Annotated in this window: 51 protein-coding genes and 3 pseudogenes (1 of these 54 cut by a window edge); 13 read left to right on the top strand and 41 right to left on the bottom strand. The window is 61.8% G+C overall.

Annotated features, from left to right (window positions below; genetic code table 11):
* Both F759_RS0124930 and F759_RS0124925 read left to right on the top strand, forming a co-directional pair.
* Nucleotides 1-2308 carry the 3' portion of a heavy metal translocating P-type ATPase gene (locus F759_RS0124930; RefSeq protein WP_244438905.1) on the top strand. Its footprint begins 17 nt before the window's first position, so the window shows 2308 of its 2325 coding nt (coding positions 18-2325); its start codon lies off the left edge, out of view; it ends in the stop codon at nt 2306-2308.
* Nucleotides 2309-2481: 173 nt separating this feature from the next.
* Nucleotides 2482-4455, top strand: coding sequence for a methyl-accepting chemotaxis protein (locus F759_RS0124925; protein WP_027802258.1), 1974 nt, complete (start codon nt 2482-2484; stop codon nt 4453-4455).
* A 304-nt stretch (nt 4456-4759) separates the two neighbouring features.
* Here F759_RS0124925 and F759_RS0124915 read toward each other — a convergent pair whose 3' ends face one another.
* The 7 genes from F759_RS0124915 to F759_RS0124880 all read right to left on the bottom strand — a co-directional run bounded on the left by F759_RS0124915 (nt 4760) and on the right by F759_RS0124880 (nt 10584).
* Nucleotides 4760-5371 (bottom strand): flavin reductase family protein, encoded by a 612-nt coding sequence (locus F759_RS0124915; RefSeq protein ID WP_027802257.1) that lies wholly within the window; start codon nt 5369-5371, stop codon nt 4760-4762.
* Nucleotides 5372-5566: 195 nt separating this feature from the next.
* Complete coding sequence (locus tag F759_RS0124910) at nt 5567-6490, bottom strand: 3-hydroxyacyl-CoA dehydrogenase family protein (protein WP_027802256.1); 924 nt, start codon at nt 6488-6490, stop codon at nt 5567-5569.
* Nucleotides 6491-6638: 148 nt separating this feature from the next.
* Entirely contained in the window at nt 6639-6944 is a 306-nt protein-coding gene (locus tag F759_RS0124905; protein WP_027802255.1) for a hypothetical protein, read from the bottom strand.
* A 427-nt stretch (nt 6945-7371) separates the two neighbouring features.
* Nucleotides 7372-7530: a hypothetical protein gene (locus F759_RS43420; protein WP_167334042.1), complete on the bottom strand. Its 159-nt coding sequence runs from the start codon at nt 7528-7530 to the stop codon at nt 7372-7374.
* Nucleotides 7531-7724: 194 nt separating this feature from the next.
* A complete protein-coding gene (locus tag F759_RS0124895) occupies nt 7725-8033 on the bottom strand; it encodes a hypothetical protein (RefSeq protein WP_027802254.1) in 309 nt (102 codons plus the stop codon).
* A gap of 188 nt (nt 8034-8221) precedes the next feature.
* Nucleotides 8222-9766 carry a hypothetical protein gene (locus F759_RS0124890; protein WP_027802253.1) on the bottom strand — a complete coding sequence of 515 codons (1545 nt, stop codon included), beginning with the start codon at nt 9764-9766 and terminating at the stop codon, nt 8222-8224.
* A gap of 131 nt (nt 9767-9897) precedes the next feature.
* Nucleotides 9898-10584 (bottom strand): MgtC/SapB family protein, encoded by a 687-nt coding sequence (locus F759_RS0124880; RefSeq protein WP_027802252.1) that lies wholly within the window; start codon nt 10582-10584, stop codon nt 9898-9900.
* A 241-nt stretch (nt 10585-10825) separates the two neighbouring features.
* On the opposite strand from F759_RS0124880, the gene F759_RS0124875 reads away from it, so the two are divergent.
* Entirely contained in the window at nt 10826-11935 is a 1110-nt protein-coding gene (locus F759_RS0124875; protein ID WP_027802251.1) for an AGE family epimerase/isomerase, read from the top strand.
* A gap of 115 nt (nt 11936-12050) precedes the next feature.
* Here the strand turns inward: F759_RS0124875 and F759_RS41215 are convergent, their stop codons facing one another.
* Nucleotides 12051-12326, bottom strand: coding sequence for a hypothetical protein (locus tag F759_RS41215; RefSeq protein ID WP_084534335.1), 276 nt, complete (start codon nt 12324-12326; stop codon nt 12051-12053).
* A 218-nt stretch (nt 12327-12544) separates the two neighbouring features.
* Here F759_RS41215 and F759_RS0124870 point away from each other — a divergent pair, with 218 nt between their 5' ends.
* A complete protein-coding gene (locus F759_RS0124870) occupies nt 12545-12748 on the top strand; it encodes a cold-shock protein (protein ID WP_027802250.1) in 204 nt (67 codons plus the stop codon).
* Between the two features lie 111 nt (nt 12749-12859).
* Here the strand turns inward: F759_RS0124870 and F759_RS0124865 are convergent, their stop codons facing one another.
* Complete coding sequence (locus tag F759_RS0124865) at nt 12860-14482, bottom strand: methyl-accepting chemotaxis protein (RefSeq protein WP_027802249.1); 1623 nt, start codon at nt 14480-14482, stop codon at nt 12860-12862.
* A 280-nt stretch (nt 14483-14762) separates the two neighbouring features.
* On the opposite strand from F759_RS0124865, the gene F759_RS0124860 reads away from it, so the two are divergent.
* The gene (locus F759_RS0124860) at nt 14763-15197 is read left to right on the top strand and encodes a PaaI family thioesterase (RefSeq protein WP_027802248.1); all 435 of its coding nucleotides are present in this window, start codon (nt 14763-14765) and stop codon (nt 15195-15197) included.
* Nucleotides 15198-15237: 40 nt separating this feature from the next.
* Here the strand turns inward: F759_RS0124860 and F759_RS0124855 are convergent, their stop codons facing one another.
* The 9 genes from F759_RS0124855 to F759_RS0124815 form a co-directional block, all read right to left on the bottom strand.
* Nucleotides 15238-16086 carry an ureidoglycolate lyase gene (locus F759_RS0124855; protein ID WP_027802247.1) on the bottom strand — a complete coding sequence of 283 codons (849 nt, stop codon included), beginning with the start codon at nt 16084-16086 and terminating at the stop codon, nt 15238-15240.
* A gap of 75 nt (nt 16087-16161) precedes the next feature.
* On the bottom strand, nt 16162-16905 hold the full coding sequence (locus F759_RS0124850) for an SDR family oxidoreductase (protein ID WP_027802246.1): 744 nt from the start codon (nt 16903-16905) through the stop codon (nt 16162-16164).
* Nucleotides 16906-16944: 39 nt separating this feature from the next.
* Nucleotides 16945-17775: an amidohydrolase family protein gene (locus F759_RS0124845; protein ID WP_027802245.1), complete on the bottom strand. Its 831-nt coding sequence runs from the start codon at nt 17773-17775 to the stop codon at nt 16945-16947.
* Nucleotides 17776-17782: 7 nt separating this feature from the next.
* Complete coding sequence (locus F759_RS0124840) at nt 17783-18823, bottom strand: aldo/keto reductase (RefSeq protein ID WP_027802244.1); 1041 nt, start codon at nt 18821-18823, stop codon at nt 17783-17785.
* Between the two features lie 79 nt (nt 18824-18902).
* Nucleotides 18903-20228 carry a UxaA family hydrolase gene (locus F759_RS0124835; RefSeq protein WP_027802243.1) on the bottom strand — a complete coding sequence of 442 codons (1326 nt, stop codon included), beginning with the start codon at nt 20226-20228 and terminating at the stop codon, nt 18903-18905.
* 42 nt (nt 20229-20270) lie between these two features.
* The gene (locus F759_RS0124830) at nt 20271-20597 is read right to left on the bottom strand and encodes a UxaA family hydrolase (RefSeq protein ID WP_027802242.1); all 327 of its coding nucleotides are present in this window, start codon (nt 20595-20597) and stop codon (nt 20271-20273) included.
* Nucleotides 20598-20633: 36 nt separating this feature from the next.
* Complete coding sequence (locus tag F759_RS0124825; protein ID WP_027802241.1) at nt 20634-21695, bottom strand: ABC transporter permease; 1062 nt, start codon at nt 21693-21695, stop codon at nt 20634-20636.
* Nucleotides 21685-23205: a sugar ABC transporter ATP-binding protein gene (locus F759_RS0124820; RefSeq protein ID WP_027802240.1), complete on the bottom strand. Its 1521-nt coding sequence runs from the start codon at nt 23203-23205 to the stop codon at nt 21685-21687. The genes F759_RS0124825 and F759_RS0124820 overlap by 11 nt, the downstream gene beginning before the upstream one ends.
* The gene (locus F759_RS0124815) at nt 23202-24191 is read right to left on the bottom strand and encodes a sugar ABC transporter substrate-binding protein (RefSeq protein WP_027802239.1); all 990 of its coding nucleotides are present in this window, start codon (nt 24189-24191) and stop codon (nt 23202-23204) included. Before F759_RS0124815 ends, F759_RS0124820 begins: the two co-directional genes overlap by 4 nt.
* Before the next feature lie 345 nt (nt 24192-24536).
* On the opposite strand from F759_RS0124815, the gene F759_RS0124810 reads away from it, so the two are divergent.
* Nucleotides 24537-25325, top strand: coding sequence for an IclR family transcriptional regulator (locus tag F759_RS0124810; protein WP_027802238.1), 789 nt, complete (start codon nt 24537-24539; stop codon nt 25323-25325).
* A 161-nt stretch (nt 25326-25486) separates the two neighbouring features.
* A complete protein-coding gene (locus tag F759_RS0124805; RefSeq protein WP_027802237.1) occupies nt 25487-26032 on the top strand; it encodes a hypothetical protein in 546 nt (181 codons plus the stop codon).
* A 102-nt stretch (nt 26033-26134) separates the two neighbouring features.
* Here F759_RS0124805 and F759_RS0124800 read toward each other — a convergent pair whose 3' ends face one another.
* A complete protein-coding gene (locus F759_RS0124800) occupies nt 26135-28615 on the bottom strand; it encodes a bifunctional acetate--CoA ligase family protein/GNAT family N-acetyltransferase (protein ID WP_027802236.1) in 2481 nt (826 codons plus the stop codon).
* Between the two features lie 265 nt (nt 28616-28880).
* Between F759_RS0124800 and F759_RS0124795 the strand changes: the two genes are divergently transcribed.
* Nucleotides 28881-29750, top strand: a complete 870-nt coding sequence (locus F759_RS0124795; RefSeq protein ID WP_027802235.1) for a LysR substrate-binding domain-containing protein — start codon at nt 28881-28883, stop codon at nt 29748-29750.
* A gap of 135 nt (nt 29751-29885) precedes the next feature.
* On the opposite strand, the gene F759_RS0124790 is transcribed toward F759_RS0124795, so the two are convergent.
* The 10 genes from F759_RS0124790 to F759_RS0124745 all read right to left on the bottom strand — a co-directional run bounded on the left by F759_RS0124790 (nt 29886) and on the right by F759_RS0124745 (nt 41229).
* On the bottom strand, nt 29886-31487 hold the full coding sequence (locus tag F759_RS0124790; RefSeq protein WP_027802234.1) for a peptide chain release factor 3: 1602 nt from the start codon (nt 31485-31487) through the stop codon (nt 29886-29888).
* A 350-nt stretch (nt 31488-31837) separates the two neighbouring features.
* On the bottom strand, nt 31838-33220 hold the full coding sequence (locus F759_RS0124785) for an MFS transporter (protein ID WP_027802233.1): 1383 nt from the start codon (nt 33218-33220) through the stop codon (nt 31838-31840).
* Between the two features lie 70 nt (nt 33221-33290).
* Complete coding sequence (locus F759_RS0124780) at nt 33291-34730, bottom strand: NAD-dependent succinate-semialdehyde dehydrogenase (RefSeq protein WP_027802232.1); 1440 nt, start codon at nt 34728-34730, stop codon at nt 33291-33293.
* Entirely contained in the window at nt 34727-35764 is a 1038-nt protein-coding gene (locus F759_RS0124775) for an aldo/keto reductase (RefSeq protein ID WP_027802231.1), read from the bottom strand. Before F759_RS0124775 ends, F759_RS0124780 begins: the two co-directional genes overlap by 4 nt.
* A gap of 52 nt (nt 35765-35816) precedes the next feature.
* Nucleotides 35817-36341 carry a formaldehyde-activating enzyme gene (gene fae / locus F759_RS0124770; RefSeq protein ID WP_027802230.1) on the bottom strand — a complete coding sequence of 175 codons (525 nt, stop codon included), beginning with the start codon at nt 36339-36341 and terminating at the stop codon, nt 35817-35819.
* Between the two features lie 614 nt (nt 36342-36955).
* Complete coding sequence (locus F759_RS0124765; RefSeq protein ID WP_027802229.1) at nt 36956-37249, bottom strand: H-NS histone family protein; 294 nt, start codon at nt 37247-37249, stop codon at nt 36956-36958.
* Nucleotides 37250-37376: 127 nt separating this feature from the next.
* Nucleotides 37377-38576, bottom strand: a complete 1200-nt coding sequence (locus F759_RS0124760) for a serine hydrolase domain-containing protein (RefSeq protein ID WP_027802228.1) — start codon at nt 38574-38576, stop codon at nt 37377-37379.
* 78 nt (nt 38577-38654) lie between these two features.
* Nucleotides 38655-38858, bottom strand: coding sequence for a hypothetical protein (locus tag F759_RS0124755; RefSeq protein ID WP_027802227.1), 204 nt, complete (start codon nt 38856-38858; stop codon nt 38655-38657).
* A gap of 548 nt (nt 38859-39406) precedes the next feature.
* Nucleotides 39407-39667 (bottom strand): hypothetical protein, encoded by a 261-nt coding sequence (locus F759_RS0124750; protein WP_027802226.1) that lies wholly within the window; start codon nt 39665-39667, stop codon nt 39407-39409.
* 86 nt (nt 39668-39753) lie between these two features.
* Complete coding sequence (locus F759_RS0124745; RefSeq protein WP_027802225.1) at nt 39754-41229, bottom strand: sigma-54 interaction domain-containing protein; 1476 nt, start codon at nt 41227-41229, stop codon at nt 39754-39756.
* A gap of 326 nt (nt 41230-41555) precedes the next feature.
* Between F759_RS0124745 and F759_RS0124740 the strand changes: the two genes are divergently transcribed.
* The gene (locus F759_RS0124740) at nt 41556-42956 is read left to right on the top strand and encodes a GntP family permease (RefSeq protein ID WP_027802224.1); all 1401 of its coding nucleotides are present in this window, start codon (nt 41556-41558) and stop codon (nt 42954-42956) included.
* Between the two features lie 455 nt (nt 42957-43411).
* Nucleotides 43412-43864 carry a helix-turn-helix domain-containing protein gene (locus F759_RS45195; protein ID WP_407668549.1) on the top strand — a complete coding sequence of 151 codons (453 nt, stop codon included), beginning with the start codon at nt 43412-43414 and terminating at the stop codon, nt 43862-43864.
* Between the two features lie 1547 nt (nt 43865-45411).
* On the opposite strand, the gene F759_RS0124720 is transcribed toward F759_RS45195, so the two are convergent.
* The 3 genes and pseudogenes from F759_RS0124720 to F759_RS45060 all read right to left on the bottom strand — a co-directional run.
* Nucleotides 45412-46113: an H-NS histone family protein gene (locus tag F759_RS0124720; protein WP_027802223.1), complete on the bottom strand. Its 702-nt coding sequence runs from the start codon at nt 46111-46113 to the stop codon at nt 45412-45414.
* Nucleotides 46114-46635: 522 nt separating this feature from the next.
* Nucleotides 46636-46908 (bottom strand): hypothetical protein, encoded by a 273-nt coding sequence (locus F759_RS0124715; protein ID WP_027802222.1) that lies wholly within the window; start codon nt 46906-46908, stop codon nt 46636-46638.
* Nucleotides 46909-46975: 67 nt separating this feature from the next.
* Nucleotides 46976-47084: pseudogene (locus tag F759_RS45060) on the bottom strand (lipid II flippase family protein); the annotation flags it as partial.
* Between the two features lie 437 nt (nt 47085-47521).
* Between F759_RS45060 and F759_RS0124705 the strand changes: the two are divergent.
* Together F759_RS0124705 and F759_RS38485 are read left to right on the top strand one after the other, a co-directional pair.
* Complete coding sequence (locus F759_RS0124705) at nt 47522-48016, top strand: hypothetical protein (RefSeq protein WP_027802221.1); 495 nt, start codon at nt 47522-47524, stop codon at nt 48014-48016.
* A 332-nt stretch (nt 48017-48348) separates the two neighbouring features.
* Nucleotides 48349-49314: an alpha/beta hydrolase family protein gene (locus F759_RS38485; RefSeq protein WP_051377439.1), complete on the top strand. Its 966-nt coding sequence runs from the start codon at nt 48349-48351 to the stop codon at nt 49312-49314.
* A gap of 497 nt (nt 49315-49811) precedes the next feature.
* Here F759_RS38485 and F759_RS0124695 read toward each other — a convergent pair whose 3' ends face one another.
* The 9 genes and pseudogenes from F759_RS0124695 to hfq form a co-directional block, all read right to left on the bottom strand.
* Nucleotides 49812-50147 (bottom strand): hypothetical protein, encoded by a 336-nt coding sequence (locus F759_RS0124695; protein WP_027802220.1) that lies wholly within the window; start codon nt 50145-50147, stop codon nt 49812-49814.
* Nucleotides 50148-50232: 85 nt separating this feature from the next.
* A pseudogene (locus tag F759_RS38480) lies at nt 50233-50369 on the bottom strand (cold-shock protein); the annotation flags it as partial.
* A gap of 314 nt (nt 50370-50683) precedes the next feature.
* Nucleotides 50684-51424 (bottom strand): 3-ketoacyl-ACP reductase, encoded by a 741-nt coding sequence (locus F759_RS0124685; RefSeq protein ID WP_027802219.1) that lies wholly within the window; start codon nt 51422-51424, stop codon nt 50684-50686.
* A gap of 62 nt (nt 51425-51486) precedes the next feature.
* On the bottom strand, nt 51487-51870 hold the full coding sequence (locus F759_RS40180) for a hypothetical protein (protein ID WP_051377438.1): 384 nt from the start codon (nt 51868-51870) through the stop codon (nt 51487-51489).
* Nucleotides 51871-52618: 748 nt separating this feature from the next.
* Nucleotides 52619-52996 carry a response regulator gene (locus tag F759_RS0124675; protein WP_027802218.1) on the bottom strand — a complete coding sequence of 126 codons (378 nt, stop codon included), beginning with the start codon at nt 52994-52996 and terminating at the stop codon, nt 52619-52621.
* Nucleotides 52997-53527: 531 nt separating this feature from the next.
* Nucleotides 53528-53956 (bottom strand): VOC family protein, encoded by a 429-nt coding sequence (locus F759_RS0124670; RefSeq protein WP_027802217.1) that lies wholly within the window; start codon nt 53954-53956, stop codon nt 53528-53530.
* 96 nt (nt 53957-54052) lie between these two features.
* On the bottom strand, nt 54053-54292 hold the full coding sequence (locus tag F759_RS0124665; RefSeq protein WP_027802216.1) for a DUF2442 domain-containing protein: 240 nt from the start codon (nt 54290-54292) through the stop codon (nt 54053-54055).
* Between the two features lie 401 nt (nt 54293-54693).
* Nucleotides 54694-55275: a TIGR01841 family phasin gene (gene phaP / locus F759_RS0124660; RefSeq protein WP_027802215.1), complete on the bottom strand. Its 582-nt coding sequence runs from the start codon at nt 55273-55275 to the stop codon at nt 54694-54696.
* Nucleotides 55276-56209: 934 nt separating this feature from the next.
* Entirely contained in the window at nt 56210-56623 is a 414-nt protein-coding gene (gene hfq / locus F759_RS45190; protein WP_244438904.1) for an RNA chaperone Hfq, read from the bottom strand.
* Between hfq and F759_RS44305 the strand changes: the two are divergent.
* Nucleotides 56571-56771, top strand: a pseudogene (locus tag F759_RS44305) (cold-shock protein); the annotation flags it as partial. The gene hfq and the pseudogene F759_RS44305 overlap by 53 nt on opposite strands.
* Nucleotides 56772-57208: the final 437 nt, after the last annotated feature.

The raw sequence follows: 57208 nt of genomic DNA, 5'->3' as shown, positions 1-57208 counted from the left end.
TGCGCCGCGCGCGACGGACGCAAACCCAATCCGCACCACCGAACTCGAAATCGGCGGGATGACCTGTGCTTCTTGCGCGATGCGCGTAGAAAAGGCGTTGGCGAAGGTGCCGGGCGTCGCCTCGGCGTCCGTGAATCTGGCAACCGAGACCGCGAGCGTCAGCCTAGCTGCGGCGGCAACCGGTTCGGACGCGCTGATCGCCGCCGTCAAGAAAGCGGGCTATGAAGCGGCGCTGGTCGCGTCGCCCGATGCAGCGCCGGAATTAGCCGATGCCGACTTTGCCAGCGCTGCCGAGGGCGCTGCTGCTGGCGCTAGCGCCACCACCACAGTCACAACCGCCGCCGGGCGCAAACGCAGCCAGACGCGCCGTGAGCTGGCGGCTGTGCTCGTGTGCGCCTTGCTGACGCTGCCGCTCATCGTCCCAATGGTGGGCGAATGGTTCGGCGTGCACGCAATGCTTTCGCCGTGGCTGCAATTCGGCCTCGCGTCGGTCGTGCAATTCGTGTTCGGCGCGCGCTTCTATCGCGCGGCTTATCGGGCCGTGCGCTCCGGCGCAGGCAACATGGACTTGCTGGTGGCGCTCGGCACGTCGGCAGCATATGGCATCAGCGTGTATCAACTGGCGAGTCGCCCGGACGACGCGATGCATCTTTACTTCGAAGCGTCGGCGGTCGTGATCACGCTCGTGCGCTTCGGCAAATGGCTCGAAGCGCGCGCCAAGCGCCAGACCACCGACGCGATCCGCGCGCTTCAGGCGCTGCGTCCCGACCGGGCGCGCATTCGCGTCGGCGCGGGCGAGCGCGAAGTGCCGCTCGCCCAAGTCAACGTGGGCACGGTCGTGATCGTGCGGCCGGGCGAACGCGTTCCGGTGGATGGCGCGGTGCTGGAAGGCCGCACGCATATCGACGAATCGCTGATTACCGGCGAAAGCCTGCCGGTGGCAAAACAGACGGGCGACGCGGTAACCGCCGGCTCCATCAACGGTGAAGGCGCCATTGCGGTGACGACCATCGCGATAGGCGCTGAAACCACGCTCGCGCGGATCATCCGCCTCGTCGAGAGCGCGCAGGCGGAGAAGGCGCCGATCCAGCGGCTCGTCGACCGCGTCAGTGAAATCTTCGTGCCGGCGATCCTGGCCATTGCCGCGCTCACGTTGATCGGCTGGCTGCTGGCGGGCGCCGGCGGCGAAACGGCGATCCTGAACGCAGTCGCCGTGCTGGTGATCGCCTGCCCGTGCGCGCTCGGACTCGCGACGCCCGCGGCGATCATGGCCGGAACCGGCGTCGCGGCGCGGCACGGTGTGTTGATCAAGGACGCCGAGGCGCTGGAAACCGCGCATCGCGTGAATATTGTCGCGTTCGACAAAACCGGCACGCTGACGGTCGGCCAACCTTCGGTGACGGCGTTCGAACCGGTCGGCAGCACCAGCCGCGACGAAGCGCTGGCGCTCGCCGCCGCCGTGCAGCGTCAAAGCGATCACCCGTTGGCGCGAGCCGTCGTCAAGGCGTATCAAGCAGCGACATCCGGTGTGCAGATGCCCACGGCCAGCGCCGCGCGCGCTGTGGCCGGCCGCGGCGTCGAAGCGGACGTCGACGGCCGCACACTCGCGCTCGGCAGCACGCGCTGGCTTCAGGAATTGGGCATCGACTTGTCGCCGAAGGCCCAGGCACGCGCCCGCGAACTCGAAGCGGCGGGCAATACTGTCTCCTGGCTCATGCAGTGCGATTCGCACGCTCCCGCCGCGCTTGCGCTGATCGCGTTCGGCGACACGATCAAGCCGACAGCGCGCGCCGCCATCGCCCGGCTCGCGGCAATGGGCGTTAAAAGCCTGCTCGTGACCGGCGACAATCGGGGCAGCGCGGCGAGCGTCGCAAAAGCGCTCGGCATCGACGAATTCCATGCGGAGGTGCTGCCGGACGACAAGGCCCGCGTGATTCGCGACCTGAAGATCCGCAGCGCGGGCATCGTCGCGATGGCCGGCGACGGCATCAACGACGCGCCCGCGCTGGCCGCCGCCGACATCGGCATCGCGATGGCGACCGGCACCGACGTCGCCATGCACGCGGCCGGCATCACACTGATGCGCGGCGACCCGGATCTCGTGGCCGACGCGATCGATATTTCGCGCAAAACCTGGCGCAAGATCCAGCAAAACCTGTTCTGGGCCTTCGTCTACAACCTGGTCGGTATTCCGCTCGCCGCTTTCGGCTTGCTGAACCCGATGCTGGCCGGCGCGGCGATGGCGTTCTCCAGCGTGAGCGTGGTGACGAATGCGCTGCTGCTGCGCACGTGGCGGGCGAGTTCGTGACGCTCAGGCGGCCTTTGCGGGCGCAATCAAGCGCTTATGCAGCGCTCCACGATTACAAAACGCTTCCACTTTCCTAAAGGAACGGTTGATTGCGGCCGTAAACAAGACACGTTGCCGGATAGTGCCTGCGCACTGGCCGTGCCTCGTTTGTCCCTCTTACTCCGCATACGCTCATGGAATTTCTCTCTTTGCGCCGCGCCAGCGTTGGCGCCCGGCTCGCCGTACTTTCATGCGTGCTGGTGGCGTTGATTTTCGCCTCGTTCACGTGGGCGCTCACGCGCAGCGCCGGCAAGCAGGTCAGCGACCAGGTGCTGGAGCGCATCGCCGAAAAGGATCGCTCGATCGCCGCAATGATCACGCTGTTCGACAAGGCGTTGTCCGCCGAAGTCGACCGTTCCACGTCGATGTTTGCTAGCTTCCTGCCCACTGTCTACACGCTCGACGAAACGCAGAAAATCGACGTGAGCGGTGTGGCCACGCCCACGTTCAAGGCCGGCGACAAAGTCCTGAACATGGATTTCAGTATTCCCGACCAGTTTCTCGAACGCAGCGGCGCAGTGGCGACGATCTTCGCCCGCACCGGCGACGACTTTGTGCGCGTGACGACTTCACTCAAGAAACAGGACGGCTCGCGGGCGATCGGCACGCTGCTCGACCGCAAAGGGCCGGCTTACGCGCTCCTCGTTGCGAACAAGACTTACACGGGCATGGCACCGCTTTTCGGCAAGCGTTGGATCACGCAATACCGGCCGGTTACCGATGCAAGCGGGCGCGTGATCGGCGCGCTCTTTGTCGGCGTGAACGTCGACGAGGAAATCCAGCAAGTGGAAGACGGCATTCGCAAGCTGAAGATCGGCGACAGCGGGTATTACTTCGTGCTGAACGCGTCGAAGGGCGCAGATCGCGGCAAGCTGATCGTGCATCCGGGCGCCGCGGGCCAAGCCGCGGACAATGCAAACGCGCCGTATCAGCAGATGCTCGACATGAAGGAAGGCCGGCTCGAATACAGTTCCGCCGACGCCACGCTCGGCGAGCAAGGCGCGCGCGACAAGTTCGTCTCCTTCATCACAGTGCCGGAATGGCAATGGCTGGTGGGCGGCATCGCGCCGCGCGACGAAGTGATGGCCGATATCATCGCCACGCGCAATCGCTTCCTGCTGCTCGGCTTCGTGCTGGTCGGCGTGTTCGCGGTCGTGTTCCTGTTTGCCGTGCGGCGCCTCGTCAGCCGGCCGCTCGACGAAGCCGCCAAGGCTTCGGAGCGCTTCGCGTCGGGCGATCTCAGCGTACGTGTGGCAAAAGGCGCGAGCAGCCGCGCTGACGAAATTGGCCGGCTGATGCGTTCGATCGACGGCATCGGCGAAGGGCTTGCGCGCATTGTTTCGCAGGTGCGCAGTGCGTCGACCGATATGTCGCACGGCACCGAGAAGATCGCCACGGGCAGCGGCAATATCGCATCGCGCATCGCCACACAAGCGAGCAGCCTCGAAGAAACCGCGGCCAGCATGGAGCAGATCACGTCGACCGTGCAGCAGAACGCCGACCACGCGGCACAAGCCAACACGCTCGTCACGCGCGCGGCCGAAGCGGCAACCGAAGGCGGCCGTGCAGTGGAACGCGTTGTGTCGACGATGGGCGAGATCAGCCGCTCGTCGCAGAAGATTGCGGAGATTACCAGCGTGATCGAAGGCATTGCGTTCCAGACCAATATTCTTGCGCTGAACGCAGCCGTTGAAGCGGCGCGCGCAGGCGAGCACGGTAAAGGTTTTGCGGTGGTCGCCTCCGAAGTACGCGCGCTCGCTCAGCGCAGCGCGGCTTCGGTCAAGGAGATCGAAGGGCTTATCGCCGAATCGACGGCGACGGTGCAAAGCGGCTTCCAGATCGCCGAGCAGGCGAGCACGACGATGCAAGGCATCGTGCAGCAGGTCGGTCAGGTTCGCGCGATCATGGGCGAGATCAGCGTTGCATCGCGCGAACAATCGGGCGGCATCGAGCAGGTGAACCTCGCGGTCACGCAGATCGGCGAAGCCACTCAGCAGAACGCGACGATTGTCGGAGAAGCGGAAGAAGCGGCCGCCGAGTTGCGCGATCACGCCGCGCGCCTCGCGCAAGTTGTCAGCGTGTTCAAGCTGGAAAGCGGGCGGGATTGAGTCACAGGTGGGTCGTCGCAAGGTCGCGGCTTTGCGGCTTTGCGGCTTTGCGGCTTTGCGGCTTTGTGGATCGTCGACCGGCATTACGATTTCTTCGAACGGCAAGCCGCTAAACCGCGTCAGCACCAGCCGCGCGGCGACCACGACGAATAGTTCTTGTCGCTGACGGTGAGCCTGGTATTTGCCACACACACTTCCAGATGAGGCGTTTCTCCGACGCCTGACCGCACGCATGCACGCCGCCACGCGCCGTCGCACCCAAGCGCGGGAAGCCGGCGGCCGGTGGAATAGCACACGTCGCCGGCTATGCGGTCGGACGGAACATCTGAAACAACTTGCCGATTTCCGCGTAGTCCCCGCGATAGCCGGCGCGCATGATCGGCTGCGCGGCATGCGTATCGAACAGACCATCCTTGAGATACGCCTCGTTGATGTGCACGCCGACCACCTGGCCGAGCGACAGGTAGTTGTCCATCGGCTTGCCATCGAGACTATGCAGCCGCACCACCTGCAGCAGTTTGCATTCGAGCGCGGCGGGTGATTCAGCGACGTGCGGCACCTGCACGTTACGCCCCGGTTCAGGCGTGAGCCCGGCGAGTTTGAATTCGTCGACGTGCGGCGCGACCGGCGCTGATGAACGGTTCATCTGCTCCGCGAGCGGTTTCGTCGCCAGGTTCCAGACGAACTCGCCGGTCGCTTCGATGTTGGCGACGCTGTCTTTGCGACCCTCGCTGCAAAAGCCGATGATCGGCGGGAAGCTCGCGAACGCGCCGAAGAAGCTGTAAGGCGCGAGGTTCAGCGTGCCGTCGGTGTCGCGCGAGGAAATCCAGCCGATCAGGCGCGGCGCGACGATGGCTTTGAAGGGATCATGCGGAAGACCGTGGCCGGCGGCGGGGTCGTAGAAGTAATGGGACATGGATGCGAAGCGTGGAAAAGGCGATGGATATTTATACCGCAGAGCGGCATGGGGCGCTGGCCGGCGGGCCTTGGCCAGGCTTGCCCGTAGGTGGCGCAGATTGACGCGACCGGCAAATTGCCGATGACTGCATTGAAACGCGGCGAGTGGCCCGTCTCCTGGCGCTTCTTTCGCAAGTCGGCAGGCCCTCGTTCGCTACCCTCGCCCGATCACGCGCTTGCGCCCTTCCTTCACTTGCGCGAGATGCGCGTCGTCCCAGTCATAGAAACCCGCGCCGCTGCGCACGCCCACACGCCCTGCCTGTACCTGCTGACGCAGCACATCTAGCACGTCCTCATCTTTCGCAAGTTCCGGCATCAGGTGCGTGGAAATATCAAGGAAAGTATCCAGCCCGCCCATGTCGGCGGCTTCCAGCGGTCCAACAATTCCCCATCGCCGCCCGAGCGACGCCTTCATGACGCGGTCCACCACATCGGGCGTCGCGGCGCCCGAACGGACGATATTCAGCGCCTCGCGCAACACCGCAAACTGCAAACGGTTGCCGACGAATCCAGGAATCGCTTTTGCGAGAACCACCGGCTCCATACCGATTGCGCTCATCAACTCGGCGGTCTTCGCCGTCACCTCGGGTGCTGTCGCGCTTCCGGGCACCACTTCGACGAGCGGAATCATGTGCGGCGGATTCCAGAAATGCGCGATGACAAAGCGCTCTTTTGCACGCAATGGAGCAACGAGCTGGTCCGGCGGAAAGCCGCTCGTGTTGCTGGCGAGAATGGCGTCGGGGGCGAGGAGCGTAGTCAGCTTCTCATACAGGCGGTGCTTCAACTCCAGCACCTCGGGAATCGCTTCGATCACGAAATCCGCGGATCGCATTACGTCCAGTTCCGCGTGAGTCTCGATGAGTGCGAGCGCGGCCTGCTTTGCCTTCAGGTCGATGCGGCCGGCGTCGATCAATTCGTCGAGCACCGCTTCCGCCTTGGGCGCGACGCTCGCAAGACGCGCTGCGTCCACGTCATGCACGATCGTCCGGTATCCGTGCAATGCGCTCTGCGTCGCGATGCCGACGCCCATCAGTCCCGTTCCCACCACGCCTATTACTGTATTCGCTGCCTTGCTCACGCCGCTCCCTCGCTGACATCGGTGAAAGCTTTAAAGGATAGCGCAGTACGCAGGTCCGCAATGCCGAATGCGACAAAGCCGGCCTCCCGCGAGGAAGAGCCGGCTTTGCCGGGTTCATGCCGCCCGAAGCGGCGCGGCCATGCGCGAATTAGTAGCGCGCGGGCGGACGGTGTTCGTCGCGGCCGTGGTGACGCGGGTCATAGTCGTGCGGATGATGGCGCATCCACTCGTCGTGGCCCCAATAGCGGTGCCCGTCATAGTAGCGGTCGCCATGCCAGCCGATGTTGATGGACACGCCCACCGGCATCATGTGCGGCTCGCCATAAACGACCGGCCCCGGGCCGCGTTCGACGATCACACGTTCCTGAGCGAACGCGCCGCCCGCTGCCATCAAGGCGCCACCGGCCAGCAGAGCCGCGATAATCGTACGCGATGTCTTGTTGAAGGCTTTCATAGTTCTCTCCCGTCAAAGTTTGAATCGAGCCGGCGCCGCGTTGCTTGAGCCTCGAAGTTCTGGCCCGCATAAGACGCCGTGCGCTTGAAACCAACTTTAGCGACGCAACTCGCATGAAGACGTGAGCACTTGTAAGCGCTCATTTCACAGAAAGGGACGGGTTGCCGAATTGTTGTTTCTGTTACGACGCCCGTCCGCAAAGGCTTCCTGAACAAATCGCCCGCGTTGCCCGCTACGAAGATGTCAGGCGCCGTTACATTCATTTCGGCCGGGAAATATTCGGCGGGAAGAAAGCGCCGCCCGAAGAAGGCCGGACCGCCAGACAAAACAAAGCCACGGCACGCTTTCGCGGGCCGTGGCTTGAATGACGCGCAGATTTGACATGCGCACCCGGCGCGAGAACCGCGCACGGGTTCATAGGCCGCTATTAGTCGGTCAGCTTGATGCCGAACAGCGTAGCTTGAGCCTTGCGCTGGCGCTCTGCTTCGCGCGAACGCGCTGCGTACGAGTAGTCCGTATCCAGCGGCAAGTGGGGCGACGCAAAGAGGTCGCTGACCTTTTGGAACAATGCAAAGATGAAGCTCATGGCGACTCCCGGTTGGTTACTGCGTTTGCTAGGGTTTTCCCTTAAGAAGAATTATAGGGTTTTCCCTAGGCGAAAGCTAGTGCAATGCAGCGTCTATCCGGTGTGACGCCTTGTCGCGGCCTGTTTCACGCTGATATTGCGTTGCAACATGACCACGTCCCTATTTTCTTGCGGCGGCTATTCTGCCGCAACGCTTACTGAAGCGTTGTCGGCGACAGCTTTCTGGCGGTCGGGCGGCGTTTGGCCGGTGCGCTTTTGCGCGGATTGACCGCGGCGGCGTCGACGGCGCCTTGCGCCGAAGGATCAGCCGCAGCCAGCGTCGCGCTGTTGACGGACACGATCAGGCCCGGCAGCGTACGCGTCGGCTGGTCTTGCGGCTTGACGGCGGCGCCGGTGGCGGAGAATTCGATATTCAGGGCCCAGTGTCCGTCGTGTATGCCTTGATCTCGCAGAAGTGCGGCAATTAGATCCTCGATGGAATATTTGTGTTCGCTTGTCGGCATGTCGGCTTTGGTCGAATAAGGCGCTGGCGTGTCCGATCGGCTCCGCAGCAGCATGCAGAGTGTAGAGCGCGTGATCTGGCTTGCGGCCGACCGTCGGCGGCGGTCGCCTTACGGCGCCTATCCGCGATAAGCAGTGAGCTTGCCGCCGCTGCCGGCGTTTCGCCGGCGCGGCGGGCGCTCGGAGACTGTCAGTGGGAGTCGGCCGTTTTCGGCTTGTGGTTGTGTCGCGCATGAACGGCGCGCTTGCTGTTCGCGGATGCCGGCACTGAGGGCGCTTGCTGCGGCGCTACGGGCACCTGCGTGACTACCGGTGCCGGCGTCCGCGAGGCGGCGTTGCCGGCTGCATTGGCCATCGCCATTTGCATGCCGAGCACACTGGCCATCGCGGTCTGCTGGCTTTGCATCATCTGTTCGATGCGATGCTGTTGTGCGGTGGTTTCGCGCGTGAGGCGCATCAAAAGTACGGTCTGCGTGATGCCAATCGCGACCGTCATAAGCAGCGCACCGACCACGATCGACAGCATCCATTTCATACGGCGCGAATGGTCCGTCGCTGCTCGGCGCTGGTCGGCAATCACGCCGTAGAGCGCGTCGACCGTGTCCGCGAAGGCCGTCGCCCGCGCGCGATCGAGTTCCGGCGCGGCGCGCAATGCAGCAGCGGCGGCTTCTTCGCGCTGTGCTTCCTGCCGGGATGTGGTGAAAGCTGTGCCGGCGCGTGCGGAGGTCGGCGTGGTCGAGGGTGGCGTCGTTTGGCGTGCGGATGCTTCGTTGGCCGGCGACAGCGCCGTCTCGCGTGCGGATGCGTCGGCGGTCGTGCGTGACGTCGTTTGGCGCGCGGACACATCCTTGGCCATCGACAGCGCCGTTTCGCGTGCGGATGCATCCGAAGTCGTGCGTGGCTCCTTCGCCGAGCTATCCGCTCGCGCAGATCTTCTCGCCTCGCGCGCCGATGCCCGCTCAGCGTCCGGCTCAGCGACTCCGCCGTATGTGTTCGCGGCGGACGCCCCCGTTACACCCGCGGGGCGTGCAACCGCCGCTTCGGTTTGCCCATCAGCAGTCAATAGCTGCGAAGTTTTGCTGCCCGCCTGCGACGTACCGCCGTGCGGAGAATCCGCCTTCCCCACGCCCCGCTCGGCTGCCTGACGCAGCGCCGTCACACTGCGCGCCACCGTCGCGGCCGCCGTGGCGGGCGTCAGCGGAGAAGCCGCTTCGCGCGCCGATGCCACCGCATTTTGGTGCTCAGCGGCACCCACAGCAGTCGCCTTCCGCGCAGCATCCGCATCCGCATCGGCATCGGCATCGGCATCGGCAGCCACCGTCGACGGCTCCATTTCCAGCCCGCTCAATTGCGCATCGAGGCCGGCCGGCTCATCGGTCCTGGCCGCGCGAGGCGCCCGGCGCGCCGTTTTAGCGTCCGTCGACGCGCTATCGTTCGGCGCATCCAGCGCGCCTACGGCCGCCAGCACCGCATCGGGCAGTTCAAAACCGTGCAACGTGCCTTGGCGGATGTCGATATTCATCGCTTCCAGCGTGGCACGGGTGGGATCGTCGGGGAACAGGTCGAGCGTGCCGTCGTCGCGCGAGGCGTCGCTCAGTTGCGCGAGGCGTTGTGCCGAGCGCGCAGCGCGCGCCAGCTTTTTTTCGGTTTCGGTCGAGACGGTGGCCTCGCGGCGCTTCGTCGTGGAAGCGCCGCGCGGAGGCCGGGACTGTGTGGATACTGCGGAATCTGCCATAGAGAAAAAAGCGATCGTCGCCATGAGAGCGGGCGCCGGCACCGCTCGTCAATGCCGTTGGAATTTTTCGAGACCGCATTGTCGCATGGCGTCCGCCGCCACCGAAGCCGTTCGCAGACGATTTCCGGTTTTTAGGCCGATGCGTCGTCTTGCCTGAATTCCTTGACGCCGCGCAGTTGGCGCAAGCGCGTGCAAATCGCCTCGTATTCAACGTTCGACACGCGATGCAGGGTAATCATTACCTCGTCGTACTCCGGCGTTTCGTCGCTTTGCTGCATGACGAATTGTTTGACGCGCGGGCTGGCTGCGCCCAGTTCGTCGTGCAGCGAGTGAAACGTCATGGCGCCGCGCTCGACGAGCATGGTCACCTGGCGCCGCTGCCTGACCGTGATGAATCGCCGCTCGAGCGGCTTGATGCCCGCGAGGATGATCAGAATGATGATGGTCGCCGCAATCGACGCCGTATAGAGTCCGCCGCCGACCGCCAGGCCGATCGCTGCGACCGACCAGAGGCTCGCGGCCGTCGTCAGCCCGCGCACGATTTCGCCGCGCAGCAGGATCGAACCGGCGCCCAGAAAGCCGATCCCCGAAACGACCTGGGCCGCCATCCGGGACGGATCGAGTACTACGTGTTCGCCGGTGAGCACTTCGGCGAAACCGTAAGCCGACACGATCATGATCAGCGCCGACCCTACGCACACCAGCATATGCGTGCGCAATCCCGCAGCCCATGACAGACGCTCACGCTCGAAGCCAATCACGCTGCCGAGCGCCGCAGCCAACACCAGACGGGAGATGAGTTCAAGGTTGCCCAGCACGGTGCTCTCTCCTTCTTCAAATTATTTGAAGTGTTGTCCTCGTCCATTTTGGGCGCCGGCCGGAATCCGTTTGCATTATGCTAGCCCGCACGCCGCCGCTGCTCGCGCTGTACCCGCTGCATCACTTGCACATGCTGCTCGCGCTACAGGCTGCTTGCCGGTGCTCCACCGCCAGTCGCACTACCGCCAGAATCAGGCCCGCTTCCACGGGCGTTTTAGAACACCGCTTTGAAATATGACCATGTCCAGCACGAACCCTGACGCCGCCCGAACCATCGCGCTCGCCGCGGGGCTGCGCGAGCACTTCAACGGCGTGATCCTGCCGATGTGGCACGGGCCGGGTTTCAACACCGCGCTCAAGCTGCCGTACGAAGCGCTCGGCGCAGAAGATCATCGTCCAGCGCCCGCGCTACGCTATCGGGCAATGGCTTGCGCACGCCAACTCTTCGTGTTCTCGGAAGCCGGCGACGCGGCCCACGCGCACGTTTTGTTCGATTCCCTCACGCACACTTTTCAGGACACGAAACACGGCGGTTGGTTCTACAGCGTCGACCAGCAAGGCGCCCCGCTCGACACCGCCAAAGACCTGTACACGCATGCGTTCGTCGTATTCGCCTGTGCGGAATATGGCCGGCGTTCCGGAAATCGCGACGCGCTGGAAATCGTGCATCGGACGTCGGCTCTGATTCAGTCGCACTTTGCCGCTGAGGACGATCTCTTCAATGCAGCGCTCACCGCCGACTTCGCCGAGGTGCCTGGCACACCGGTTCAGAATCCGTTGATGCATCTGACCGAAGCCTGGCTGGCGGCCCGCGAAGCCACGCGCGACAACGCTTTCGACGCCGCGCTGCGGCGCCTGGCCGGCGCGGTCGCTCGTCACTTCGTGCATGCGCCGTCGGGCTGCATCGCCGAATTGCCGATCGGCACCGACGACAATCGCCTGGAGCCCGGCCATCAGTTCGAATGGTTCTGGCTCGCGAGGCAGGCGGGCGCGCTCTTCGAAGGTTCAGGGCTCGCGGAAACACTGACGCGCGCGTTCGACTTCGCACAACGCAATGGCGTGAATCAGGAAACGGGCGGCGTGTGCGCGTCGCTCGATGAAAACGGCCGGATCAAGGACCCAACGCAGCGCATCTGGGCGCAAACGGAATATTTGCGCGCGCTCGCGAGCCACGACGAGCCGCTCGTGCGCGCGGCTCTGCCGCGGCAAATTGAACTGTTCCAGCAGCGATTCTTGCGTCCGCAAGGCTGGTTCGAATGCAAGACCTCAGCCGGAGACGTGGCGCGTGCCGACATGCCGTCGACCACGCCTTATCACCTTGCAACCGCTTTCCACGCGTTGCCAGCCTGAAACGCCGGCAGACCAGTGCGGAAGCCAGCCGATCCGCCATGCGCGGCGGTGTTGCCGTCTGGCGGCATCCGCCAAACATTCGCCGCGAGGCGACTGGCCCGGACAGCCCGGTCGATCAATACTCTTCTCGCTGCCACGGACCCCAGTCGCTCCCGGCAGATCTGGATCGCATATAAGTGGCGCTTTGGCCAGTAGGCGTTTCCGACGTATCGCCTTGCGGCTTGCGGTCGGTGGTGTGGAGGGCGAAGGCCTGGCGATCATCGGCATCCACAGTGATGCGGCCGACCGGGTCCGGTGCGTCTTCTTGGGGGGATTTAGACTCCAATACCGCGAGATACGGGGTCAAACGACTCCAGAACGACGTCAGTTCTTCCTGCAAATAATGTGTCAATGTTTTTCCTGGGAGAGTAATACAAGCAGTTTACCCTACCCGGAGGCACATCCTTTTTCGTGCCCTCGACACGTCGAAAAGGCCGAAACCTGGGAATACCCGAATACTGGTTGATTGGCATCCGTCATAAAGACGTGATACAACTCCTACTTCGCGCTCGATCTCGATTTGAGAAATAGCGGTCGCGAATGCAATACACAACATTTACTGGATCAAAAATGGCAACAGGTACTGTGAAGTGGTTTAACGATGCAAAGGGCTTTGGTTTCATCACGCCGGACGACGGCGGCGAAGACCTGTTTGCACACTTTTCGGAAGTTCAAGGCAGCGGCTTTAAGTCCCTGCAGGAAAACCAGAAAGTGACGTTCGAAGTGAAGCAGGGCCCGAAGGGCAAGCAAGCTGCTAACATCACGCCGGCCTAAGTACCAACGGTACGCCGACGCACGCTTAGGCGCTTGCGCCTAATACAAGAATGGCCCGCTTTCGCGGGCCATTTTTCTTTTCCGGTTGCCCGATTTTTGAGCGCGAACAATTTAAATCGCGCGCATTCCCGACAACCCAAGTTGCATCATTTCCGTCGGCATTTCATCGATCTGTTGTGTGCGCAACACAGCCTCCGAAATTTCGAACACGGAAACCGCCTGCTTCAATTGCTGGGTCTGTTGATGCAGCGAAGCCGCCGCTGCCGCCGCCTGCTCGACGAGCGCGGCATTCTGCTGCGTCATCTCGTCCATCTGCACGACGGCCTGGTTCACCTGCTCGATGCCCGTGCTTTGCTCAAGCGACGATGCGCTGATCTCCGCCATCATCTGCGTGACGCGCGAAATCGAGGCGGACACATTGCTCATCGCTTCGCCGGCATGTTCCACGAGTGCGGAGCCGCCCTGAATTTCCGCGACCGATTCGCTGATCAGCGTCTTGATTTCCTTCGCCGACTGCGCGCTGCGCTGTGCCAGCCCGCGCACTTCGCCGGCCACGACCGCGAAGCCGCGGCCCTGTTCGCCGGCGCGCGCCGCCTCGACGGCAGCATTGAGCGCGAGAATATTCGTCTGGAACGCAATGCCGTCGATCACCGAAATGATCTCGGCGATCTTGTCCGAGCTCTGCGCAATGCCGCGCATCTTGTCCACCACCTTGTCGACTACTTCGCTGCCGCGCGACGTCGCCTCGAGAGCCGTCTCGGCGAGTGCATTCGCTTCGCGCGCGTGGTCGGCGTTCTGACGCACGGTGGCCGTCAATTCTTCCATGCTCGACGCAGTTTCTTCGAGGGATGCCGCCTGGTTTTCGGTGCGTGCGGACAGATCGGCGTTGCCGGTCGCGATTTCATCGGCGCCCAGGTGAATCGAGTCGGCCGATTCGCGCACGGTCTGCACGGTTCGCGCGACGCTCGCCTGCATTCTGGCAAGGCCTGAGAAGAGCCGGCCGATTTCGTTGGTGCCACGCGCAGCGATCGGCTGATCGAGACGCCCTTGCGCGATGCGCTCGAAGTGACGGCCGGCTTCCTCGAGCGGTGCGACCACGCCGCGGCGCAACGCCATATGCACCGCGAACGTCCCGCCGACCAGCGCCAGCAGAATCACAATGCTGACGGCCCGGAAGGTGGCCATGCGGGTGTCGATGGAATCGAGCGATGCGCGACTCGCCGAATTGCCGAACTGCGTGAAGTTATGCAGTTCGGTCAAATACCCGTCCTGGAACGACTGCGTCGGCTGGTCGAGAAATGCCTGGATGTTGTTTGCATCGAGAAACTGCGCGAGTTCGGTCAGCGCGCCGTGCAGCTTCTTGTAGCGTTCGGCGAGAGCCGCCGCGCGGGCGCCGTTTTCGTCGCTGGTCTTCGGTGCGCTCATGAAGGCGTTGAACGACTGCTCGGCGGCCGTAAGCTGCTCACGCGCATGCTGAACGATGTCGGTCGGCTCCGCGCCGCCGCGCACCATCCGCGTACCGGCGCGCGACAGGTTGATGCGGGCGTCCATCAGATGCTGCGTCGTTTCGTTGACGGCATCCACCTGCTTGAGCGCGATGTTCGAAAGGTCGCCAACGTCGTCATGCGTACGCGTCAATGACCAGAAACCCAGACCCACCGTGACAAGCTGGAAAACGCAAAACGCGGCCAGAACACACAACAGGCCGGATGCGACCTTGATCTTGCTGAACATCGTGAACACCTGAAGGCAAAGAATAACGGGAGCTACGTCAGGGTTAACGGCAGCATCGGGGTTTGCTTAAGCTCAAATTCGTCAAAGTTCGTCTTACGTTGCCTTTACGTCGCCCCTACGTCGTCCAACGTCCGCATTTCTGTCGTTCCACGCAACAATGCCAAGCAGATATTTCCGATTCACCTTGACGGCGTGCGTCGGCGCTTCCTAGAGTGGGTAGGGACTGACGACCGCACGCCAGTGCGCGATGCCACCGCGGGCCTTCCTCGAAGGAATCACAATGACTGACCTACTCGACCGGGCGCGCGGCGCATTGCACGCTCAGCCGTTCAGCGTGCTGCTAGGCGCGGAGTTGATGTACACGGGCACCGACGAACTGACGCTGAGCCTGCCGATCCGCGATGAATTGCGGCAGCAGCACGGCTTCGTGCATGGCGGCGTGATCAGCTATCTCGCCGACAACGCGCTGACGTTTGCGGGCGCGCTGTTGCTCGGGCCGAAGGTCGTGACGGGAGAATATAAGATCAACTATCTGCGCCCCGCGGTGAACGGCACGCTGATCGCGCGGGCGAAGGTGGTGTATGCGGGCCGCCATCAGGCGACCTGCCAATGCAACATCTTTGTGATGGACGGCAACCGCGAGAAACTCGTCGCGGTTGCGCAAGGCACGGTCAACCGGATCGGCGAGAACGGCGACCACGAACCGGCGAGCTAACGCTGAAGGCTCACGCGCCCGGCGCCGGTTCGCAAAGAACTTACTCCGCGGAGTACGTCTTTTGCGTTTGCTCGCCGAGGCCTTCGATGCCGAGGCGAATCGTCTGGCCCGGCTTCAGATACACCGGATTCGGCTTCACACCCATGCCGACGCCCGGCGGCGTGCCGGTGGATATGACATCGCCCGGTTGCAGGCTCATGCACTGTGACACATACGAGACGAGCTTCGCGACGCCGAACACCATCGTCTTCGTGCTGCCGTTCTGATAGCGGTGACCGTCCACTTCGAGCCACAGGCTGAGGTTCTGCGGATCGGCGACTTCGTCGCGCGTGACCATCCACGGGCCGATCGGGCCGAACGTGTCGAAGCCCTTGCCCTTGTCCCATGTACCGCCGCGTTCGATCTGCCATTCGCGTTCCGACACGTCGTTGATCACGCAATAGCCGGCGACATAATCGAGCGCATTCGCTTCGTCGACATACTTGGCCGGTTTGCCGATCACGACGCCGAGCTCCACTTCCCAATCGGTCTTCTTCGAGCCGCGCGGAATTTCGACGTCGTCGTTCGGGCCGGAGATCGCGCTCGTCCACTTGTTGAAGATCACCGGCTCGGCCGGCACAGGCAGATTCGACTCGGCAGCATGATCCGCGTAATTCAAGCCGATGCAGATGAACTTGCCGATCTTGCCGACGCACGGACCCATGCGCGGATTGCCTTCCACGACCGGCAACGAAGCGGGATCGAGCGCGCGAAGTTTGGCAAGGCTCTCGTCGGTCAGCGCCGCGCCGTCGATGTCGGCAACCACGCCGGACAGATCGCGAATCTTGCCTTGCGCGTCGAGCAAGCCCGGCTTTTCCTGGCCTTTCGGCCCGTAACGAAGCAGTTTCATCGTTGCACTTTCCTCTGGGTTTCAGTGGTGTTCGGTTGATACGTCAGTGTGCGTTGGCTTATGCAGCCGCGTGTGTCAGTTCGACCAGCCGCCATCGATCACATGTGCGTGACCGGTCGTGAACGCCGACTCGTCCGACGCGAGATACAGCGCCAGCGCAGCAATCTCATCGGGCTTGCCGATGCGGCCCATCGGCTGGCGCGCGACAAACGCCGCCTGCACCGCTTCGAGCGTCGCGCCTTGCGCGGCCGCCTGCGCCGCGATCCGCTGTTCGAGCGACGGCGACGACACCGTACCCGGGCAGATCGCGTTACAGCGTACACCACGCGTGATGAAATCCGCGGCAACCGACTTGGTCAGCCCGATGACCGCCGCCTTCGACGCGCTATACGCGAAGCGGTTCGGCACGCCTTTCACGCTCGACGCCGCCGACGACATATTGATGATCGAGCCGCCGCCGCGCTCGATCATCGCGGGCAGGAACGCGCGAATCATCCGGTACATTGCCTTCGCGTTCAGGTCGAAGGCGAAGTCCCAATCTTCTTCGCTGCATTCGAGAATCGAACCCGCATGCACGAAGCCTGCACAGTTGAACAGCACGTCGATCGGACCGAGTTCGGCGGCCAGAGCCTTGATGGCGTCGCCGTCGAGCACGTCGAGCTTGCGCGCCTCGACCGGCTTGCCCGCGAGCGCTTCGATACGGATGTCGGTGGCAATCACGCGCGCGCCTTCGCGTGCGAACATTTCGGCGGTCGCGAGGCCAATGCCTTGTCCCGCAGCGGTAATCAATGCTGTCTTGCCGGCCAGTCTTTGTGTCATCTACGACTCCAGTTGAATGGGCTAAATCTCTTCGTCACATCACAGTCGATAAAACGCAGCGGCGTTGCCGCCGAAAACCGCTTCGCGCTCGCCGTCGTCAAGCGACGCAAGCAGCGTGGTCGCCACCGAATGCCACAGCAGATAATCGCCATTCAGTTCGAGCACGGGCCAATCGCTGCCCCACATGAGCCGCGCCGGCCCGAAGGTAGCCAACAGATGCTCGACGTACGGCCGCAGCGTTTCTTCGGTCCAGCCAGGCGATGCCTCGGTCGCGAGCCCGGATAGCTTGCAATACACGCCCGGCAGCTTCGCGAGCCGCGCGATCGCATCGGCCCATGTTTGCCAGCCCGCCTGGCCGTAGCGGATGGGCGGCTTCGCGCCGTGATCGATCACGATGCGCAGCGCCGGAAAACGCCGCGCGAAAGTTTCCACATGCTCGACATGGCGCGCGTAGATCAGCGCGTCGAAAGCAAGATCGTGCGCGATCAGCGCTTCGATGGCCGGCGCAAGGTCGGGGTTCGCGATCCAGGTATCGTCGGGCAGGTCTTGCAGCATCGGCCGCACGCCCTTGAACTTCGGCGCCTGGGCGAGCGCTCCGATTAAAGCCGGCGCGGTCGGCAGCAGAAGCGGCACCCAACCGACCACTCCTGCAATGGACGGCTCCTCGCGCGCAATGTCCAGCAGATAACGCGTTTCGTCGATGGTGGGCGCCGCCTGCACGACGACCGTTCTCCCGATGCCCGCTTTCTCGCGCAACGGTTTCAGATCCGCCGGGCCGAACGGCCGGTACAGAATCTCGAGCTCCGGCGTGAGCCATTCGTAATCGCCGCGAGCGGGGTTCCAATAGTGCTGATGCGCATCGATATGCATCTTCGGATTAGTCCTCTGGCGCGGGCGCGCGGCTGTCGAGCAAGCCATCCTCGTGCAACGCAGACCATAACGCCGCGGGGATCGGCAACTCGAACGACGCAGCGTTCTCACGCAATTCGTCGGCACTGCGCGCGCCGGTCAGCACGGTGGCGACCGCCGGATGCGCATACGGAAACTGCAAGGCTGCGGCGGCGAGCGGCACGCCGTGATCGCGGCACACTGCCTCCAACCGCGCGACACGCTCGATGACTTCGCGCGGCGCCTCGCCATAATTGAATTTCAGATCACCTTCGACGCCGCGCGCCAGAATGCCCGAGTTGAAAGCGCCGCCTAACAGGATGCTGACGCCGCGCCTTTCGCATGCCGGCAAGAGGTCGTTGAGCGTCGCCTGTTCGAGGAGCGTATAACGGCCCGCAAGCAACGCGCAATCGATATCGAACTCGGCCATTGCGTCGAGTATGACCGCGCCTTCATTGACGCCGAGCCCCACCGCCTCGACCGCGCCGGCCGAGCGCAGCTCGTCGAGCGCGCGAAAGCCGCCGCCTTCGGTCAGTTGTCGCCAGTAGTGAGGATTGTTTTCGCCGTGCGTGACGCGGCCGATGTCGTGAACCAGCAGAATGTCGATCTCGACAATGCCGAGCCGCTGCTGGCTGTCTTCGAACGAACGCAGAATGCCGTCGTGCGTGTAGTCGTAAATCGCTTCGAAGGGCAGCGGATTCTGCCAGCCTTCCGTGCCGTCGTAGGGCGTGGTGCGCGGTACGAAACGGCGGCCCACTTTGGTCGATAACACATACTCGCTGCGCGGATAGCGGCGCAAAGCGTCGCCGAGACGATGCTCCGCTTTGGTGTGGCCGTAATGCGGCGCGGTGTCGAAATAGCGCACGCCGGCGTCCCACGCGGCCGCGACGGTCGCCTGCGCTTCTTCATCGGACAGATCGCGATATAAGCCGCCGAGCGGCGCCGTGCCGAGGCTCAATCCGGTTACTTTCAGCGCGCCCCGGCCAACGCGCCGGTGCTGCTGGATTTTCGAACCGTTCGTTGCAGTCATTGAGCGTGTCTCCTTCTTGCTCTCGTCGCATGCAAATGGTTGCCGTTGCATGTCTTTTTATCACACCCTAAGCCAACGCTCAGTGCGACTCCACGGCAACCGCGCGCCGCAGCGGCGCAACGCTCAAAGGCAAGCATGCTGGCCCCACCGGCTCAAAACTCTTGTAGGTCAGGATGAATTCCTGATGACCCAGCATTTCCGACTTGGAAGCCGCGCCCTGCGACACCGCCACCGTCTGGTCGAACACTTCGCGTCCCACTTCGTCGAGCGTGCCGCGGCCTTCGAGGATACGGCCCGCGTCCACGTCCATGTCGCCGGCGAGATTGCGATACGTGGCGGGATTTGCGCACACCTTGATGACCGGCGAGATCGCCGAGCCGACCACCGAACCGCGCCCGGTCGTGAACAGAATCACATGCGCGCCGCACGCAATTAGCTCGCCGATTTCGGCGTTGTCGCTAATGTTCGGAAAGCCGAAACGCGGTTCGCCGTCGGGCACGACATCGAGCAAATACAGGCCGCCGGTCGGCGGAATATCGCCCGGCTTGACGATACCCGCAATCGGCGACGCGCCGCTTTTCGCATACGCGCCTAGCGATTTTTCTTCCTGCGTGGTGAGGCCGCCGTCTGCGTTGCCGACTGCAAAACTGCCGTGGCCGAGAATGGAGTAATAGCGCGCCGCTTTCGCGACGCACTCGACAATCGCATCGCCGAGTTCGGGCCGCGCCGCGCGCGTCTTCATATGAAACTCGCAGCCCACCAGTTCGCCCGTTTCCTCGAAGATACAGGTCGCGCCCGCATCGATCAGATGATCGAACGCGCGACCCACCGCCGGATTCGCGGTGATACCGCTCGTGCCGTCCGAGCCGCCGCAAATCGTGCCGATGACAAGTTCGCTCAGCGCCATCGGCACTTTCTTTTGCGCGGCGAGTTGCTTGCGCGCGCCGCGAACCCAGTCGACGCCATATTGAATCGTGCTGCGCGTGCCGCCCTTCTCCTGGATCGTCAGCACTTCGACGGGCCGGCCGCTTGCGCGCACCACATCGACGAGATAGTGCTTGTTCATGCTCTCGCATCCGAGCGAGACGAACAACACCGCCCCGACGTTAGGGTGCGTGGTGAGCCGCTCGAGCATTTTCTCCGCGTATCCGTTCGGATAGCAGCCGGGAAAGCCGATCAGATGCACGGGCGGCTCGCGCCCGGCTGAAGCGTCGGCAAGCGTGTCACCGAACGCGTCGAGCGGCTCGCGGAACTGGGTGACGATCTCGCGCGCCACGTGATGCGCGCACTCGACCAGATACGCGACCGCGACCACATTGCGGATGCCTTTGCGGCCGTCGCTGCGCGGGTAGCCTTCGAGCATCGGCTGCTGCGTGGTGGCGGTTGCTACGGAAGTGTCAGTCATGATCGTTCCAGCGCAGCGCGAGGCCGCGTCGTTGTGCGCAAGTCAGTGGTGTACGAATTGATGGCCCGCGTCGTGCGTATAAGTCGGCAGGTAGTCGCTTTCGAGGTTGTGCGTATGCAGATGCGCGCCGCGCTGCACCGCTTCGGTCACGTGGCCGATTACCGCGCCGTAGCGCAGCACCTTGTCGTTCTTCGCAAGATTGCGGCGCGCTACCTTGTGCCCGAGTTCGATGGTGTGCGAAAGCGTCACGCTCTCGCCTTCGATCTCCAGTTGCGTGCCGGCGTCGAGACGCGCCGCCGCGATCAGGCAGTTGTCTTCGGGACTGAGCAGGATCAGATGCGAATCCGTTTGCATTGGGCGGCTGGTCAAATGAGTTCTCCGTTAGGCCGTGGCATTAGCGTTGCATTAGTTCTGGCCTTCGCCGCTCGCGAGGCGCGCTACCATCAGCGAACCGAGAATGATCGCGCCGTAAATGGCCTGAATCCAGAACGACGGCACTTGCGCGAGCGTCAACAGGTTCTGTACGACGCCGAGCAACAGCACGCCGGACAGCGCGCCGATCATCGAACCCTTGCCGCCGTCGAGTGAAATACCGCCGATCACCGCCGCCGCGAACACCGTGAAGATCATGCCGTTGCCCTGGTTCGCGTTGATCGCGCCGACGTAGCCGGTCACGATCAAGCCGCCGACCGAGGCCAGCATGCTGCCGAGAATGAACACGCCCCACGTGATGCGCTCAACGCGAATGCCCGCCGCGCGCGCCGCGTCCGGATTGCCGCCGATCGCGTACAGCGCGCGCCCCAGCCGGTGATAGCGCAGCACGAACGCGGCGATCGCGAAGGCCACGGCGGCGAGCCATACCGACAACGGCAAGCCAAGCACGATGGTGGTGGCAAGCGAGAAGAACGACGGCGGCATGTCGAACAGCGTGCCGCCCTTGGTCGCGCCCACCAGCATGCCGCGCAATACGATCAGCATGGCCAGCGTGACGATGAACGCGTTCAGCCGCAAACGCACCACCAAAAAGCCGTTGATCGCGCCGATCACCGCACCGACCGCGAGAATCGCCAGCAAGCCGGCCAACGCGGGCCACTGCGTGCCGAACCCAGCGGACGCAGCGGGCATCACGAGCATCGCCCCTATTGCCGGTGCAATGCCGACCGTCGATTCGAGCGACAAATCGAATTTGCCGGTCAGCACGATCAGGGATTCAGCGAGCACGACAAGCGCCAGCGCCGCCGACGCGCCGAGCACGCTGATCAGATTCGCTCGAGTGAGAAAGCTCGGGCTGACGAACGCGCCGACCACGATCAGCAGCAGGAGCGCCGGCAACAACGCCAGGTCACGCAAGCGTGCGAGTTCGGAACGGCCGCGCTTGCCGCGCGGCGCGGGCGCCGGCGCGGACGGTTGCGGATGGCCTTGAACCTGCGCCGCGCCGAACGCGGGACTGGTCACACTATTCTTCATGGAGACTGACTCCTTCTACTGATGCAATCAGGTCCTGGTCCTGCCAACCTGCGGGGAATTCGGCCGCGACACGGCCGCGGAACATGACGAGTACGCGGTCACAGGTGCGCAGATCGTCGAGCTCGCCGGATACGACGAGCACGGCCTTGCCTTCTTCGCGCACGCGATCCACGACGGAGAGCAACGCTTCTTTCGACTTCACGTCGACGCCCGCGGTCGGATCGATCAGCACCAGCACATTCGGATTGGTGGCCAGCGCGCGCGCCATGACCACCTTCTGCTGATTGCCGCCGGAGAGTCCGGACACCACATGCTCGGGTCCTTGCGCGACGATGCCGAGCGCGTCGATCATCTTCTGGCCGAAGGCATTTTTCTTCGACGGCGTCGCGATGCCGAACTTGCCGAGCAGTCGCGCGATGGTCATCGACGCGTTTTCCGCGATGGATTGCGTCAGCACGAGGCCTTCGTGATGGCGGTCTTTCGGCACGCAGCCAATGCCATGCGCGAGCGCCGCGGGCACGTCGCCTGGCGGTAGTGTGACGCCGTCCACGTTGATCGTGCCGCATTTGGCAGCGCGCAAGCCGGCGATTGCTTCGGCCACGCTCGTGCGGCCGCTGCTCGTCGCGCCCGTCAAGCCGACCACCTCGCCGCGCTTGACCGTGAACGACACGTCGTCGTAATCGGACCCGCTTAATTGATCGACGCGCAGCGCAATCGCGGTGTCGGCGGGCAGTGCGTCGCGCGCCGCCGCATCGGCGACGCAAAGGCCGCCGCGTTCGCCGGTCATCGCCTCGATCAACTGCTCGCGCGGCAACGCGGAAACCGGCGCGCTGATGATATGCCGCGCGTCGCGCAATACGGTCACCGCCTGGCAGATCTCATACACCTCTTGCAGATGATGCGAGATGAACAGGAATGTCACGCCCTCGCGCTGCAATTCAGTGATGCGCCGAAAGAGACGCTTGATTTCATCGCCGTCGAGTTGCGCGGTGGGCTCGTCGAGAATGATGAAGCGCGCGCCGTACGACAGCGCACGCGCAATCTCCACGAGTTGCCGCGCTTCGACGCTCAGATCGCCGGCGCGTGCGTCTTCACGCACGTCGATCTTCCAGTGGTCGAGCAACGCGCGCGCGTCGCGGCGCATACCCCGCCAGTCGATCACGCCGCCTCGCGACGGCTGCCGGTTGATGAACAGATTTTCCGCGACGCTCAAGTCGCGAATGATGGTCGAATGCTGATAGACACAGGCGACGCGCTCACGCCACGCATCGCGATCCGCAATCGACGGCGCAGGCTCGCCGTTGAAACGCACCTCGCCGGTATCCGGCTTGCGCAGGCCGGTGAGAATCGACACCAGCGTCGACTTGCCCGCGCCGTTACGCCCGACGAGTGCATGCGACTCGCCGGGCATCACGCGGATACTCACGTCATTCAGCGCGGCCGTGGAGCCGTAGCGTTTGGTGACTGCCAACGCTTCGACCACAGGCACGGATGGCGTCAGCGCGCTCATTTGACTGTATTGCCCCACAAGGCCTTGTCGTCGACATTCGACTTCGTCACGAGCGGCGCGGGCAACTGGTCTTCGAGAATGCCCGGCGCCAGCTGGATGATGTTGCTGCCGTGATCGGTCGGGCCCGGCTTGAAGGTCTGCCCAGCCAACGCCGCCTTGATGTAGTACAAGCCGTACTTCGCGTACGAATCGGCGGGCTGCGACACGGTTGCGTCGATGTCGCCGCGGCGAATCGCGTCGAACTCCTGCGGAATGCCGTCGTTACTCACGATCACGACGTGTTTCGCGTCGCCGGCCGGAAACAGCATCTGCTTGCGGCGCAAGGTTTGCAGCGTCGGCGACAGATACACGCCGCCTGCCTGCATGTAGATGCCCTTCACGTCGGGATTCGCGGTAAGCAGACTGTCGAGCCCGGTAGCCGCGACGTCGCCCTTCCAGGCCGCCGGAATTTCCAGCACCGAGATACCCGGATAGCCCTTCATGCACGAGCGGAACGCTTCCGAGCGGTCGCGTCCGTTGACCGAAGCCAGGTCGCCCATGATCTGCACGACCTTGCCCGACTTCACGTGATCGCCGATGTATTTGCACGCCTTCTCGCCATATGCGTGATTGTCCGCACGTACGACCATCGCGATCTTGCCTTGCGTCGGCGCGACGTCGACTGCGACGACCGGCACATTGCGCGCAGTCGCGGCATCAAGCGCGCGGCTGATCGCGGCGGAGTCGAGCGGGCCGACCACGATGCCCTTCGCACCGAGGTTCAGCAGGTTGTTCATGTCGGTGATCTGCTGCACCGGGTCGCCATTCGAATTGACCGGCGCGAGGATGTCGATGCCCATCTCCTTCGCGTATTTCGGCAGATAGTTGTTGTACGACTGCCAGAACGGCGATGTCAGCAAGGGCAGGCCGAGGCCGACCTTGCCCGCATCTGCGGCTTGTGCAGCGCCGCTGAAGGCTAGCCCGGCGATGCATGCCGCAGCAGACATCGTGAAAAACGACTGACGCAACGAACTGCGAACCCATTTGCGAGCCGACTGCGGCCCTTTCGCGAACGACATGGTTGTCTCCTGATATGCGTTATTGAACTGCGTGGACCGGTCATGGATGCCGGCACTTCGTCCTGCGCTTTCTTATTTATGAGCGTTGTCCGGCATTGGCTGCACAGATTCACCAATGAACGTATTATTCATATACGGACTTTTTGAAGTCAAGCGAAGTGCACTGCACCAATCGTCCGTGTTTTCCCTGGACGCATCGGGTCGCACGGAATGGGCTGCCGCACTTACACTCAAGCGCCACATACTGAGAACTGCTCACGGAATTCCCCCACGATGGACGCAGAAGATAAAGACGATGCCGACCGTTATCGCGCTCCGGCGCTCGACAAAGGCCTCGACATCCTGGAGCTGCTCGCCGAGCAGAAAGAAGGGCTGACCCGCGCCGAGATCACAAAGCTGCTCGGGCGCAATGCGAGCGAGATGTACCGGATGCTCGAACGTCTGGTCGCGCGGCAATATGTGGTGCGCTCCACCGGCGGCGACCGCTACTCGCTCAGTTTGAAGCTGTATGCACTCGCTCATCGTCATCCGCCGATGAACCGGCTCATTTCCGAGGCGTTGCCGCTCATGCAACGTTTCGCCGATGCGGCCGAGCAATCGTGTCACCTCGCCGTGTACGACCGCGGCAACCTGCTTGTTATCGCGCAAGTGGACGGACCGGGCACCTGGGGCATGTCGGTGCGGCTCGGTTCGCGAGTCGGGCTGATCGACACCGGCTCGGGCCGCGTAATGCTCGCGTTCCAGACTGTCGAACAGCGTGCGCAGATGCTCGCCGAGCACACCAAGGTCAAGGGCGAAGTGACGATAGACCGCGACGCGCTCGAAGCAGCATGCGAACGGATTCGCGCAGCGGGTTTTTCGCAAAAGGACAGCCAGCAGACATTCGGCGTGACGGACGTCACCTTTCCGGTTCTCGGCCCGTCCGGCCAGGCCATTGCGGCCCTCACGTGCCCTTATCTGAAGCGTATCGACGAATACGTCGCGCCCACGCTCGCTGCCGCGACGGCGCTGTTGCGCGAAACCGTTCAGGCGCTTTCGATGTTTGAGGAGAAGACGGTTTGACGCTGGTTGACGTCGGCTGATCTGTCGTTGATCTGTCGTCGCGGCAACTCGCGACGCAGAAGTTGTGCTCGCAGCGGATTCGATGCGCACATGGTTTAGAATGGCGACCCTCTCAAAAATGTCGCCGCATGAACGCGTTCGTGCGCGCCCATCGATAAGCAATGGCAAAACTTCTGACCGATTCCGAATTCCAGCGTTTTTCCGAACTCCAGCAGAAGCAGTCGAGCTTCACGATCACGCCTGAAGAAGCCGACGAACTGCGCGACATCGTCGCTCATGCGCAAAAGCGCCGTGACGACCGCGCGGCGGCGATGCAAAGCATCGAGACTTTCATCCAGCAATTCGATATCAGCCCCGACGAACTCTTTTCGCCGGAGCAGATCGGCGAAGCGGCGCGCACGTATGGCTTGATTCCCGCGGCCAAGAAAGAACGCGTGCTGCCGCCGTCGTTCACGTTCAACGGCAAGCCGTATCAATGGACGACGCGTCAGCTGCCGGACGATATCCGGGTGCCGTTGTTCGATGCGTTCAAGGCGGGCGAGTCGGTAAAGTCGTTCATCGCGACGCCGAAGGACGCGAACCGCTGCGCGGCGACTATTGCTCGGCTGGAGCGCGAGACCGGTGCCGTGTATGCGGATGCGTGGTTGGTCGAGTTGGCGGTGACGCGCGCGCAGGTTGATGAGGCGGCCGCCAGGCTTCCGGCCTGAGCGTTGCAGTAGATCGGATTCTTATGACGACGTGAGGCCGTCGCCTCATCTATGAGTGACACGGAAGATCGCCTCCTGTTGCGGAGGAGCCGCATCTTCCAATCATTGCGTGTTGCGCACGGTGCCGGCGCTCTTGTCCTGATCCGCTTCGTTGTCCAGCGCCATCCGAAAACCCACCACACCCGGATCTTCCGTCGGCGTAATCGTGAAGCCGCTCGATCTGGCGAGCGCGATCATTGCAGTGTTCTCACGCAGCGCCTCGCCGACCAGCCAGTGCGTGCCGCGCGCCCGCGCATACCGGATGATGCGGTCCGTCAGCAAGCGCCCGAGCCGCCGCCCTTTCTGGTCCGAGCGAAGGGCGACCGCGAATTCCGCCGTTTCGTTATCCGGCTCGGCGACGGCGCGCACCACGCCGAGCGTGCGCGACACGCCAGCTTCGTCCTTCACCGTCGCGATCAGCGCCATTTCACGGTCGTAGTCGATCTGTGTCATGCGCGCGAGCTGCGAATGATCGAAGCTGCCCACGGCGCCAAAAAATCGCAGCCGCAAATCCTCGGGCGTCATCGCTTCGACGAGATCGTGATGCGCAGCCTCGTCTTCGGGGCGGATCGGCCGCACGGTCACACGCAGACCTTGCCAGTCGAGCGTCTCCTCGAAGCGGCGCGGATACGGCACGATCGCGAGACGGCTGCGCGTCGGTGCGATGCTCAGCGTGGGAGCGACCACGGTCACGTGATCGCGATAGACGCGCAGCGTGAGCGTGAGACCGACGATTTCCCTGACGTCGCAGACGGCTTGCGAGAGCGCCGTCAATGCGGCCAACGCAGGCTCCGGCGCCACCAGCCGCGCATACGGCGAACGCGTGACGATGTCGCGCGCGAGCGTCGGATTGAGCGGCGGCAAACCGTAGATGCGCAGCGGCTCGGAAACGCCATCTGCGGAAGGTGCTGTGAAGCGGAACACGGGACCGAAGTTATCGTCGTCATGGAGTTCCACGGCGATGTCGACCACGGGTTTTCGGGATGATGCCGCGTCGGTCCCGGTGCAGTCAGATTCACGCGATGTTTGCGTCGTGTCTGAACGCTTGTCGACACCCGCTGCCTCCGTTGTCTCCGCTGTCTCGATTACAAGCCCGAAGCGCTCCAGCAAGCCGGCTGCCGCTTTACCGGTTAGTTGGCACTCACCTGCCGCGAGCGCGGCGCGAGCCTGCGCTTGCGCGGCGTCGATTGCGTCAGGGATTTCAGCCGGCAAGCCCTCGGGCGTCTGCATCAGCAATTCGCGTCCCATCCGGTAATCGACGAGGCGCGCGAACGCGCGGGCGAGCCGCTGCGGCGTGGTGTGAACCGGAATGCCTTGTGCATGCAACGCGTCGCGCGTAGCCGCGTCCAGACCGCCGAAGAAACATGCGAGCAGACCGCGATACGCGAACCGCTGATTCGCGATCAGCGCCTGCGCCACCTCGCCGACCGGCGCGCCATGTGTCGACGCGTGCACGACGAACGCCGTGCCGGTGCCGCGATGCTCGGCGAGCAGCTTGAGCGCCGTGCCGAAGTGCTCGGGACGTGCGTCGTCGCCGAGTTGCAGCGGGTTGCCGCCCACCGCGTGCGGCAGCGCTTGCTGCAACGCCTGCGACGCATCCTCCGGCCACGGCGCGAGCGTGTCGCCAGCGGCGGCGAAGGCGTCGCACGCGAGCGTCGCAAGGCCACGGTCGCTCGTGATCAGCGTCGCCGTCGCACCCGCCGCCACGCGGCCTACGCCGAGCGTCTCGATTTCGTCGAGCAGGTCGTCGAGCGCGTCCACGCGCACCATGCCGGCGCGGCGAAACGCGGCGGTATAAAGCGCGTCGGCGGGATCGGCGCGGCCCGAGCGCAGCGCGAGCACCGGCTTATTGCGCGCCGCCGCGCGAGCCGCCGACATGAACTTGCGCGCCGCGCGCACGCTGTCGAGCTCGAGCAGAATCGCGCGCGTGCCGGGGTCGCTCGCCAGGTAGTCGAGCACGTCGCCCGCATCCACGTCAGCCTCGTCGCCGAGCGCCACCGCGTGCGAGAAGCCGAGGCCGCGCGCTTGCGCCCAGCCAAGGACTGCGTTGGTCAGCGCGTTCGACTGCGAGACCCACGCCACGCCGCCCGCCTTCACCGAGCACGACGGCGCGCCGAGATGCGCGCGCAGCGCCGGCGACACCACACCGAGGCTGCCAGGCCCGACGACCCGCAGCAGATGCGGCCGCGCCGCTGAGAGCGCCTGCCGCAACGCGAGCCGGTCGTCATCGCAGCGCGCCTCGCCGACGATGATCGCCGCGCGCGTCCCTAAACCGCCCAGCTTGTGAATGATCGAAGGCCAGGTCGCCGGCGGCGTGCAGATCAGTGCGACGGTGGGCGCTTGCGGCAAGTCGCCTGCGTCGCCCGTTACGGGGTGCCCGCTCAGCGTTTCGTACTTCGGATTGACGGGCCACAGCGGACCCTCGAAGCCGCCTTCCAGCAGGCGCGCCCACACCATCGCGCCAGTGCTGCCGGGCCGCTCGGAAGCGCCGATCACAGCGACAGATTTCGGTCGGAACAACGCATCGAGGTTGCGAACGGTCACAGGCGCTCCGCGGATCAAAGAGGCGCGCCGCTCAGGGCGACGCGCGCGTCTTCGTCAGGATAGGCGAAGTGCGGCCATCGCGCGGCGCTTCTCGCGCGCAAGCCGGAGCCATGTCTATCGACGCTTGTTCAGCGCCACCGCGCGGCCGGATTTTTTTAGCGCGCACAGGCAAAATTAGCGCGCTTCAGTGCGACAATTGCGGGCGATCCGCGCGCCTTCAATCGGCCGCACTGCCCCGGATGATCAAAGAGACAGAAGGTGATGTATGCGACGCTTGCCATCGCTCATCGCGTTGCGCTTTTTCGAGGAAACAGCGCGCCATATGAGCTTTAACCGCGCGGCGAGCGCGCTATGCGTGACGCAAGGCGCCGTCAGCCGGCAGATCAAGCTGCTCGAGGAATCGCTCGGCGCGAAGCTGTTCGAGCGCGATCACAAAGGTATTCGCCTGACGCCAGTCGGGCTGCAATTCCTACCTTGCCTGTCGGACGCATTCGACACCATTGAGCGCGGCTTCCGGCAAATCACTGCGGCGAAGGGCCGGCGCCGCCTAGTGGTGGCTGTGCCGCCGACTTTCGCGACGCAATGGTTCTCGCCGCGGCTCGGTTCGCTGGCTGACGAGATGCCCGACGTCGAATTGTCGATCCGCACTGAGCCGACCACGGACTGTCACTGCACGATCCGCTTTGGCCGCCACACAGTGCCCGGCGCACATTCCGAATTGCTGATAACCGAGCGCCATGCGCTGGTCGGTGCGCCCATGCTGCTCGGCGAGCCGCTCGACAGGCTGCTCGAACACATGCCTGCGCTGCACGTGCTGTACAACGACGCGAGGCTCGACCTTTGGCCGAACTGGCTCGCCACGGCGGGGCTGCCCGCACGCTACGCGGACAACGGCATTGAATTCTCGACGCTCGAACAGGCAATCCGCGCGGCGCGCAAGGGCGCGGGGTTGGCTATCGTCGACCGGAACATGATCGTCGAGGAACTGGCGGACGGCAGCCTCGCGCAGTTTTCGGATGTCCAAGTGGCCGGCCCGTTCGGCTATTGGCTCGACGTCGCGCCGCAGCACGCCGCGTTGGAGTATGTGCAGGCGTTCGCGGAGTGGCTGCGCGAAGAAGTGCTAAAAATGGGGTAGCGGCGGTGCCGCCTGACGGCGAGCCGACAGCGAGCATCAAAATAAAAAAAGCCGCGTGCATGACACGCGGCTTTCTCTCTTAAAGACGGACGCCGCCAGCTACATGCGCTAGCGGAGTGACGCGGCGTTAGCCCGTTACATCGCCTTCTTGAACGGCGCGCCGGAATGCTCGCGCAACTCGTTGAAGACGATTTTCGGCCACGCCTTCTGCGCGACTTCGATCTCCGACACATGCGAGGCCAGATATGTCGGCGCGTCCGAGGCATCGAGCGCGATCCGCGCGGCGTATGAACCGGTAAAGCGGCGCAGTTCGGCGGGATCGTCGCACGTCACCCAGCGGGACATGCGGTAACGCGCGGGTGCCATGCGCACATCGACCTTGTATTCTGTCGACAGACGATGCGACACGACTTCGAACTGCAGTTGGCCGACCGCGCCGAGGATCATCAAACCGCCCACTTCAGGACGGAACACCTGAATCGCGCCTTCCTCGCCGAGTTGCTTCAGCGCCTCGCCGAGTTGCTTCGCGCGCATCGGATCGACGACCTCGACGGTCTGAAAAATTTCCGGCGCGAAGAACGGCAACCCGACGAATTGCAGCGCCTCGCCTTCGGTCAACGTATCGCCGAGACTAAGCGTGCCGTGATTCGGAATCCCGATGATGTCGCCGGGATACGCCTCGCTCACCGTCTCGCGTCGCTGCGACAGGAACGTCACGACGTTATTCGCGCGGAACGTCTTGTTCGAACGCGTCACCTTCACGGCCATGCCGCGCTCGAAACGTCCCGAACACACGCGGATAAACGCCACACGGTCGCGGTGCGCCAGATCCATGTTCGCCTGCACCTTGAATACGACGCCGGTGAACTTCGGCTCGTCGGGCATCACCGGCCGCTGCACGGTCATGCGCATCGACGGCGGCGGCGCCAGGTCGACCAGCGCGTCGAGAATTTCCTTCACGCCGAAGTTGTTGATCGCCGAGCCGAACAATACCGGCGATTGCTGACCGGCAAGGAACTGCCCGCGGTCGAAATCGGGCGTTGCGCCGGTGATCAGGTCGATCTCTTCTTTTGCCTTCGTCCAGCTATGGCCGAAACGGCGCTCGCCTTCTTCATCGCTCAACGCTTGCAGCGTTTCAACCGCGCCGCCAGCGGTGTCCTGACCGGCACGGAACACACGAACCTGATCGCGCTGGATGTCGTAGACACCCTGGAACTCCTTGCCCATGCCGATCGGCCACGTGAACGGCACAGCGGCGACGCCGAGATGCTGCTCGATTTCATCGAGCAGTTCGAGCGGCTCGCGCACTTCACGGTCGAGCTTGTTGATGAAGGTGACAATCGGCGTCCTGCGGCTGCGGCAGACTTCGAGCAGCTTGAGCGTCTGCGCTTCGACACCGTTCGCGCCGTCGATCACCATCACGGCGGCATCCACTGCTGTCAGCACGCGGTACGTGTCTTCCGAGAAGTCTTCGTGACCCGGCGTGTCGAGCAGATTAATAACGGCGTCGCCGTACTCGAACTGCATCACCGAGCTGGCGACGGAAATGCCGCGCTGCTTTTCGATCTCCATCCAGTCGGAGGTCGCATAACGATTGCTCTTGCGGCCCTTCACGGTGCCCGCGATCTGAATCGCGCCCGAAAACAGCAGCAGCTTTTCGGTCAGCGTGGTTTTACCCGCGTCCGGGTGGGAAATGACCGCGAAAGTGCGGCGGCGTTTGAGTTCGGAGACTGACATCGGGTCTGGCGGTCACGGATAGGGGTTCGGCGGTCTTCGGAAGCTTGTGGCCTCCGGGCTGCCACGCGTGGCGCGGCGGCGTCGAGCTGCGGGAGTCGGGTCGGGAACCCGCATCACTATGGCAACCGGGCCGCGTCGGAAAACAGGTCGGGAACGAGCGTTCGACAATACGGATAATCGCCAGCGCAGAACAGCGCAGGGAACGAATGATACACGCCGGGGCGGCGGACGTGGAAAACCCGCCCGCGAGCAGCGGGCGGCCGGGGCGCTGATAGAACGGTTCGCCGGGCGGCGAAGCGACTGTCGTCGAATCCCAAGCGCACCGCCGCCGGGGCGCGCGCTTCGGGATTTCAGCCGCCGCTCGCCTGGTTCAACGTCAAATGCTTCGTTTCAGGCGCCCACGCAATCGAGACAATCATGCCTACCAGCAGCACGGCCGCGAGCACGATCATCGTGACGTGAAAGCCGAACGTGACAATGCCGAGCGGCAACAGGAACGTACCCACCGCAGAGCCCAGACGGCTGCAAGCAATGGCCAGTCCGACGCCGCAGGCACGTACTTCGGTGGGAAAACACTCGGGCGGGAATACGCCGACAAGATTCGAGAACGCCGACATGGTCAGCGTGAAAATGCCGAACGCGACGATCATCGCGAGCGTCGCCGATTCCGGCAGCAAGCTCAGCGCGATCAGCGATATGCACGTCACTGCGAACGAGCCGATCAGGAAAACGCGCCGCGGCAGTTTGATCGTGAGCCAGATGCCGATCAGCGCGCCAAGCACGAGAAAGCCGTTCAGCAGCAAATCCGCGCCTGAATCGTTGTTGAGATGGATCGCCTTCAGGATGGTCGGCAAAAATGTGTAGACCGCGAAGTACGGAATGACGAGGCACACGAAAAACGCACAGTTGAAGATAGTCCGGCGAATCAGGTCTTTTTCGAAGAGACGCATAAACCCGCCAGCCGTTTGCGCGTGCTCGTCATGCGCGCCGTCGAGCGTGACGTTTTCGCCGAAATGCTTGAGCACGACCGACTTCGCCTCCGCGATCCTGCCCTTGCCTAGCAGCCAGCGCGGCGACTCCGGCGTGCCCATGCGCAACACCAGCACGATCAGCGCAGGAACGCCAGCTGAGGCGAGCAGCCAGCGCCATGCATCGGGCGAGGCGTCGGCGTAATGCATGCCCATCACGTTCGCGACCACGTAACCGATAGTCCATACGACGCTGAAGGACCCGAGCAATGTTCCGCGATGCCTACGCGGTGAGAATTCCGCGAGGATCGCGTGCCCCACCGCGAAATCGCCGCCCATGCCGAAGCCGATCAACACCCGCAGCAAACATAGCTCGAAAGGCGAATGGACATAGAACTGCGCAAACGCAGCCACTGTGATGATGACAAAGCTCGTCAGAAAGATTTTTTGCCGCCCGAGCCGATCCGACAGCCAGCCGAAGACCAGACTGCCGAAGAAAATGCCCATCAGCGCGGAACTGCCGATCATGCCCATCCAGAATGCGTCGAGCGGCATTTGACGATTCATCGCGGCGAGCGCGTAGCCGATCGTGCCGAGCGCGAAACCTTCGGTGAAGTGCGCGCCGAACGTGAGCCCGGCGATCTTCACGTGGAACGCGTTCAACGGCACATCGTCGATGGGAATGGGATGGTTTGCGGGCGGTACCGCAGCCGGAAAACTGGGGGCGAGGCCGAGAGGGCTTGCCTGGATATCCTGATTACTCACGCTGTCTCCTTGTTTATGGCTTTTTCGGGCGGATAAGGTCATGCGTTCCCGCCCGCGCGCAGTCCGACGATCAGCGTCCGAGCCCGCCCATCATCATGTATTTGAGCTCGGTGTATTCATCGAGCCCATACTTCGATCCTTCGCGGCCGAGGCCCGATTGTTTGACACCGCCAAACGGCGCGACCTCGGTGGACAGAATCCCTTCGTTGATGCCGACCATGCCGCTTTCGAGCGCCTCGCCCACGCGCCACGCTCGCGCCAGATCGCGCGTATAGAAATATGCCGATAGCCCGAACGGCGTCGCATTCGCGGCGGCTACGACTTCGTCCTCGGTGTTGAAGCGAAAGCACGCGGCAACCGGCCCAAAGGTTTCCTCTTGCGCGATCAGCATCGAACTGGATGCATCGACGAGAACCGTCGGTTCGTAAAACGTGCCGCCACGCGCATGCGGTTTTGCGCCAGTCAACACTTTGGCGCCCTTTTTCAACGCGTCGGCCACATGTGCTTCGACTTTCTTCAGCGCGGCCTGATTGATCAGCGGACCTTGTTCGACGTCGCCTTGCAACGCGTTGCCCACACGCATCCTGCGCGCGGCCTGTGCGAGCGCCACTGTGAACGCATCGTAAATGCCGTCCTGTACGTAGAAGCGATTGACGCACACGCACGTTTGCCCGGTGTTGCGGAACTTCGAAGCCATCGCGCCTTGCACGGCGGCGTCGAGATCGGCGTCGTCGAAAACGATGAACGGTGCGTTGCCGCCCAACTCCAGCGAGAGCTTCTTCAACGTATCCGTTGACTGCTTCGCGAGCAGCTTGCCTACACGCGTCGAGCCGGTGAACGAGAGCTTGCGCACCACATCGGATTCGGTGAACGCGCCGCCTATCGCAACGGCATCGCCCGAAACGACGTTGAACACGCCCGGCGGAATGCCCGCCTTGTCGGCCAGCACGGCTAGTGCAAATGCCGACAACGGCGTTTCCTCCGAGGGCTTCAGCACCATCGTGCAACCAGCTGCCAGCGCGGGACCGGCCTTGCGGGTGATCATCGCGAGCGGGAAATTCCACGGCGTGATGGCCGCGACCACGCCGACCGGTTCGCGCGTCACGATAATCTTTGCGCTGGGATTCGGGCTCGGGATCACGTCACCATATGCGCGCTTCGCTTCCTCGGCGAACCATTCGAAAAAGCTCGCCGCATAGCCGACTTCGCCACGTGCTTCGGTGAGCGGCTTGCCTTGTTCGCGCGTCAATAGTTCGGCAAGCGCATCGCGATGCTCGAGCATCAAGTCGCCCCAACGCTTGACGCGCGCGCCGCGCTCTTTGGCCGTCAACGATCGCCAGGCGGGGAACGCGCGTTCGGCGGCAGCAATGGCCTGCGTCGCCTCCGCCGCGCCGCCTCTGGCCACTTGCGCGATGACTTCGCCTGTCGCGGGATTGAGAACGGGGTAGGTGCTCGCGCTTTCGTACCACTCGCCGCCAATGTAGTGCCCTGTCCGGAGAAATTCGTTCATGCAGCCTTCTCCAGCTTCTCCACGAACGCGCCTTGCGCAAGCCTCGGCTCGCGCGCGATGCGCTTGCCTGCGGTGTAGTCGTTGATCAGATCGCAGGGCGTGTAGTTGCGTTCGAGTTCGAAGATCTCTTCGTCGGACAGCGTCGTGCCGAGCGCGGCAATGGCGCCGTCGAACTGCGCCGGCGTGTCAGCGCCGACCAGCATGCTCGCCACGCCTTCGTGCCTGAGCACCCACACCTGTGCGATCTGCGCCGCCGATACGCCGCGCCGAGCGGCGACGCGCGCCACCGACGCCGCAATCTCCCGCGAAACCTCGTCGCCATACATTTGCGCGGTGAAAAAGTCCGTCTGATTGCGCGTGGAGTTGGCGTCGCAAGTCAGCAACCCGCGTGCGAGCGGACTGAATACCGACACGCCGACGCCCTGATCCTGGCAGTACGGAATCATCTCGCGTTCTTCCTCGCGATACGCGAGGTTCAACTGCAACTGCATGTTGATTGGCTTATGCCAGCCGTTGCGCTCGCAGACCTGCATGATCTTCGCGAACTGCCACGTGTACATCGTCGACACGCCGATATAGCGCGCTTTACCCGCACGCACGATGTCGTTCAGCGCGCTCATGGTTTCCTCGACCGGCGTATTCACATCGAAGAAATGCAGCATGTAGATGTCGACGTAATCCATGCCGAGGCGCGTGAGCGACCCGTCGATGCCGTCCATGATGTGCTTGCGCGAATGGCCGCCCGCGTTCTGATACGCGCCCATGTCATAGCCGACCTTCGTGGTGACGACGATTTCCTCGCGGCGCGCGAGGCGCTTCAGAATGCGGCCCACCACTTCTTCACCGACGCCCGTCGAATAGAAATCGGCGAGGTCGATGAAATTGACGCCGGCTTCCAGCGCATGGCGAACGATCGGCTCGCTGCGCGCTTCGTCGAAAATCCAGGGTTTCCATTGCGGTGTGCCCATGTTCATCGTGCCGAGGCACAGACGCGAAACCTTCAGGCCGGATTGGCCGAGGCGAATGTATTCCATGAAACGTGTCTCCTTGCAAATCCGATACAGTTGCTTTCAATCGACGCCGCAATCAGCGTTGCTTCGGGGTGTAGAACGGGTTTGAGACGTCACGCGCGGCGGCGAACACTTCGTCGCGATGCGGCAAGCCTTTCATCGCCGCGAGAATGGCGTTCCTGCACGCGCGGTAGTTGTTTTCGAAGACGGCGTCGAGGTCGTCGACGGCAGGGTTGACCCAGTTCGCGGACACGACCACCCAGTCGTTCTCCGCTTCGGGAGGCAGCGTGCCGTTCTCCAACGACTCCGCCACCGCTCTCGCGATGCCGGCTTGCGACGCGCCCCACGTGGCGTTGCCGTGCAACTCGCTGCCGATCTGCGCCTTGTTCACGTAGAGCGTCAAGGGCTTGGTCGGCACGCCCGGCCGCGCGATCACGACGAATGGCGCGTGCCCCGCCGAAGGCGTTGCCAATGCCGTGGCGAAGGCCTGCCCCGCAGGACCGTTGCGCGGACCGACCAGCACGTTGATATGAGCGAGGTTCACGCCCGGGCCCTCGAATCCTTCGCCGATGAAGAGTTGTTTGTCCGCCGATACGCTCATGGTCTTTCCGTCGAGTTAAGTGGATGACCGATTGTGCGGTTCGGCATCCGCGACCATGTATCGATGAGTTTTGATCCGGGGTATGAGGCGAACTCAACTCCGGGTTTGTCCGGACGGCACTGAAGAAGCGGCGAGTCGCGCACAGCCGGAAGCGCGTAAAGGTGAGAGTTTTCGGGACTTGTGATGGCGCGCCGTGCAAGACGGCGAAAGGTGAGCACTCACGAAGAGGTTCTTGCACCTACGACCCGGTGTTAGTTGCACGTCGACTTCTATCGCGTAGACGCGGAGCGGCGTCCGCGTGCGCATGAGCGATTCTTCGGAGAGCCTGGGAACGCCCACCAGCAAAGGCTGGCGCGGGTTTGCGACGCGTGGGTGAGCCGCGGCGCGTGCGTCGCGCTCACCTGGACGCCGGTGCGTCTCGCGACGACACCAGGCTCACCGAAACAACGCCGCGGTATGTGAATCGCCGGCTGAAACCGACCTAGGCGCTCCGGATCTGATCTAAAGGTGAGCGTTTTCGGGACCTGCGTGGCGGTGCAAAAAAGTCTGCACGCAGCATCACTTCAGACATACGGACCACACGACACGTATGAATAGCGCGCCGCGACGGCGCCTTACACTTCAATCAGATAGCGGTCGCGATTCTTGCCCGCGAGCCAGGCAGGCGAGCGGCCACGACCGCTCCACGTCTCGCCGGTTTTCGGGTTGCGATACCTGGCGACCGATGCGGCTTTGCGCGCCACGGTGCGGGTGTTGTTCGCAAAGCCGAGCTCCTCGGCGGTCAGGTCGTACTCGGCGATCTTCTGTTTGATGTCGGCGATCGCTTGCGCGATCTCCTTTTCGCGAGCCGCCGCAACTTCCTTGTGAAGCTTTTCGAGTTGAGCGGTCAACTGCTTGTATGAGGCCATGACGAATGCTCCCATTGATTGTGGCGAACCGAAGTGCGGACGCTATCAGACAAATAAAACGCCGGATAGAGAGCCGCCAATGTCCCGCGCTAAAAGTACGGCCGGTTTATCGGCGAGGCACGCGCACTCAATCGTCAATTGCATCGTACACGCGGCGCTCGAAGTCGATTGCCATAGGAAACGGCTCGATCGAACGGCGCTGAATCAGCATGAGGCCGATCATGTCCTCCACCGGATCGGCGAACCAACTCGTGCCGAAAGCGCCGGGCCAACCGAAGGAGCCCATCGAGCGGTAGCCCTGCGGTAACTGCTGCGCCGGATCGTCGACGATGGACAAGCCGAGGCCGAACCCTTGGCCCGCCCACATCACATGACCGAACGCCGGCAGGCGGCGCTGGTCGCGGGTCAGGAAGTTCGAGCGCATCAGATCGACGGAGCGATGCGACAGCAAACGCGTGTCGCCGACGCGTCCGCGCTGCAATAGCAACTGCGCGAATTGCAGATAGTCCTGAGCGGTGGAGACGAGCCCGCCACCGCCGCTCTGAAAGCGCTCGGGATTCGCCCAGCGGCTCGCCGACGCATGATCCTCGACCACGCGCCGCCGCGTACCTGGATCGACGCCATATGCTGTAGCGAGGCGCGCGAGTTGCGGCTCGGGCACCCAGAATGCGGTATCGCGCATGCCCAACGGCTCGAAAATCCGCGTGCGGAAAAATTCGCCCAGCGGCATGCCGCTCACTCTCGCGATCAGCGCGCCGAGCACATCGGTGGCGATCCCGTAGTGCCAGCGCGAGCCGGGTTGAAACATCAAGGGCAATTCGGCGATGCGCGCCAGCCACGCGTTGACATCGCCGCGCGCGTCCAGGCCGTTAAACGCCGCCGCGTACGCTTGCGCGAGCGGGCCGGTCGCGGTGAAGTGATAAGCGAAGCCCGCGCGATGCGTCAACAGATCGAGCACGGTAAACGGCATGCGCACCGGATCCGTTTCATCGAGCGGGCCGCCGGGATCGCGCAATACGCGCGGCGCCGACAACTCGGGCAACCACTGCGCAATCGGCGTGTCGAGCGAAAGCCGGTCCTCTTCGATCAACATGAGAACCGCGGCGCTCGTCACCGGTTTCGTCATCGACGCAATGCGGAACAGGGTGTCGCGCTCCATCGGCAATTGCGCGGCTTCGTCGCGCAGGCCAAGCGTCTCGAAGTAGCCGGTTTCGCCGCGCCGCCAGACCAGCGCCACCACGCCCGCCACATCGCCTCGTTGCACGTAGCCGTGCAAGGTGCTCGTCAGCGCCGCCAGCCGGGCCGACGAAAATCCAGCTAGTTGCATGTCGATTGTCGATCCTGGCTCAGCTTCGTCGATGGATGACCACATAGTGGCAGCGGCAGCAGCGTTCCACGGCGCGGGTCATGCTTTCTGGCGCTTCTCCAGCGCCGCAAGCGCGGCATTAAGACGTTTGATGCGATTGACCTGCGTCGGCATGCGAACCGCGCCGGAAACCGAATCGATGCGGTTACGCCAATAGGACAGCGGTATTCGGTCTTCTGCGGAAATGTGCGAAATGACGTGTTCGAGATGTTGGATGTCTTTTTCGAGTTGGTGATGATTCATTCTTTTCCCCGGAATACTCGTTGACTTAATTCGAAACGCAATGAAAAGCACAACTTGTGCCGTTACTAACGCCCATTTTCGTTAGTCGGCAACTTCTTCCTGGCTTTTGCCTCGCGGCCTCCTCATCGGCAAAAGCTGCTGGTCGCATGCGCTGGCGAACCTGTGGAAACAGAATACTGCCGTGGGATTTCGGGTTCCGTTACCTGGCGCACCGACTTCCCTTCAGTGCGAAAAAATACCGTGACTTTATATCGATGTCATCCGTCTGGAATAAATCCTGGGTATTCGATTAATTATGCGTTCGGCATAGACATGATTCAGCCGCGCCGTTGCATTAGACGCACATATTTATGACGGTCGTGCACTTATGAAAAAGCAGGCATCGGCGTAATCGTCAGCCGATGACGGGCGGGTAGATTGGGGCCGGACGATGGTGCGGCGATCGGCTGTGTAATGGCACGGGCACAGCCGGCGTTCACGAATTGCGGATCAAAGGCGGCGAACACTGTGGCGCGGCGCCGGCAATGGCAATGGCGCGGCCGACAGGGTCACTTTGCGCGGCAGGCGTAGATCAGGTTCAGCGTGCCGTTGTTCGTCGATTGGCGAACGGTGTCGAATGCACCGCCGCAGCTTGCGGCAGCCTGCTGCGCGCAGGAGTCGGAGCCCGCGGGACATTCAACGAGCGTGGTGGCGCGGCCGTCCGGCAAAAACAGCGGCGCGCTGCTGCTGCAGCCGCCTAGTGCTGCGCCGGCTGCGACGAACAGCATCGCGCAGGCATCGCGCGCGAGGGAAGAGAAGCTCCGGTTCATGTGAAACCCCGATCACGTCTTGTTTTTCGATCACGCGATTGTGCCACGCGCCAATGCGCTGCGTGACCCGATGAAGACCGACTTTCTCAAACTACGATGCCGTGCGCCGCAATCTTTTTGTAGAGCGTTGCGCGCCCCATGCCGATTTGAGCGGCGGTGTCGATTACGCGGCCGCCGTTGGCGCGCAGTGCATCGCTGAGGAAGCGCTTTTCGAACGCCGCCATTGCCTCGTTCCACGACGAGGGCTCCATCGCGTAGTTCGCGCTTGCGGCGGTAGCCGGCGACTGACCATCCGGCGCGGGCTGCTTTGCAGCGCGTCCGCCGCCCTGCCCCGAACCAATGAACGGTGCGAGCGCACGCGCGTCGATCCGCTCCCTGTCGGACAGCATCACGGCGCGCTCCAGCGTATTGCGCAACTCGCGCACGTTGCCTGGCCATGCGTATGTGCATAGAAGGCGCAATGCGTCGTCCTGCAACTCGTAGTGGCTGCCGCCGCGCGCCTGCGTCGACAGGTCTTCGAGCATCGCGTAAGCGAGCGCTTCGATGTCGGAAGCGCGCTCGCGCAAGGGCGGCGCATGGATCGTCAGTACGTTCAGGCGATAGAACAGGTCCGCCCGAAAACGTCCCGCCGCGACTAGCGCCGGTAAATCGGCGGAGGTGGCCGCGATGATCCGCACGTCGGCGCCCACGATGCGGTTCGAGCCGAGCGGCTCGAACTCCTTGTCCTGCAACACGCGCAGCAGCTTGCCCTGCAAAGGCAGCGGCATATCGCCGATTTCATCGAGAAAAAGCGTGCCTCCGTTCGCCAGCTCGAACTTGCCGACGCGGCCTTTGCGATCCGCGCCCGTGTACGCGCCGGGCGCCGCGCCGAAGAACTCGACTTCGAGCAAGGTGTCGGGAATCGCCGCCACATTCACCGTCACGAGCGGCTGATTCGCGCGCGCCGAGCCGCCGTGAATCGCATGCGCGAGCAGTTCCTTGCCTGTGCCGGTCTCGCCAAGCAAAAGAACCGGCGATTCGAGTTGCGCCGCGCGGCGCGCCTGGCGTTTCACTTCGAGACTCGCCGCGCTCGTGCCGACAAAACTGCCGAACGTGTACTTGGCCCGGCGCGCCTGCGCAAGCGACCGGCGCGTCGCGATCAATTCCTCCTGCACGCGCGAATAGTGCGAAAAAAGCGGCGTGAGCGCCTTCAGTTCGTCGAACAGCGCAAAGCCGACGGCGCCGACGGTGTCGCCCGCGTCGTCCTTCAGCGGCAGACGTGTGACGACGAGCGGCTCGCGGTCTGTTTCCAGAATGTCGAGCAGGATCGGCTTGCCAGTCTTCACGACTTCGCGCATCAGACTATTTGGAATTACCGCTTCGCAATCGCGGCCAATCGCCTGCTCGGGGTCCGCAAAACCGAACCGCGCCGCATAGCGCTTGTTGATCCAGACCACCCGCGCTTCAGCGTCGACGATGAAGGTGCCTTCGCTGAAGTTTTCGAAAGTGCGAAAGAGCGAATCCATCGCGCGGCGCAGGACGTCGCCGTAGGTGGCGGGAAGGCCCGCCCAGTCGTTCATCATGTTGTCGCTGTCTCCGTCTATCGTTCTATTTATCGCTTGTCTCATTTCATGGACAAGCTTATCTCAACGAAGAGATCGCCGACAAGCTTATCGGGCAAAGGTTTTATCCCGACACCGGCGGATTTCCGCATGATTCGCGTCCCCGTTTGGAGACGTTTAGGTACAATCTGCGGCACCCCGTCGCCCGGTTTTGCCCGCTTTAGCCCGCCGCATCAGCGCGCGAGCCGTTGCGGGGCTGATGGCATGGAACCTGCGTTCGCGGGCGCCATGCCGTCGCTAGCCGGGGACGGCGTACACGTAGAACAAACCAAGCTTCTGGAGACTCAATGTCATTTGTTATCGTCCTTGCCGCGCTGGCGTTTCTGATGTTCGCCGCGTATCGCGGCTACAGCGTCATTCTGTTCGCGCCGATTGCCGCACTCGGCGCCGTCCTTCTGGTCGATCCAGCCGCCGTCGCACCGGTTTTCACCGGCATCTTCATGGAGAAGATGGTCGGCTTCGTCAAGCTCTACTTCCCCGTATTCCTGTTGGGCGCCGTGTTCGGCAAGGTCATCGAATTGTCCGGTTTCTCGGAGTCGATCGTGGCCGCCGCGATTCGCTACATCGGCCGCTCGCGCGCAAACGCAGTGATCGTCGCTGTGTGCGCGCTGCTGACCTACGGCGGCGTCTCGTTGTTCGTGGTGGTGTTCGCGGTTTACCCGTTCGCGGCCGAACTGTATCGCCAGAGCAATATTCCCAAGCGCCTGATGCCTGGCGCCATCGCACTCGGCGCATTCTCGTTCACGATGGATTCGCTGCCGGGCACGCCCCAAATCCAGAACATCATTCCCACGACTTTCTTCAAGACGACGTCGTGGGCCGCGCCCGCGCTCGGCGTGATCGGCTCGCTGTTTATCATCGTGGTGGGCCTGAGCTATCTCGAGTGGCGCCGCCGCGCCGCGATGGCAACCGGTGAAGGCTATGGCACGGAGCTCGTCAACGAGCCGGAACGCGTCGAGTCGAAGCAGTTGCCGCATCCGTTGCTCGCGGTCGCACCGCTCGTGCTGGTCGGCGTCGCGAATTTCCTGCTGACTCGCTGGATTCCCACGGCCTACGGCACTTCGTACACGATCGCGCCTGATATTCTGCCGGGCGTTCACGCACCGCTCACCACGACGATCAAGACCGTCGTGGCAATCTGGGCCGTCGAGGGAGCGTTGCTGCTCGGCATCGTGATGGTCGTGCTGACGGCGTTCGGCCGCGTGCGCGAGCGCTTTGCAATCGGTACCAAGGCTGCGGTGGCGGGTGCGCTGCTGGCATCGCTGAATACTGCTTCCGAATACGGTTTCGGTGGTGTCATCGCCGCGTTACCCGGCTTTCTTGTGGTTAGCGACGCGCTCAAAAGCATTCCGAACCCGCTCGTCAATGCAGCGGTGTCGGTCAGTTCGCTCGCGGGCATTACGGGTTCCGCGTCGGGCGGCATGAGCATCGCGCTCGCGGCCATGTCCGATGTGTTCATCAAGGGTGCGGAGGCCGCGCATATTCCGCTGGAAGTGCTGCACCGCGTGGTTGCAATGGCAAGCGGCGGCATGGACACGCTGCCGCATAACGGCGCGGTCATCACGCTGCTGGCGGTGACCGGACTGACGCACCGTCAGTCGTATCGCGACATCTTCGCGGTAACGGTGATCAAGACGCTGGCTGTTTTCTTCGTAATCGCGGTTTATTACACGACCGGGCTCGTTTAAGCGCGAGCTTGAGGGGGACGATGGCGCTGCGACAATAAATTTGATGATTTAAGGATTTTATTGTCGCTCCCATCGTCGACTCTACTTGCGAACCTGGCCTTCCGTCCGCAACACGCAATTCGACTGATTCGGGGGTCGCCGGATACTTCGCGGCGGTCCAGTTGTAGTTTTTCGAATCTTTAGTCACTGCTACCTAGGAGACGGAATCTTTGCGGTCCGCGCCCAAGCGGGCTGCTGGAAGGCGTACCCTCGCTTTCGACCGGATTATTTTCTCAAGACTAACCACTCCGTACACCGAGTGGTTGCACGACAATCTTCCCGAGATTGTTACCGACCCACGGCGAGAACGCTGCGCCGGGCATAACGCTCGCCCTCCACTTTAGATACCTCGTGTAAACTGACGCGACATCTTTGGGCCTAGGTTGCGTCCACATCTAAAGTCGAGTCGAATTCTGGTGGCAACTCACGCTCTCCGCGAGCAACTTTCCTCTTCGGTTCTCCATTTAAGGAAGCGCAGGAACATGCCGGCATCCGCGCTCGCGATTGCTGCCGGCATTAGTCGGAACACTCTCTATCTCATTGAGAAGCGAGCTGCAAATACGCAAGTCGAGACGATTGAGCGGCTCGCTATCGCTTTAGATGTTGACCCATATGATTTTTTTGATGTTTCAGCGGCACCCTCTGTTCGTCGACGGCGCAACGTTAGCCTCTGCCAATGCGTCTCGCAGAACGTCTTCAGGTACCGGAAACAGCTGGGACTCTCCCAAGAAGGATTGGTCCGTGCTGCCTCCCTTCCTCGGGGCTACATTTGGCGCGTTGAGCGAACTGCGCCCGATATGTCGCTAGAGGTCGTGGATAGAATTGCGGCAGCGCTGAAAGTGCAGGCGTCGCTTCTTTTCAAGGAGTAAATGCGTTACGGACCGGTCTAAAATGCATCCGAGGATGTTCCGCGCGCACCCAGCATGCGTTCGACGGCCCCAGCCGGATACTCATCCGGCCACTCCTTTGCCAGCAATCCCACGGCTTCCCGATTACGCATCGGCCCGGATACAAGGCCGCTTGATGCCAAAGAATTCGATTGCCTGCTTTAACCCGGGAACAGGTTGGACTCAGGCGCCCGTCTCGATAATACAGGATAGCGTTCGCCATTTGAGCTGCCGTCAGGAGTGTCCCCCAAACTAGATGTGAAGGTGTTCGCGCAATCAATGCCCTACCAGACGCTGTGTCCGGCGCGAGCTCGTCACCTGAGAACTCAACCTGCGAGAAGAGATGCGCGGACGCCTGAGACGGACACTCGACAGGTTGGCCTGCGCGCGGAGCGTCTTGGAATCAATGTGGACCGCTGGCGCTTCGGCACCCAGCGACGGCGCTACGGCAGAGTGGCGGATTCGGGAAACATCGGCTGAAAACCGGAGTCATGTCATGGCTAGCGTTGTTTTGTCCAGCTTCCGCTCGCGAACCTGAAGAAGCTCACGCGCGACGCGTTTGTCAACATCAAGTCCTTGCACCTTTCTGAAGCGATTGCTGCTGCACTCGGGTTCCGCACCCACGCATCCCTTCTTGTCGCGCTGACGCGTCCTCCCCGGGACGCGGACATCGTGCTGCTTGCAGAAGGACCATTTCGCCAAAGACTGGAGCTACCGGACAAGCATTTCCTCGCTCGTGTTCCCAGTTCTTGAAAGCGAAACATGGAGTACGTCGGCCTCGCTTCGTGCGGGTCGAGCGGTTCCGCAACACCTGTTCGCGCGGTACGAGCAGTAGACCAGTAAGCCCGGGATTTTGCTCAATACTGCATACCATCCCCCAAAAGCTAACTGTCGCACGCCCTTCCAGCGACAGTGAGACCGCGATAACAATGCTGGAATTATCGAAGAGCGATTCCCCGCCATAACACCGCTTTATCGCAAAAAATCGAAGAGGAAGCGTCGTCCGCTGCATGCAACAAACACTGCCTCAGGAGCTTCGGCCCGCCGAACATGGCCCGGACCAGCAGAGCGACTTACGCGCTGAACAACCATGGGATTATGAGGCGGCGGACCTAAACGACGTGGCGACGCAACTAGGTTGCCTGACTTAACGGTTCGCAACGCCGAGCCGCTGCCCACGCTTTAAGCAACCAAGCATTGAACAGGACCGAGCTTGCGACGAATGGCCCGTCGGGCCGCGAGATGCTTGTGCCCAACTAGTAAACGCATCCTGGATTTCCTGCTCGCGCCGAGACCCTCCGGAAACTTCGCGCTGACCGGAGAAGTGCTCATAGACGACTTCTTTCCCAGCTATATTGCGAATGACGCTCATCGCTTCCTTCGGGCGCGGTCAACAGCAAGCCGAGCAGCAGGCGCAGCAGCAAGCCGCGCAACGTCAGGCCGCACACGCTCAATAAAACTTCGTCGGCTTGCTGTACCCGGTGGAACCAGCAAAAATCGCTGGTCCACTGGACACTTGCCAGCGACGGTTAGGTTGTCGACTCGGCGCCAGACTCGACTGTGGCCACCGAATCGGGCGCGGTCAAGCGCTTGCCCGGCACCGTTTTCGCCGCGGCCTTTTTAGTCGGCACCTTCCCGTTTACTACATTCTTGGCAGCAGCGTTCTTCGCCGTCGGGGCCTTTTTGCCAGCAGCCTTCTTGACCACCGGCTTCTTGTCGGCCGCAGTAGCGCCGTCAATCAAAAATCGACTGCGTTCCTTTGCGTCAGCAATCCACGCCGGCGCGCGCCCACGTCCACTCCACGTCGCGCCGCTCTTGGGGTCCCGATAGAGCGCCGGCTGGGGGCCCCTGACATAGTTTCCGGCCTTCGCTGACTTTTTGGCGGCAGGTGCCGACACCACAGCCTTGCCTTCAACCAAGAACTTCGAGCGGTCCTTCGCGCTAGCAATCCAGCCCGTCGCGCGGCCATGACCCGACCATGTCGCGCCCGTCTTGGGGTCGCGGTACTTTGCGGCCGAAGCCGACGACTTGGCGGCGGCCTTAGTGCTCGGCTTGGGTCCACGCTTTTTGCCGCCAGTGTGCGCATCGATGTCGGCGGTCGTCAGGCCGTGTTCTGCCATCAACTCGCGAATCTTTTCGATGACGCCCGAGGATTGCTTTGCAATCAGCGCATCCGCCTTTGCCTTCAATTTATCTATCCTTGCCTGAATTGCTTCCAAAGTCGTTGCCATCAAGTGGCCTCCTCATAAATGTGGTCGCAATATGCCACGGTCCCGCTAGAAAACGCTAGTGCATTGACTAAAGCGGTGTATCACCAAAAATCAAAGCACTCCGTCGCTGCCCTCCGGGCTCTTCAATGCGGCCCGCTCACGGCTTGTCCTTGCCTCGAACATTACCTGGCGGTTCTCCGGTACTTCCACCGCGCCTCCTTCCGCGTTGGAAGAGAGCGCCGAACCCGACCGCGACAAGCAAGGCCGTCATCAGGTCGGCGCTCATGCCGGTCGCGCTACTGGATTGACTTGCGCTAGAAGGAGCAGAAGCTAATGTTGTCGCCAAGAAACTGAGCGCTCGCGTGCAAGGGGATGATTGCGAGATTTACAGTTCTGGGAGCATCGTCGCATCATGAACCGCGATTTTCTGACGTGGGCACTACAAGACGTCTGCCGGCACTCCGCGATGAGGTACGTTGATGACGTAGGCGCGTCAATAGTGCTCACACCGTCAAAAACGAACAGCGAATCGATGTTTCGCGGTTAGTCCCCGAATGGATTGCTGGCGTCTTTCACTTCGGTACTGAGATTGTATTCCGCACGCACGGCCTTGAGCACGCCCTCGATGTCGCGCTCGAAGCCAACCGCGTTGCCGAAGTGGGTCATGTTCCAGTTGCAGCCGGACTTGTCGGCCTCTTGCAACTGCGGCCGCGGCACACGAATCTTCACGCCGTCCTCGACGATTTCCTGCAGTCGATGGATTCGCTGGTTGACTTCCTGCTGAAGCTGCGAAGCATTGAGCGTCTTGCGTATCATCCAGGTCTCCTTCCCGGTGAGGTCTCCTTCCCGGTGCTCAATCCATTCTAACGCAGGTGAGGCGTTCTACTGCAATCCGGCGAGTGCGGACGCCGGCGATTCGCACCGCGTAGGCCAATGTTGCGATGACGTGGATTACAAATGCAAGTCCACAAAATCAGCAGTTGAGCGTCCATGCGACCACTTCGAGAGTTGGCGCCAACTCGACTATACCGGACCGTCGCGGTCGCGTGATACCACATCCGTTCGACACTGATAAAGTTAGTCGGCAAAAGGCAGAAACCCATTGTTCTCAATTAGCTGCCCGGCCGCAGAATTGCCCACAGTAACCAATGCACAACATTCCGGATATCCCGGCATATCGAGCGACTCGAGCGTCGCGTTGAATAGCACATCAAGAAAGCGCTTCCTCATTAAATTGCGATGCAGCGTTTAATTGCTGTGTGGGACGGCGGTGACGCCATCATTTCTTACAACTACCTTCGCCCCAAACGTTTTCTTTTATCCCCTTGACCGAATAGCCCTTCGAATGCTCTCATGGCGAGCGAGAACATAGCGGGCTGAAAAGCAATTCGAATATTTAAAGCCGCGACGACGGCGGGGAAACGACAGAATGACAAAAAAGATAATGGCGACGCTTGCGGTGCTGGGGGCGGTTGCGTCAGCTCAGTGGGCCGCTGCACAGACAGTTGCGCTTCCGGATTTGGGGTTCAAACTGGGAGATGACGTGGCGACAGTGAAGGCCGCTCTGAGGACGACCGCGGAAACCGAGCCCATGGCGAGGAACGCGGCTCTACCGCCAAACTTTCCAGACCCGAACAAGGGCAAGGCCATCTTGCATCTGCGGACGAGAGGAATTTGGGCGTTCTTCGGTGCAAACGGAAATGTTGAGACGATTCGCCTTGACGCACCGTTCGCTGGCAATGTTCTCGGCATCAAGCTGGGTGATGATGCCAGGAAAATTACATCGAAGCTTGGCAATCCCGTCAAGAAGCCTTTTCCTGCTTTTCTCGTGATGCAAGGGTATCAATATGCCATTGATGATTCCGCATATGCCACATTTGACGTGAATGACGATGGTGTGCAATTTATTTTGATAACCAGATAGACATCGGAAGTCGCCAGCAACCTGTCTTGGTATGAGGGCGCAGTTGCCGACTCTGTCGCTGCGGGCGTCTGCTGCTGTGGCGTGGAAATCTCAACGTCACCATCCGGTGCCGAGCGTTGTTGTCACGAATCGCATCAGTCAGGAAATGCGCAGCGGTCGGCATTAGTACGGGCTGGTCCGTGCGAGAAAGTCGCAAAGAGGCGCGGACAGGCAGTCAGGCATGTTGTTGCTCGGGCGTGTGAACGCTATGGACGGCCTCTGCGAGTGGCATCGGCGCCTCTGCCAGACGGAGCTCACATTCAATATTGTCCAATGGAAGCTGCGGAGAACCTATGCAAAACCGGTCGCGCGAATTTCGATTGCTTGTCTGCCTCCTGGTCCTCGCGCAGTGGCAATACCTTGCAAGCGCCGCTGAATCCGACCCGGTTGCGACAGATTTGCACGAGACTGTGGTGGCCGTGCCGATGATGGAGAAGGGACTATTCGGGACCAGCCAGCGCCAAATTGTCGCGACCACCTATATGCCCGATGGCGCTGGCCCGTTTCCGCTTATCGTTCTGAGTCACGGTAATCCGCCAAACGCGCATGACAGGATAAAGATTGGTCGTTATCGCAAGATTACGCAGGTTCGCGAATTTGTGCGAATGGGCTTCGCCGTTATCGTTCCCATCCGGCGCGGATATGGCGCCACAGGCGGTACGTTCGCCGAGAACACCGGCTCATGCAGAGCGCCTGATTTTGAGGCGGCCGGAGCCGAGGCCGCAAAGGACCTGCTGGCCACAGTGGCCTTTGCAGATACGCTCCCGCAAATCGACCCCGACCGCGTGATTCTGGTTGGACAATCTGCAGGCGGCTTTGCGTCACTCGCCGCAGCCAGCTATGCGCCCAAAGGCGTCGTCGCGGTGGTGAACTTCTCGGGCGGACGTGGCGGTCGCCCCGCTACAAACCCCGGCGACCCGTGCGCACCCGAAAGAATGGCCAATGCAATCGGACACTTTGCGGCCACAACGCGCATTCCAGTGTTCTGGCACTACGTCCAGAACGACATGTATTTCTCGCCGGATGTCGTTCGGACGTGGTTTAGCGCTTTTCAGGCCGCGGGCGGAAATGGTCAACTCGTAATTGAACAGCCGTTTGGCCGTGACGGACACGGGATGTTCGCTGTCGACAGTGCCATTCCAATCTGGGAGCCGGAATTCGAGAGATTTGTCTCTCCCGTCTTGCTCTCGACCCGCAGCCGGAATGCCGGCACCTTGAGCGAAGGCACGCCGAGCGGTCCAACGCCTACGAATCGATGAACTTCGCAGAATATAGCTGCAAGGTTCTAGCAGAATTCGCCAGCGGCGTGTCTTTGCCGACGACGTCCAGGATGCAGTCATCACAGGTACTGCACCGTCTCCGCAGTTCCCCCTTGACGCTCAGGACAGAAGCATCCGCTCCGTAGCGGGATATTGCATGTTCACTCTTCGGACATCCGTCCCGGTACTTCCGGATGCGCTCTGTCGAGCAGACCATGAATCGCCTCTATCAGCTGGCCTATCGGGGCGGGCTTTAGCAACAGTACGTCCCATAGCGGTCCTCCGGTTCAGGCGGTAGCGCCGCCGACAGCTTGACCACTGGAATGTCGGGCGGGGCGGTATCGCCCTTAGCCTCGACACAATCCGACGCCGTCAATCTGCGGCATCATCCAGCCGGTCACAATCAGACCAGGGCTCTCGATGGCAGCTACGGCGAGCGCCGCCTGTCCAGTCCCGGCCGTGAGCACAAGGTATCCCTTCTGCTCCGTTAGCGCGATTCACCCCTTGTAGAGGTCGCGGCACGGCCCGTCATATCGAACGTCGAGCGACGACCCGTCCTTGAAAACGAGTCGCTTCACGACTCCGGAATCCTGGACTCTCTGAACGGCGTCCCGCTCTACGAAGACGCCCGGGCGTTCGTCGGGTAGAACCAGCTGCATCAACGGTCCGTACGTTTGCATGGCGTTGAAAAAGCTGGGTTCCGCAGAGGGCTCCGTCACCCCCAGCCAGTAAACCAGGGCCGCGCCAGGATTTCGGACGTCGCGTGCGAGAAAGCGCAACGTCTTGCGGGTAACCTGGCAGGACGAGGGTTCGATATGCGGCACGTCGTGCATGCGAGTCTCCGGCTGGTTGTCGTACGTTTTTGCGAATGGGGCGCATAACGTCCCATTCATCGCAACGAGGCGGGCGTCTGGCTTGTTACAGCGGCTTGATGTTGGCAGCCTGCTTGCCCTTCGGCCCCTGCTTCACGTCGAAGCTGACCTTCTGATTCTCTTGCAATGATTTGAAGCCGCTGCCCTGAACCTCCGAGAAGTGGGCGAACAGGTCTTCTCGCCGTCGTCCCGCGTGATAAAGCCGAAGCCCTTGGCATCGTTAAACCACTTTACAGTTCCGGTTGTCATATTCACTCCACAAAAGTTTAATGTCGCATTCGCGTTTGCTGGATTTCCCAGCGCGGAGAATCAGGACGAAGAGTCTCACCACGCCGACACTGTCTTCGCGAGTCACATCGGTCGTCGATGTCGCGACCGGCCCAGCATTACGCCATCAGTGTGGGCGCCGTGGAGCCGCTTGCATCTCGTCGTCACCTTGGCGAAAACGCAGGCCGGGACTTCTAGCGGCCTGCGCGGACCACGCGTCCAAAGAGACCTCAACCCATGTGAAGCCCACCGTTGAGCGAAAAATCAGCACCGGTCGCAAAGCCGGACTCATTGCTGGCGAGCCAAGAGACAATTGAAGCAATTTCCGACGCCTCTCCGAGACGGCGCACCGGAATGCCCTGAATGATTGCGTCCAGTACTTCAGGACGCACCGCACGAACCATATCCGTGCCGATGTATCCGGGCGAAACCGTATTCACCGTGATGCCCTTCGTCGCTACCTCCTGCGCAAGCGACATCGTAAAGCCGTGAATGCCTGCCTTCGCAGTGGCGTAGTTGGTCTGGCCGAACTGTCCTTTCTGTCCATTCACGGATGAGATGTTGATGATTCGCCCCCACTCCCTGCTCACCATCCCCTCGATGACCTGCTTGGTGACATTGAAGAGGCTCGTCAGGTTCGTATCAATGACATCGTTCCAGTTCTCCATCGACATCTTCCGGAACGTGCCATCCCGCGTGATGCCGGCGTTATTCACCAGCACATCAATTTCGCCGACGTCCTTCTTCACCCTGGCAAATGCCGCCACCGTAGACTCCCAGTCACCGACATTCCCTTCTGATGCGGTGAACGAAAAGCCAAGCGCCTCCTGCTCCTTCAACCATCTTTCCCGCCGGGCAGAGTTGGGCCCACAACCGGCGACGACCGTGAATCCGTCCTTGAACAACCGCTGAGAAATTTCTGTACCAATTCCACCCATGCCGCCGGTGACATAAGCGATTCGCTTTGACATGTTCTTCCCTCGGTTGTTGCGGTTAAGAATTGAAACTTGAAGTTCGCCTGCAAATATGCGGCTCACGCTGCTTCGCGCGCCCTGGCCTCCCGTGAGTCCGCGCTTTGCCGCTTCCGGGAGGCAGGTTTGCGAGCAGACACAAGTACTGGCGGCGCGCTGGGTACCTCTTCTGGCAAACGGCCGCGCTCAATAACGTGCTGGAGCACCTTGCCCGCCAGCGGCTTCCCGCGCTGCTCCAGTCTTCTGAGCAGGACGTGTGCAAATGATTTCAGGTCGTCGCGTCCGTACGCGGCCTCGAACTCCAGAATGGTTTCCGAGACCGCAGCGAACATGCTTTCCTCGTACAGCGTGCTCGCGATATGCGAGGCGCCTCGCGACAACTCCATCTCGTACTCACTGAGATGCGGTGCCTGGTCGAATGCCGCATCCTGTTTAACTGCCTTCACCTTGATTCCCTCCGGGTTTGCGGAAGAGACGCCTGCTGTGCCGCATCCGAAATGCGTGCAACTGCATCACTGCGAGTGCGACGCCGACCGGGCTGCGAACTTCAGAACGTACGGGAATCCACGGAGCACAAATTCCCCTGTCCCGCGATTCCCGCGAACTGCGAATCAGGCGACCGGAGGCTGCCCCGTGCAAAGCCAGTGAACATCGAGATGGAGGACGGCGGCGAGGCGCGTACAAGCGTTCAGCGGCGGCACGGTAATTCCGCGTCGCCAATATTGCACGTCATATTCGCTCACACCCAGCCACTTCGCTGCGCGTGCCGAGCTGACGCCAGCTCGTTTTAGTGCCTTGTCAAGGCGTGCGGCCAAGGCCCGCCTCAGGCGGTCGTTCCCGGCACTACGTTCGAGATGACCGGTACGTTGAGTATGTCGGTTCATTTGTCTAGCTTCTCTCAGATTATATTTTTTGCAATTCAACACCGGTTCTTTTCGTGCCGGCCGAATCTACATATTTGTCTTGACGGGCTCATGACGCCATGTTGCCTTCTCATCGGCACGCCGGTTGGCGTTAATAGTTGCGAGAACAACTATTCCTTCGCGTGTGCACTGGCGCCAACCCATAAGTAAATGTTCACGTTGCCGTTACACACATACGACAAAAAGGTCGTCCAAGCCATCCGGACAGGCACAACCCTGGCTTGCGTTTAGCTCGGCCTTGAGGTGAGCGCATCTGACAGCCAAGCAATCCCTAGGCGGCCAGGAGAGTGCTCGCATCCCCACAGCCTTGAGCATCTTCAATCACTTGCAAAAGTGCCTCGAGGGAGAACGGCTTCTGCAGACACACATCGAAAAGCCGCGTGAGCCCGCCGTCGTCACTGTCTCCAGTCATGGAGACGATGAAGGGCCGGTCCGCGAAAGGCGTATTGACAATCGACCGTGCGACGGCACTTCCTTTGATTCCGGGCAGGTTCTCGTCAAGCAGGACCAGTTCGAAAGCGCGGCAGCCCAACAGCGAGAGCGCGCTTTCTCCGTCTTCCACCACGGTGGTGCGGTGACCGTAGCAGTCAAGCAGGAAAGCCAGACTGTCCGCGACCACGTCATTATCTTCGACGACCAGCACGTCCATTCAATGTCTCCTTAAATGCAAAACATCGGGTTAACATTGATTCGTATTATTATATTATCGCAATAATTTCGGATGGCTTACGTATGTTAAATGGTTATGCCCAACTCCACTAGGTGTTTAAGTTTAAAAAAGCAGCACGAACGTCCGTGAGTTTGGCGACGGCACTCCCAAAATCATTATGTATGTACGTTCACTCACATCCGTGACGAGAATTATTTAGCCGCCCGATAAAACCGACTACACGACTTTCACACTATGGAGACTTCGTGCGACGAACCATCTGTTTCCGCTGACAACCGCTATCTTCCGGATTTCCTCGCACCGGCGGACGGTGGGATGCGTTATTAAACGAAAAGTCCTGGTTCAGTATTTCCTGGGCCGCCCGACCACGCCGACGACGCGCGGCTTCCGAAGGCGTTCGCTGACGGAAGCAAGCGAGTCGCGACCGTCGCCAGACGGAAGATGCTGAACCGCGCAACACCAGCCCCGTCGTGCTGGACGCCTTGCCGCTTCATTTGTGCACAATCGACGCTACTTTTCTTCTCGCATCCCCGGCGTGAAAGTGATACCGACCGGTAGTCCTTCGGGTGATATGAAACGACTGACCGTCTGCCCCCACGGTTCTTTCCTGCTCGTGACGAGCATTCGATACCCTCGCGATGCAAGCTCCGTCGTTGCCTTTTCGACGCTATCAACATCAAACTCGAGCCAAGCTTGCGGAATTGGAATGTCGTCGGGCCAGGAATCCTGGCCAAAGCACGACTGGGCCGCCTGAGAAAGTGGCCACAGGGCAAAACTCTTGGCGCCCCTCAAAGCTTCCGTGTGAAGGTAACCGCCACTCTCCTTCTTGAAGGGGATACCAAGGCTCTCGCCGTAGAGCTCGTGACTTGCGTCCGCATCACGGACGATTGGGCCAAAGCCCGCGACGAACAGAATTTTGATGTTTCCGATTCGTTCCATGACATCTCCCCCAACAAACAATTGAACGTCGCCACACGCGATGTATGGCGACACCGCTCCGGTGTCGCGCAGGAGCTGCAAAGTCTTTGAAAGGCGCTAGCGACGTGCCGTATCAGACAGAAGGGCAAGCAGCGCAGACACGTTCACATCCTCATCGATTTGAGGCCAGAAGAACTGCTGGCGGTCCGTCGAGATAGCAAATTGTTCGCGCTCGGCTGGCGTTGCTATCTCCAGAACAGGAAACCAGTTCAATGGGAATCGGACAGCCCCACCGTCGGACAGGTCCCGAAGCAAATGGGTGCTGTCGAAACGCACGTCAACTGCCGCACCGCGCATGCTTACCTCCCACGGCGTTGAAGAAAGAACGCACGACGACGCGAGTCAGCACTACCTGAATTGCCGACCGCCTGAAGCTTTGACGTGAAGCAGGGCCCGAAGGGTAAGCAGGCGGCAAAAAATCTATCCCAGCTGACACCTCAGCGCAACTCGCTGACATGCACAAGAATGGTCCGCCCCAGCGGACCATTCTTTCTCCAGCTATGTGCCGTGACACGGTCTCCTGGGACGCGTTGGTCGCGGCGCGAGCCTGGTAACAGACGTCGGCGGACATGACGTGCGCCCGAACGACCGACCAGCGCTCACGAGAACTGGGCGTGTCCGGTCGCCGCCAGGTCGCAGTGCGTGGCCAGGCACGTTAGCTCCTTGCCGCGCGACCACGGCTTCAACGTTCCTTCAAATTATTGCTTCGCCGCCTTCGCCGCTTTTGCTGCCTTCTCGACTACCTCGTCAGCCGCTTCGGTCACCTCCGATGCGGCTTTTGTTGCGGCGTCCAGGTTACTTTGCGCGACTTCGACTGCCTGCTTCGTGGCCTTTTGCACGCTTTCCTGAGTGGTGTCGGCCAGCGTGATGGCTTGTTTCAGAAATGCGATTGTGGGTTCGGAGCCGACGGGGACGTTTTGCGCGAGATTCTCGACGAACGATTGAACCTGGCGGCTGAGCTCCTGGTACCGCGCATTAACGACCTCTGCCAGCTGCGTTTGCGTTGTCGACGCAATCTCCACAACCTGACGTTCGTACGTCAGGACCTTCTCCGCCGAATGCAGCGCCAGCGCGTCCTGCAGACCGGTAACTTCCTGTCGGTCCTTTTTCGCCAGTCCGTCCTGCTCGCGTTGATGCCAATCGGCAAGCGTCATTTTCGCCGTATCCAGATTCAGTCTGACGAGCTTTTCCTCGCCCTCCAGCATTCTGCTGGCCAGCCCGAAAAAGAAGTCAAGATTGGCTTGCTGGGCTGTAGCAGCCCGTCTCTGAAAATCAGTCATGCTCGCCTCCAGAAGATGTATGCCCAACGCCCAGCATGTTCGGCAACGATGACCAACTGATGAAGCGCGTCGTCTGGAAGCTCCCCGGTCGGCTGCATTTTCGACACGGGCTCCGCAGGCGTATTGGTGTCGCCCGCGAGCCGGTACAACGTCCTCAGCGCTGGGCTGCGTAAGAGTGCTCTGCGGACGTCGACAGATGCAGGAGCCGCAAACGACGAAAAATTCAATTACAGGACGGCAGCGGTCGGGGCGCCAATTGAATCTGCCTATCTGAGGCACCCTTTAAGAAGGGTGTTTTTTCTCTCGGCGCCACGTGCTGAATGCGTCTGCGCCCTTATCGCGATGGCGCTTTCGCCGGAGACCATCATCACGATGGGTGACGAGGTCGTGGAACAGCGCGCCGTTCTTTTCCACGCAAGCAGCTATTTCGCCAGAGGAACTTCCGGGACCCGATGGTGACACAAAGCCGGTGACGCACGAACAGGTGCCGACCGTCGAGTAAGTTTTCCGACGGACCTACGTCTGCGAGCGTTGTGATTGCGCTGCTACTTCACTCAAAGAAAGCGGCGGAGTGACTGCTGTCCGCCTACGGGATAGGGAAAACGGTATCCGTGTCGATTGCACCGGGCATTTAAAGCGTTAATCAGAGCGGGGAAGACGCGCCGCAACGAGCATTCAGGTGCAGTGAAGTTCACGCGAACGACATGCCAGCCCGAGTGATGGGGTTCCACCGCAAGCATCAACATCGAAGTCGTGTCACACCTTCGTAGCCTGAAGTACCCAGGCTTGGTCACGATGTGTTACACGGAGCATTGCACGTCATGAATCGTCGTCTGAATCTTGATGTACATCTGCAGGGCACTCTCAAACACAACGGCCCCAGGCGGGCCTTCGCTGCACGACTGGACATGACCATCACATCTCATGGCAGTTCTCATCGGACACGGCCTCGCACGCGGTTCGGCCTGTCGCCACTCACTGGCACCTCGGTCGGGTCACGTGCCTGGCTCCTGCCATTGGCCGGCAGCACGGTCGAAATGGCATGTTTGAAAACAAGTTGCGCACCCGGACCAGACTCGAGCAGAACTGCAAACTGGTCAAAGGCGGCCAGTTGACCGCTCAGTCTGATGCCGTTCACGAGGAACACGTTTACGGTGGTCTTGTCGTTCAGGAGCATCTGCAAAAATCGTCCTGTACGCCTGGGCGTCCGGTCATGTTCGAGGTCACAGCGATAGGTCTTTCGATTGTACCGGCGATACCTGAAGCCGCCAGCCTTTTCGATTTTGGACACAATGATGGCAACCGGTACCGTAAAGTGGTTCAATGCTGCGAAGGGTTTGGGTTTCATCACGCCGGATGGCAGGGGTGAAGACCTTTTCGCTCATTTTTCGGAAATCAGCGCAGAAGGGTTCAAGTCGCCGCAAGAGAATCAGAAGGTCAGCTTCGACGTGAAGATAGGGCCGAAGGGCAGGCAAGCTGCGAATATCAAACCAGTCCAGGAGATAGTCTGTCTCTTTGCCGCCTACGGCGCCGGTGCGTCAAGCATCGTGCGTTCAAGGTGGAGTCGAGCAAGAGCGCCTGTCGAAAAAGCAGAATCCGCCACTCAGCGCGGAGATTGGAAGTCAATGCGAAGCGCCGTGGCGTCATAACGCATGACTCGGACGCCAATTGCTTCGACCCGTTCGTCGGCGTGGGTCTGTCTGCTCCCGCATCGACGCTTTCACCCTTTGTTGCAGATAAAGCGTCGTCGACAGCTAGTGTTGGCCCGCATTCAGTAGCATCCAAATTCGAAGCGTTGGCGGTCCTCTAAGGACTCGCGCAAACACTGCGCGACAACGTTCGCATGTGTAATGCTCTTCCGCATGCGCGTCCTTAACGGCATCGACGCTGTTCAAAGTAAGGTCCGAATGCGGAGGCTCAGCGGCCGATTTTC

The sequence above is a fragment of the Paraburkholderia dilworthii genome (genome assembly GCF_000472525.1).
GTDB classification, from domain to species: Bacteria; Pseudomonadota; Gammaproteobacteria; order Burkholderiales; family Burkholderiaceae; genus Paraburkholderia; species Paraburkholderia dilworthii.
Note: the sequence above shows the minus strand (reverse complement) of the source record. Positions and strands in the feature narration are given on the sequence as shown.

Bases quoted from the DNA above. Each gene is read 5' to 3' on its own strand.
- F759_RS0124925 (WP_027802258.1), top strand. From the start codon at position 2,482: ATGGAATTTCTCTCTTTGCGCCGCGCCAGCGTTGGCGCCCGGCTCGCC.
- F759_RS0124915 (WP_027802257.1), bottom strand. From the start codon at position 5,371: ATGTCCCATTACTTCTACGACCCCGCCGCCGGCCACGGTCTTCCGCAT.
- F759_RS0124905 (WP_027802255.1), bottom strand. From the start codon at position 6,944: ATGAAAGCCTTCAACAAGACATCGCGTACGATTATCGCGGCTCTGCTG.
- F759_RS43420 (WP_167334042.1), bottom strand. From the start codon at position 7,530: ATGAGCTTCATCTTTGCATTGTTCCAAAAGGTCAGCGACCTCTTTGCG.
- F759_RS0124895 (WP_027802254.1), bottom strand. From the start codon at position 8,033: ATGCCGACAAGCGAACACAAATATTCCATCGAGGATCTAATTGCCGCA.
- F759_RS0124890 (WP_027802253.1), bottom strand. From the start codon at position 9,766: ATGGCAGATTCCGCAGTATCCACACAGTCCCGGCCTCCGCGCGGCGCT.
- F759_RS0124875 (WP_027802251.1), top strand. From the start codon at position 10,826: ATGTCCAGCACGAACCCTGACGCCGCCCGAACCATCGCGCTCGCCGCG.
- F759_RS0124870 (WP_027802250.1), top strand. From the start codon at position 12,545: ATGGCAACAGGTACTGTGAAGTGGTTTAACGATGCAAAGGGCTTTGGT.
- F759_RS0124865 (WP_027802249.1), bottom strand. From the start codon at position 14,482: ATGTTCAGCAAGATCAAGGTCGCATCCGGCCTGTTGTGTGTTCTGGCC.
- F759_RS0124860 (WP_027802248.1), top strand. From the start codon at position 14,763: ATGACTGACCTACTCGACCGGGCGCGCGGCGCATTGCACGCTCAGCCG.
- F759_RS0124855 (WP_027802247.1), bottom strand. From the start codon at position 16,086: ATGAAACTGCTTCGTTACGGGCCGAAAGGCCAGGAAAAGCCGGGCTTG.
- F759_RS0124850 (WP_027802246.1), bottom strand. From the start codon at position 16,905: ATGACACAAAGACTGGCCGGCAAGACAGCATTGATTACCGCTGCGGGA.
- F759_RS0124845 (WP_027802245.1), bottom strand. From the start codon at position 17,775: ATGCATATCGATGCGCATCAGCACTATTGGAACCCCGCTCGCGGCGAT.
- F759_RS0124840 (WP_027802244.1), bottom strand. From the start codon at position 18,823: ATGACTGCAACGAACGGTTCGAAAATCCAGCAGCACCGGCGCGTTGGC.
- F759_RS0124835 (WP_027802243.1), bottom strand. From the start codon at position 20,228: ATGACTGACACTTCCGTAGCAACCGCCACCACGCAGCAGCCGATGCTC.
- F759_RS0124825 (WP_027802241.1), bottom strand. From the start codon at position 21,695: ATGAAGAATAGTGTGACCAGTCCCGCGTTCGGCGCGGCGCAGGTTCAA.
- F759_RS0124820 (WP_027802240.1), bottom strand. From the start codon at position 23,205: ATGAGCGCGCTGACGCCATCCGTGCCTGTGGTCGAAGCGTTGGCAGTC.
- F759_RS0124815 (WP_027802239.1), bottom strand. From the start codon at position 24,191: ATGTCTGCTGCGGCATGCATCGCCGGGCTAGCCTTCAGCGGCGCTGCA.
- F759_RS0124810 (WP_027802238.1), top strand. From the start codon at position 24,537: ATGGACGCAGAAGATAAAGACGATGCCGACCGTTATCGCGCTCCGGCG.
- F759_RS0124805 (WP_027802237.1), top strand. From the start codon at position 25,487: ATGGCAAAACTTCTGACCGATTCCGAATTCCAGCGTTTTTCCGAACTC.
- F759_RS0124795 (WP_027802235.1), top strand. From the start codon at position 28,881: ATGCGACGCTTGCCATCGCTCATCGCGTTGCGCTTTTTCGAGGAAACA.
- F759_RS0124790 (WP_027802234.1), bottom strand. From the start codon at position 31,487: ATGTCAGTCTCCGAACTCAAACGCCGCCGCACTTTCGCGGTCATTTCC.
- F759_RS0124780 (WP_027802232.1), bottom strand. From the start codon at position 34,730: ATGAACGAATTTCTCCGGACAGGGCACTACATTGGCGGCGAGTGGTAC.
- F759_RS0124775 (WP_027802231.1), bottom strand. From the start codon at position 35,764: ATGGAATACATTCGCCTCGGCCAATCCGGCCTGAAGGTTTCGCGTCTG.
- fae (WP_027802230.1), bottom strand. From the start codon at position 36,341: ATGAGCGTATCGGCGGACAAACAACTCTTCATCGGCGAAGGATTCGAG.
- F759_RS0124765 (WP_027802229.1), bottom strand. From the start codon at position 37,249: ATGGCCTCATACAAGCAGTTGACCGCTCAACTCGAAAAGCTTCACAAG.
- F759_RS0124760 (WP_027802228.1), bottom strand. From the start codon at position 38,576: ATGCAACTAGCTGGATTTTCGTCGGCCCGGCTGGCGGCGCTGACGAGC.
- F759_RS0124755 (WP_027802227.1), bottom strand. From the start codon at position 38,858: ATGAATCATCACCAACTCGAAAAAGACATCCAACATCTCGAACACGTC.
- F759_RS0124750 (WP_027802226.1), bottom strand. From the start codon at position 39,667: ATGAACCGGAGCTTCTCTTCCCTCGCGCGCGATGCCTGCGCGATGCTG.
- F759_RS0124745 (WP_027802225.1), bottom strand. From the start codon at position 41,229: ATGATGAACGACTGGGCGGGCCTTCCCGCCACCTACGGCGACGTCCTG.
- F759_RS0124740 (WP_027802224.1), top strand. From the start codon at position 41,556: ATGTCATTTGTTATCGTCCTTGCCGCGCTGGCGTTTCTGATGTTCGCC.
- F759_RS0124720 (WP_027802223.1), bottom strand. From the start codon at position 46,113: ATGGCAACGACTTTGGAAGCAATTCAGGCAAGGATAGATAAATTGAAG.
- F759_RS0124715 (WP_027802222.1), bottom strand. From the start codon at position 46,908: ATGATACGCAAGACGCTCAATGCTTCGCAGCTTCAGCAGGAAGTCAAC.
- F759_RS0124705 (WP_027802221.1), top strand. From the start codon at position 47,522: ATGACAAAAAAGATAATGGCGACGCTTGCGGTGCTGGGGGCGGTTGCG.
- F759_RS38485 (WP_051377439.1), top strand. From the start codon at position 48,349: ATGCAAAACCGGTCGCGCGAATTTCGATTGCTTGTCTGCCTCCTGGTC.
- F759_RS0124695 (WP_027802220.1), bottom strand. From the start codon at position 50,147: ATGCACGACGTGCCGCATATCGAACCCTCGTCCTGCCAGGTTACCCGC.
- F759_RS0124685 (WP_027802219.1), bottom strand. From the start codon at position 51,424: ATGTCAAAGCGAATCGCTTATGTCACCGGCGGCATGGGTGGAATTGGT.
- F759_RS0124675 (WP_027802218.1), bottom strand. From the start codon at position 52,996: ATGGACGTGCTGGTCGTCGAAGATAATGACGTGGTCGCGGACAGTCTG.
- F759_RS0124670 (WP_027802217.1), bottom strand. From the start codon at position 53,956: ATGGAACGAATCGGAAACATCAAAATTCTGTTCGTCGCGGGCTTTGGC.
- F759_RS0124665 (WP_027802216.1), bottom strand. From the start codon at position 54,292: ATGCGCGGTGCGGCAGTTGACGTGCGTTTCGACAGCACCCATTTGCTT.
- phaP (WP_027802215.1), bottom strand. From the start codon at position 55,275: ATGACTGATTTTCAGAGACGGGCTGCTACAGCCCAGCAAGCCAATCTT.
- hfq (WP_244438904.1), bottom strand. From the start codon at position 56,623: ATGAAACCCAAACCCTTCGCAGCATTGAACCACTTTACGGTACCGGTT.